This is a genomic window from Streptomyces sp. LS-MS-L19, assembly GCF_058382285.1.
Map to the genome: position 1 here is coordinate 4663019 of NZ_JBYCLL010000001.1, position 55092 is coordinate 4718110.

General features: G+C 69.9%; 55 protein-coding genes, 1 tRNA gene and 2 pseudogenes (2 of these 58 only partly in view). 26 read left to right on the plus strand and 32 right to left on the minus strand.

All coding sequences use genetic code 11. From position 1 onward, the window contains the following. A protein-coding gene (locus tag AC2XR2_RS20760) for an MFS transporter (RefSeq protein WP_449353644.1) crosses the window boundary here: on the plus strand, positions 1-832 show its 3' portion. 602 nt of this gene lie to the left of the window's left edge; the window shows 832 of its 1434 coding nt (coding positions 603-1434); its start codon lies beyond the left edge, outside the window; it ends in the stop codon at positions 830-832. Between the two features lie 114 nt (positions 833-946). On the opposite strand, the gene AC2XR2_RS20765 is transcribed toward AC2XR2_RS20760, so the two are convergent. Next, the gene (locus tag AC2XR2_RS20765; protein WP_449349105.1) at positions 947-2344 is read right to left on the minus strand and encodes an NAD(P)/FAD-dependent oxidoreductase; all 1398 of its coding nucleotides are present in this window, start codon (positions 2342-2344) and stop codon (positions 947-949) included. An 11-nt stretch (positions 2345-2355) separates the two neighbouring features. Then, positions 2356-2997, minus strand: a complete 642-nt coding sequence (locus AC2XR2_RS20770) for a rhomboid-like protein (protein WP_491515960.1) — start codon at positions 2995-2997, stop codon at positions 2356-2358. Here AC2XR2_RS20770 and AC2XR2_RS20775 point away from each other — a divergent pair. From AC2XR2_RS20775 to AC2XR2_RS20785, 3 genes are all read left to right on the plus strand, one after another. After that, a complete protein-coding gene (locus AC2XR2_RS20775) occupies positions 2996-3916 on the plus strand; it encodes an aminoglycoside phosphotransferase family protein (protein WP_381299726.1) in 921 nt (306 codons plus the stop codon). The genes AC2XR2_RS20770 and AC2XR2_RS20775 overlap by 2 nt on opposite strands. A gap of 1 nt (position 3917) precedes the next feature. Then, positions 3918-4400 carry a GNAT family N-acetyltransferase gene (locus AC2XR2_RS20780; RefSeq protein ID WP_491515961.1) on the plus strand — a complete coding sequence of 161 codons (483 nt, stop codon included), beginning with the start codon at positions 3918-3920 and terminating at the stop codon, positions 4398-4400. Between the two features lie 274 nt (positions 4401-4674). Further along, on the plus strand, positions 4675-5718 hold the full coding sequence (locus AC2XR2_RS20785; protein WP_491515962.1) for a DUF4037 domain-containing protein: 1044 nt from the start codon (positions 4675-4677) through the stop codon (positions 5716-5718). 14 nt (positions 5719-5732) lie between these two features. Here the strand turns inward: AC2XR2_RS20785 and AC2XR2_RS20790 are convergent. Further along, positions 5733-5806 (minus strand) — tRNA-Thr (locus tag AC2XR2_RS20790). Between the two features lie 175 nt (positions 5807-5981). Between AC2XR2_RS20790 and AC2XR2_RS20795 the strand changes: the two genes are divergently transcribed. The 4 genes from AC2XR2_RS20795 to AC2XR2_RS20810 all read left to right on the plus strand — a co-directional run bounded on the left by AC2XR2_RS20795 (position 5982) and on the right by AC2XR2_RS20810 (position 10286). Then, on the plus strand, positions 5982-7271 hold the full coding sequence (locus AC2XR2_RS20795) for an RNA-guided endonuclease InsQ/TnpB family protein (protein ID WP_491515963.1): 1290 nt from the start codon (positions 5982-5984) through the stop codon (positions 7269-7271). 319 nt (positions 7272-7590) lie between these two features. Further along, positions 7591-8727 carry an ABC transporter ATP-binding protein gene (locus AC2XR2_RS20800; RefSeq protein ID WP_123761603.1) on the plus strand — a complete coding sequence of 379 codons (1137 nt, stop codon included), beginning with the start codon at positions 7591-7593 and terminating at the stop codon, positions 8725-8727. A gap of 227 nt (positions 8728-8954) precedes the next feature. After that, on the plus strand, positions 8955-9413 hold the full coding sequence (locus AC2XR2_RS20805; RefSeq protein ID WP_330266038.1) for a hypothetical protein: 459 nt from the start codon (positions 8955-8957) through the stop codon (positions 9411-9413). 141 nt (positions 9414-9554) lie between these two features. After that, positions 9555-10286, plus strand: coding sequence for a nucleotidyltransferase family protein (locus tag AC2XR2_RS20810; protein WP_330266037.1), 732 nt, complete (start codon positions 9555-9557; stop codon positions 10284-10286). Positions 10287-10490: 204 nt separating this feature from the next. On the opposite strand, the gene AC2XR2_RS20815 is transcribed toward AC2XR2_RS20810, so the two are convergent. From AC2XR2_RS20815 to AC2XR2_RS20840, 6 genes are all read right to left on the minus strand, one after another. Beyond that, on the minus strand, positions 10491-12089 hold the full coding sequence (locus AC2XR2_RS20815) for a DoxX family protein (RefSeq protein ID WP_381299730.1): 1599 nt from the start codon (positions 12087-12089) through the stop codon (positions 10491-10493). 140 nt (positions 12090-12229) lie between these two features. After that, complete coding sequence (rlmB, locus tag AC2XR2_RS20820) at positions 12230-13171, minus strand: 23S rRNA (guanosine(2251)-2'-O)-methyltransferase RlmB (RefSeq protein WP_356464186.1); 942 nt, start codon at positions 13169-13171, stop codon at positions 12230-12232. Between the two features lie 108 nt (positions 13172-13279). Then, positions 13280-14674, minus strand: coding sequence for a cysteine--tRNA ligase (cysS, locus tag AC2XR2_RS20825; protein ID WP_491515964.1), 1395 nt, complete (start codon positions 14672-14674; stop codon positions 13280-13282). Positions 14675-14727: 53 nt separating this feature from the next. After that, the gene (ispF, locus tag AC2XR2_RS20830) at positions 14728-15222 is read right to left on the minus strand and encodes a 2-C-methyl-D-erythritol 2,4-cyclodiphosphate synthase (RefSeq protein ID WP_491515965.1); all 495 of its coding nucleotides are present in this window, start codon (positions 15220-15222) and stop codon (positions 14728-14730) included. Further along, the gene (gene ispD / locus AC2XR2_RS20835) at positions 15212-15970 is read right to left on the minus strand and encodes a 2-C-methyl-D-erythritol 4-phosphate cytidylyltransferase (protein WP_330266032.1); all 759 of its coding nucleotides are present in this window, start codon (positions 15968-15970) and stop codon (positions 15212-15214) included. The genes ispF and ispD overlap by 11 nt, the downstream gene beginning before the upstream one ends. 356 nt (positions 15971-16326) lie before the next feature. Continuing rightward, positions 16327-16809, minus strand: coding sequence for a CarD family transcriptional regulator (locus AC2XR2_RS20840; protein ID WP_003953493.1), 483 nt, complete (start codon positions 16807-16809; stop codon positions 16327-16329). A gap of 590 nt (positions 16810-17399) precedes the next feature. Between AC2XR2_RS20840 and AC2XR2_RS20845 the strand changes: the two genes are divergently transcribed. Then, positions 17400-18062 (plus strand): copper chaperone PCu(A)C domain-containing protein, encoded by a 663-nt coding sequence (locus AC2XR2_RS20845; protein ID WP_491515966.1) that lies wholly within the window; start codon positions 17400-17402, stop codon positions 18060-18062. A gap of 111 nt (positions 18063-18173) precedes the next feature. Here the strand turns inward: AC2XR2_RS20845 and phoP are convergent, their stop codons facing one another. Together phoP and phoR are read right to left on the minus strand one after the other, a co-directional pair. Continuing rightward, positions 18174-18845, minus strand: a complete 672-nt coding sequence (phoP, locus tag AC2XR2_RS20850) for a two-component system response regulator PhoP (RefSeq protein ID WP_469075782.1) — start codon at positions 18843-18845, stop codon at positions 18174-18176. Positions 18846-18850: 5 nt separating this feature from the next. Then, entirely contained in the window at positions 18851-20107 is a 1257-nt protein-coding gene (phoR, locus tag AC2XR2_RS20855; protein ID WP_381299733.1) for a two-component system sensor histidine kinase PhoR, read from the minus strand. A gap of 224 nt (positions 20108-20331) precedes the next feature. Here phoR and phoU point away from each other — a divergent pair, with 224 nt between their 5' ends. The 4 genes and pseudogenes from phoU to AC2XR2_RS20875 all read left to right on the plus strand — a co-directional run bounded on the left by phoU (position 20332) and on the right by AC2XR2_RS20875 (position 22991). Next, positions 20332-21021 (plus strand): phosphate signaling complex protein PhoU, encoded by a 690-nt coding sequence (gene phoU, locus AC2XR2_RS20860; RefSeq protein ID WP_330266028.1) that lies wholly within the window; start codon positions 20332-20334, stop codon positions 21019-21021. A 380-nt stretch (positions 21022-21401) separates the two neighbouring features. Continuing rightward, positions 21402-21500, plus strand: a pseudogene (locus tag AC2XR2_RS20865) (DUF4242 domain-containing protein); the annotation flags it as partial. 56 nt (positions 21501-21556) lie between these two features. Further along, the gene (locus AC2XR2_RS20870; protein WP_491515967.1) at positions 21557-22204 is read left to right on the plus strand and encodes a class I SAM-dependent methyltransferase; all 648 of its coding nucleotides are present in this window, start codon (positions 21557-21559) and stop codon (positions 22202-22204) included. 448 nt (positions 22205-22652) lie between these two features. Then, positions 22653-22991, plus strand: coding sequence for a hypothetical protein (locus AC2XR2_RS20875; protein ID WP_381299735.1), 339 nt, complete (start codon positions 22653-22655; stop codon positions 22989-22991). Between the two features lie 123 nt (positions 22992-23114). Here the strand turns inward: AC2XR2_RS20875 and AC2XR2_RS20880 are convergent, their stop codons facing one another. After that, positions 23115-23690, minus strand: a complete 576-nt coding sequence (locus tag AC2XR2_RS20880; protein WP_491515968.1) for a GIY-YIG nuclease family protein — start codon at positions 23688-23690, stop codon at positions 23115-23117. A 44-nt stretch (positions 23691-23734) separates the two neighbouring features. Here AC2XR2_RS20880 and AC2XR2_RS20885 point away from each other — a divergent pair. Continuing rightward, positions 23735-23875: pseudogene (locus AC2XR2_RS20885) on the plus strand (site-specific integrase); the annotation flags it as partial. A gap of 36 nt (positions 23876-23911) precedes the next feature. After that, on the plus strand, positions 23912-24187 hold the full coding sequence (locus tag AC2XR2_RS20890) for a ribosomal protein L7/L12 (RefSeq protein WP_491515969.1): 276 nt from the start codon (positions 23912-23914) through the stop codon (positions 24185-24187). A 103-nt stretch (positions 24188-24290) separates the two neighbouring features. On the opposite strand, the gene AC2XR2_RS20895 is transcribed toward AC2XR2_RS20890, so the two are convergent. After that, on the minus strand, positions 24291-25052 hold the full coding sequence (locus AC2XR2_RS20895; RefSeq protein WP_491515970.1) for a phosphoglyceromutase: 762 nt from the start codon (positions 25050-25052) through the stop codon (positions 24291-24293). A 153-nt stretch (positions 25053-25205) separates the two neighbouring features. Between AC2XR2_RS20895 and AC2XR2_RS20900 the strand changes: the two genes are divergently transcribed. Beyond that, on the plus strand, positions 25206-26465 hold the full coding sequence (locus AC2XR2_RS20900; protein ID WP_491515971.1) for an MDR family MFS transporter: 1260 nt from the start codon (positions 25206-25208) through the stop codon (positions 26463-26465). Here the strand turns inward: AC2XR2_RS20900 and AC2XR2_RS20905 are convergent. After that, positions 26440-26865 carry a DUF2000 family protein gene (locus tag AC2XR2_RS20905; RefSeq protein WP_381300190.1) on the minus strand — a complete coding sequence of 142 codons (426 nt, stop codon included), beginning with the start codon at positions 26863-26865 and terminating at the stop codon, positions 26440-26442. The genes AC2XR2_RS20900 and AC2XR2_RS20905 overlap by 26 nt on opposite strands. Before the next feature lie 49 nt (positions 26866-26914). On the opposite strand from AC2XR2_RS20905, the gene AC2XR2_RS20910 reads away from it, so the two are divergent. Together AC2XR2_RS20910 and AC2XR2_RS20915 are read left to right on the plus strand one after the other, a co-directional pair. Continuing rightward, entirely contained in the window at positions 26915-27763 is an 849-nt protein-coding gene (locus AC2XR2_RS20910; RefSeq protein WP_330266020.1) for a helix-turn-helix transcriptional regulator, read from the plus strand. Positions 27764-27772: 9 nt separating this feature from the next. Beyond that, positions 27773-28288: a hypothetical protein gene (locus AC2XR2_RS20915; protein ID WP_449349093.1), complete on the plus strand. Its 516-nt coding sequence runs from the start codon at positions 27773-27775 to the stop codon at positions 28286-28288. Between the two features lie 27 nt (positions 28289-28315). Here AC2XR2_RS20915 and AC2XR2_RS20920 read toward each other — a convergent pair whose 3' ends face one another. Further along, positions 28316-28816 carry a type III secretion system chaperone family protein gene (locus AC2XR2_RS20920; RefSeq protein ID WP_330266018.1) on the minus strand — a complete coding sequence of 167 codons (501 nt, stop codon included), beginning with the start codon at positions 28814-28816 and terminating at the stop codon, positions 28316-28318. Further along, positions 28809-30149, minus strand: coding sequence for a D-inositol-3-phosphate glycosyltransferase (gene mshA, locus AC2XR2_RS20925; RefSeq protein WP_491515972.1), 1341 nt, complete (start codon positions 30147-30149; stop codon positions 28809-28811). Before mshA ends, AC2XR2_RS20920 begins: the two co-directional genes overlap by 8 nt. Before the next feature lie 249 nt (positions 30150-30398). On the opposite strand from mshA, the gene AC2XR2_RS20930 reads away from it, so the two are divergent. From AC2XR2_RS20930 to AC2XR2_RS20940, 3 genes are all read left to right on the plus strand, one after another. Continuing rightward, positions 30399-31211, plus strand: a complete 813-nt coding sequence (locus AC2XR2_RS20930; RefSeq protein ID WP_491515973.1) for a class I SAM-dependent methyltransferase — start codon at positions 30399-30401, stop codon at positions 31209-31211. Positions 31212-32380: 1169 nt separating this feature from the next. Continuing rightward, entirely contained in the window at positions 32381-33460 is a 1080-nt protein-coding gene (locus AC2XR2_RS20935; protein WP_491515974.1) for a C40 family peptidase, read from the plus strand. Positions 33461-33732: 272 nt separating this feature from the next. Next, positions 33733-35034 (plus strand): PP2C family protein-serine/threonine phosphatase, encoded by a 1302-nt coding sequence (locus AC2XR2_RS20940; protein WP_381300195.1) that lies wholly within the window; start codon positions 33733-33735, stop codon positions 35032-35034. Positions 35035-35126: 92 nt separating this feature from the next. On the opposite strand, the gene AC2XR2_RS20945 is transcribed toward AC2XR2_RS20940, so the two are convergent. From AC2XR2_RS20945 to AC2XR2_RS20955, 3 genes are all read right to left on the minus strand, one after another. After that, complete coding sequence (locus tag AC2XR2_RS20945; RefSeq protein ID WP_030318102.1) at positions 35127-35465, minus strand: DUF2516 family protein; 339 nt, start codon at positions 35463-35465, stop codon at positions 35127-35129. Positions 35466-35622: 157 nt separating this feature from the next. After that, positions 35623-36291: a hypothetical protein gene (locus AC2XR2_RS20950; protein ID WP_381300196.1), complete on the minus strand. Its 669-nt coding sequence runs from the start codon at positions 36289-36291 to the stop codon at positions 35623-35625. Positions 36292-36374: 83 nt separating this feature from the next. Next, a complete protein-coding gene (locus tag AC2XR2_RS20955; RefSeq protein WP_381300197.1) occupies positions 36375-36860 on the minus strand; it encodes a helix-turn-helix domain-containing protein in 486 nt (161 codons plus the stop codon). Between the two features lie 173 nt (positions 36861-37033). Here AC2XR2_RS20955 and AC2XR2_RS20960 point away from each other — a divergent pair, with 173 nt between their 5' ends. After that, positions 37034-37558 (plus strand): NUDIX hydrolase, encoded by a 525-nt coding sequence (locus AC2XR2_RS20960; protein WP_381300198.1) that lies wholly within the window; start codon positions 37034-37036, stop codon positions 37556-37558. A gap of 49 nt (positions 37559-37607) precedes the next feature. Here the strand turns inward: AC2XR2_RS20960 and AC2XR2_RS20965 are convergent, their stop codons facing one another. Next, positions 37608-38648, minus strand: a complete 1041-nt coding sequence (locus tag AC2XR2_RS20965) for a hypothetical protein (RefSeq protein WP_491515975.1) — start codon at positions 38646-38648, stop codon at positions 37608-37610. A 259-nt stretch (positions 38649-38907) separates the two neighbouring features. On the opposite strand from AC2XR2_RS20965, the gene AC2XR2_RS20970 reads away from it, so the two are divergent. Next, positions 38908-40662 carry an ankyrin repeat domain-containing protein gene (locus tag AC2XR2_RS20970; RefSeq protein ID WP_491515976.1) on the plus strand — a complete coding sequence of 585 codons (1755 nt, stop codon included), beginning with the start codon at positions 38908-38910 and terminating at the stop codon, positions 40660-40662. Positions 40663-40716: 54 nt separating this feature from the next. Here the strand turns inward: AC2XR2_RS20970 and AC2XR2_RS20975 are convergent, their stop codons facing one another. The 3 genes from AC2XR2_RS20975 to AC2XR2_RS20985 form a co-directional block, all read right to left on the minus strand. Then, the gene (locus AC2XR2_RS20975) at positions 40717-41454 is read right to left on the minus strand and encodes a class I SAM-dependent methyltransferase (protein WP_491515977.1); all 738 of its coding nucleotides are present in this window, start codon (positions 41452-41454) and stop codon (positions 40717-40719) included. Positions 41455-41574: 120 nt separating this feature from the next. Beyond that, the gene (locus AC2XR2_RS20980) at positions 41575-42057 is read right to left on the minus strand and encodes an HAD domain-containing protein (protein ID WP_491515978.1); all 483 of its coding nucleotides are present in this window, start codon (positions 42055-42057) and stop codon (positions 41575-41577) included. A 5-nt stretch (positions 42058-42062) separates the two neighbouring features. Beyond that, on the minus strand, positions 42063-42686 hold the full coding sequence (locus AC2XR2_RS20985; RefSeq protein WP_381300203.1) for an RraA family protein: 624 nt from the start codon (positions 42684-42686) through the stop codon (positions 42063-42065). A gap of 169 nt (positions 42687-42855) precedes the next feature. Here AC2XR2_RS20985 and AC2XR2_RS20990 point away from each other — a divergent pair, with 169 nt between their 5' ends. Then, positions 42856-43698, plus strand: a complete 843-nt coding sequence (locus tag AC2XR2_RS20990; protein WP_491515979.1) for a nitroreductase/quinone reductase family protein — start codon at positions 42856-42858, stop codon at positions 43696-43698. Positions 43699-43725: 27 nt separating this feature from the next. Here the strand turns inward: AC2XR2_RS20990 and AC2XR2_RS20995 are convergent, their stop codons facing one another. From AC2XR2_RS20995 to AC2XR2_RS21025, 7 genes are all read right to left on the minus strand, one after another. Next, complete coding sequence (locus tag AC2XR2_RS20995; protein ID WP_491515980.1) at positions 43726-45813, minus strand: HelD family protein; 2088 nt, start codon at positions 45811-45813, stop codon at positions 43726-43728. A 54-nt stretch (positions 45814-45867) separates the two neighbouring features. Next, positions 45868-46476, minus strand: coding sequence for a TetR family transcriptional regulator (locus tag AC2XR2_RS21000; protein WP_491515981.1), 609 nt, complete (start codon positions 46474-46476; stop codon positions 45868-45870). Positions 46477-46508: 32 nt separating this feature from the next. Beyond that, positions 46509-47399 carry a hypothetical protein gene (locus AC2XR2_RS21005; protein ID WP_491515982.1) on the minus strand — a complete coding sequence of 297 codons (891 nt, stop codon included), beginning with the start codon at positions 47397-47399 and terminating at the stop codon, positions 46509-46511. A 78-nt stretch (positions 47400-47477) separates the two neighbouring features. Further along, positions 47478-49670, minus strand: a complete 2193-nt coding sequence (locus tag AC2XR2_RS21010; RefSeq protein WP_491515983.1) for a phosphotransferase — start codon at positions 49668-49670, stop codon at positions 47478-47480. 177 nt (positions 49671-49847) lie between these two features. Next, complete coding sequence (locus AC2XR2_RS21015; RefSeq protein ID WP_491515984.1) at positions 49848-50735, minus strand: GntR family transcriptional regulator; 888 nt, start codon at positions 50733-50735, stop codon at positions 49848-49850. Positions 50736-50970: 235 nt separating this feature from the next. Continuing rightward, complete coding sequence (locus tag AC2XR2_RS21020; protein ID WP_491515985.1) at positions 50971-51753, minus strand: HAD family hydrolase; 783 nt, start codon at positions 51751-51753, stop codon at positions 50971-50973. Then, positions 51702-52574 (minus strand): GntR family transcriptional regulator, encoded by an 873-nt coding sequence (locus AC2XR2_RS21025; RefSeq protein ID WP_491515986.1) that lies wholly within the window; start codon positions 52572-52574, stop codon positions 51702-51704. The genes AC2XR2_RS21020 and AC2XR2_RS21025 overlap by 52 nt, the downstream gene beginning before the upstream one ends. Before the next feature lie 196 nt (positions 52575-52770). Here AC2XR2_RS21025 and AC2XR2_RS21030 point away from each other — a divergent pair, with 196 nt between their 5' ends. Next, entirely contained in the window at positions 52771-52959 is a 189-nt protein-coding gene (locus AC2XR2_RS21030; protein ID WP_037710989.1) for a hypothetical protein, read from the plus strand. A 35-nt stretch (positions 52960-52994) separates the two neighbouring features. Here AC2XR2_RS21030 and AC2XR2_RS21035 read toward each other — a convergent pair whose 3' ends face one another. Further along, positions 52995-53909 carry a winged helix-turn-helix domain-containing protein gene (locus AC2XR2_RS21035; RefSeq protein WP_330265998.1) on the minus strand — a complete coding sequence of 305 codons (915 nt, stop codon included), beginning with the start codon at positions 53907-53909 and terminating at the stop codon, positions 52995-52997. A 199-nt stretch (positions 53910-54108) separates the two neighbouring features. Between AC2XR2_RS21035 and AC2XR2_RS21040 the strand changes: the two genes are divergently transcribed. After that, entirely contained in the window at positions 54109-54294 is a 186-nt protein-coding gene (locus AC2XR2_RS21040; RefSeq protein WP_123761644.1) for a hypothetical protein, read from the plus strand. A 183-nt stretch (positions 54295-54477) separates the two neighbouring features. Here the strand turns inward: AC2XR2_RS21040 and AC2XR2_RS21045 are convergent, their stop codons facing one another. Next, positions 54478-55092, minus strand: the 3' end of a protein-coding gene (locus AC2XR2_RS21045) for a GNAT family N-acetyltransferase (protein ID WP_491515987.1). Its footprint extends 645 nt past the window's final position; 615 of the gene's 1260 nt are visible here — the last part of the coding sequence; the start codon falls outside the window, past its right edge; it ends in the stop codon at positions 54478-54480.

The window sequence follows — 55092 nt, forward strand, 5'->3', positions numbered from 1 at the left end:
CTACGGCTTCAGCGAGGCCCAGCCGCGGGGCTGGAGCGACCCGCTGGTGGTGGCGCTGATCGCGGGAGGTGTCGTCCTGCTCGCGGCCTTCGTGTGGTGGCAGTCCCGGGCGCCGTACCCCCTGCTCCCGCTGCACATCGTCAAGGACCGCAACCGCGCGGGCTGCTTCCTGACCATGGGGCTCGCCGTCATCGGGATGTTCGGCCTGTTCCTGTTCATGACCTACTACCTGCAGGTCGTGCTGGCCTACTCCCCCGTGCGCACCGGGCTGGCCTTCCTGCCGATGACCGCCGCGATCATCATCGGCTCGACCCAGATCTCGGCCCGGCTGATGAACCATGTCGCCCCGCGCATGCTCATGGTCCCCGGCATGATCCTCGCCGCGAGCGGCATGCTGGTGCTCACGCAGATGACGGTGGACAGTTCCTACACCACCGAGATCCTGCCCGCCCTGCTCCTCATGGGCCTCGGCATGGGCCTCACCTTCATGCCGGTGTTCTCCACCGCCACCGCGGGCGTCGCCCCGCAGGACTCCGGGGTCACCTCGGCGACCGTCAACACCTCGCAGCAGGTGGGCGGTTCCATCGGTACGGCCCTGCTCAACACCATCGCCACCACCAGCAGCACGGCGTACATCACCGCGCACCTCACCAACCCCGCGCAGAAGGCCCTCGTCGTCAAGGAGGGCGTGGTGCACGGCTACACGGTGGCCATCTGGTGGGCCGCGGGCATCATGCTCCTGGCCGGCCTCATCGCAGGCCTGATGGTCACGGCGAAGCCGCCGAAGCAGGGAGCTCCGGCACAGGCGCCGGTACCGGAATCGGTGGCGTGAAAGGGGAGAGGGGCGAACCACGCCGGGTCAGGTCGCGGAGCGGCCGCGGCCCGGCGGGGGCTGGTCGCACCGGCCCGCACACGCACGACGACGAACCGCCCCCCAGCCGTCCACTCAGTGCCGACCGGCAACCCGGTCGGCCCACCGCGCCAGCCTCGACGACTCCGCGCTGTGGCTCATCGTCTCCCGGCGGTCCGCCGCCCGGTACGTCGCGTACATGCCCTGCACACCCAGCCAACGCAGCGGCTCCGGCTCCCACTTGCGCACCTTGTGCCCCACCCACGGCAGCTCCGTCAGCTCGGTCCGCCCGCCCTGCCCCGAGTCCCGCTGCACCAGATCGCGCAGCGTCCGAGCGGCCAGGTTGGCCGTCGCGACACCCGAGCCGACGTAACCCCCCGCCCAGCCGATCCCCGTCGAACGGTCCAGCGTCACCGACGCACACCAGTCCCGCGGCACCCCCAGCACCCCCGACCAGGCGTGCTCGATCCGCGTCCCGGCCAGCATCGGGAAGAAGCTCACCAGGATCTCCCTGAGCGCCTCCACCGTCGCCCCCTGCGTCCGCCCGTCGTTGTCCGTCCGCGACCCGAACCGGTACGGCACCCCCCGCCCGCCCAACGCGATCCGCCCGTCGGCGGTGCGCTGCGCGTACATGTACGCGTGCGCCATGTCCCCCAGCGTCTGCCGCCCCTCCCAGCCGATCGCCGCCCACTGCTCGGGGGTGAGCGGCTCGGTCGCGATCATCGACGAGTTCATCGGCAGCCAGGTCCGCCGCTGCCCCTTCAGCGCGGCCGTGAAGCCCTCCGTGCAGCGCAGCACATACGGCGCGCGAACCGTGCCGTACGGCGTCACCGCGTGCTTGGGCCTGATCTCCGTCACCGGAGTCTGCTCGTGAATCGTCACGCCCAGCCCCTCGACGGCCGCCGCCAGCCCCTTCACCAGCCGCACCGGATGCACCCGCGCCCCGTGCGGAGTCCAGGACGCACCCACCGCGTCCGCGACCCGCACCCGCTCCGCCGTCTCCCGGGCCCCGTACAGCTCACGGTCCTTCTCGCCGTACGACAACTCATGCTCGTGGAAGGCCCTCAGCCGCGCCAACTGCGCGGGCGTACGCGCGACTTCGAGCACGCCCCCCTTGTGCAGCCCGGCGTCGAAGCCCTCCTCACCGACCACCCGGACGACCTCGTCGACGGTGTCGTTCATGGCCCGCTGAAGACGTACGGCGGCCTCGTGCCCGTGCAGCTTCGCGTACCGGTCACGACCCGCGACACCGTTGTACAGCCAGCCGCCGTTGCGCCCCGAGGCGCCGTAGCCGCAGAACTTCTGCTCCAGGACCGTGATCCGCAGAAACGGCACGGCCTTCTTCAGGTAGTACGCCGTCCACAGCCCCGTGTACCCGCCGCCGACGATCACCACGTCCGCCGACGCGTCACCCGCGAGCGGCTCCCGCGCCTCGGGAAAGCCGTCGTCCGCGTACCAGAAGGAGACACCGCCGTTCACGACACTGCTGCTCATGGCCAGGGACGTTAACCCGCGGACACGCCCGCTGTCTCCTTCGGATTCCGCACTCTCACCAGCGGATAACACCCGAATCCGATCAGCACGGAAGTGAAGTGCCCCAGGTCCGTGAAGGTCCGCCCGGTCACCAGCGGCACCGCGTACACGACCAGCACCACGAACCCGTACACGAACCGCCACGGCCGCGGAATCCGGTACACCAGCACCGCCACCACCCCCGCCAGCGCGTAACTCACCCCCACGTCCAGCGTGTTGACCGCCGACTCCGGCGCCATCCCGTGCCGGATCCCCCACAGCAGCGCCCCCTCACTGATCAACGTGGCCAGCACATGCGCCGCCGCACACACCACCAGCCAGCGCAACGTCCCCAGCCACCGCTCCGCCTGCGCGTGAAAGACCGAATAGAGGACGACGTACGGCAACCAGTGCCCGCCGTCGATCCACATCGCACTGGCGACCAGCACCCGCACCGGATTGCTCGACAGCTCATGGATGTTGGTCGAACGCTGCCGCAGGAACTCCTCCTCGAACGCCGGCGACATGTGGTGCAACGCCACCGTCGTCACGAACAGGATCCCCAGCCACACATAGGTGCCGGGAGCCCTGCGGACATAGGACCGCACCCCGTGGACACCCCGATCAATCCGCATGAGCCGATTCACCCACGCCGGTAGGGTCCCGCACGTGATCGACATCCCGGAGGAACTGGCAGCATCACAGGAGCTTTACAACGGCGACCGGGGACGGCAGTTCATCACCGCACTGCCCACGCTGGTGGAGGACTTCCTGGAGCGCTGGGACCTCAGACCGGACGGCCCGCCCATGCACGGCGTCGCCGCACTGGTCCTGCCGGTCCTCAAGGACGACACCCCCGCCGCCCTCAAACTCCAACTCCTCGACGACGAGAGCGCCGGCGAACCCCTCGCCCTGCGCACCTGGGACGGCGACGGCGCGGTCCGCCTCCTCGACCACGACCCCGTCACCCACACCATGCTCCTGGAGCGCCTCGACTCCACCCGCATGCTCTCCACCCTCCCCGGCACCCGGGACGCGGTCCTCGTCATCGCGGAACTGCTCGCCCACCTGACCGCCGGCCCCGCCCCCGCCGGCCTGCGCCACCTCGGCGACATCGCCCAGACCATGCTGGACAGAACCCCGGCGGCACTGCAGCGCATCCCCGACCCCGACACCCGCCGCACCGTCGCCGACTGCGCCGCCGCCCTGCGCGAAGTCGCCGACGAACCCGGCGACCGACTCCTCCACTGGGACCTCCACGACGAGAACGTCCTCGCCTCCGACCGCGCCCCCTGGCTCGCCATCGACCCCAAACCCCTCGCCGGCGACCCCGGCTTCGAACTCTGGCCCGCCCTCGACAACCGCTACGACCCCGACGACACCCTCTGGCGCTTCGACGCCATGACCGACGTCCTCGGCCTGGACCGCGCACGCGCCCGCGCCTGGACCCTGGGACGCCTCCTCCAGAACGCCCTCTGGGACATCGAGGACGGCCGCCCCCTGGAACCCCGCCAACTCGACATCGCCCACCGCCTGCGCACCCCGGGAGCCTGACGTGATCCGCCCCGCCACCCCCGCCGACATCCCGGCCATCCACACCCTGATCCGCGAACTCGCCGACTACGAGAAGTCCTTGACCGAGGTCCGCACGACCGAGGAACAACTCCACACCGCCCTCTTCGGCGACCACCCCGCAGCCCACGCCCACGTCGCGACCGACTCCACCGACACCGTGATCGGCTACGCCGTCTGGTTCCTCAACTTCTCCACCTGGCGCGGCGTCCACGGCATCTACCTGGAAGACCTCTACGTCCGCCCCCAGTCCCGCGGCGCCGGCCACGGCAAGGCCCTCCTCACCGAACTCGCCCGCATCTGCGTCGAACACGGCTACCAACGCCTCGAATGGTCCGTCCTCAACTGGAACACCCCCGCGATCACCTTCTACGAGTCCCTGGGCGCCCGCCCCCAGACCGACTGGACGGTGTACCGCCTGACCGACGAGTCCTTGATGAAGGCAGCAGGCACACCCCGCGACTGACCAGGACATCACCTACAGGCACCGAGACAGCAGGGCAACGCCCCACCTGACCCCGCCGAGACAAGGCAGCGCACCCCGCAGATGCGGCACGAAACCGCCGCGACGTGACTCCGGGGTGGGCGACGAAGCGAACCACGCCGGGCCTGCCGCCCCGCCCCTCCCCGCCCCCGAGGCTGCCCCTCACCGGCCCAGCCCCACCGAAGGAACACCGCACGCACACGCCTGAGCCGCCCGCGCCCTCGCCCTCGCCCGCCCCTCGCCGCAGGAGCGCCTGATGCCCACACCCACCCCCCGCCCTTCGGCCCCCGGCCCCTTCCTCCCCGGACTGGAACTCGCCCGCCGCTTCTACACCGAAGCGGTGAGGCCGCTGCTGGCCGACGCGGCCCCCGGCATCCCGCACTCCGCCGCCCGCATCGGCCCCGGCTCCGAAGTCCTCGGCTACGACACCCCCCGCTCCGCCGACCACGAATGGGGCCCACGCCTCCAGCTCTTCCTCCACCCCGAGGACGCCCCCCAGCACGCCGCCCGCATCAGCGAAGTCCTCGCCGAACGCCTCCCGAAAACCTTCCACGGCTGGCCCACGAACTTCGCCCCGACCGGCGAGCCCCGCGACATCCGCGTCATGCGCGCGACGGACGGCCCCGTCCACCACCGCGTCGAGATCACCGACATCCCCACCTGGTTCCAGGCCACCCTCGGCTTCGACCCCACACCCGGAATCACCCCCACGGACTGGCTCACCACCCCCACCCAGAACCTCGCCGAAGTCACCGCAGGAGCCGTCTTCCACGACGGCCTCAAAACCCTCGTCCCCCTCCGCAAGACCCTCACCTGGTACCCCCACGACACCTGGCTCCGAGTCCTCGCCACCCACTGGCAGGCCATCGCCGACGAGGAGGCCTTCGTCGGCCGCTGCGGCGAGGTCGGCGACGAACTCGGCTCAGCGGTGGTCACGGCAAGCCTCACCCGCACCCTGATGCGCCTCTGCCTCCTGATGAACCGCCGCTACCCGCCGTACGCGAAATGGCTGGGCACGGCCTTCACCCGCACCCCCGAGGGAGCCCACCTGACCCCAGTCCTCGCGGCAGCCCTGACCGCCCCTGACTGGCACACCCGCGAGACCCACCTGACCACGGCCTACGAAACCCTCGCGACCCTCCACAACCGGCTGGCCCTGACGGACCCCCTGGACCCGACCACGAGGCCGTACCACTCCCGCCCGTTCCGAGTACTCCGGGCAGATCGCTTCGCGGAGGCCCTGCTGTCCCGGGCGAACGCCCCGGAAGACACACAAAAGCCCAGGCCAGAAGACTCCTGACCTGGGCTTTCAAGAGCCCCCTGTCGGATTCGAACCGACGACCCTTCCCTTACAAGGGGAATGCTCTGGCCAGCTGAGCTAAGGAGGCACATCGCGCACTACAACGCCGTACGCGAGGCTGCACCACTGTACACAGAGCCGCATTCCCCAAGCCACGAAGTTCCGCACTCACCCGACCTCAAGACCATGCGTAACCAACCGCGCACCCGTTCGTTGATCGAGCTGACGTGCTGTTCCGAAGATCGGATCGTCAGGGAGGGGTCATGGGGGAGACGGAGGCCGAGCGGGTCAAACGCGAGGTTCTCGGCATCGGCGAGCGCCGGAAGCACCACACGCGCAAGGCGACTCCGCTGAAGTCCCACGCCAAGGCGCCCGACACGCATCACCGCCTCTACCGGTTCCGCTTCTATCCGACCGAGGGGCAGGCCGATCAGTTGGAGCGGACGTTCGGGGCGTGTCGGTGGGTCTACAACGAGGGGCTGGCGCTGCGTTCGGGGGCCTGGGAGCGGTATCGGGTGAACGTGGGGTTCGCGGAGACGTGTCGGGCGTTGACCGGTTGGAAGCGGAGGGAGGAGACGGCGTGGTTGCGGGATGTGTCGTCGACGGTCCTCCAGCAGTCGTTGCGCCATCTGGACCAGGCGTATGGCCGCTTCATCAAGGGTGAGGCTCGTTATCCAAAGCGGAAGAAGAAGGGGCGTTCGCGGGATACGGCCACCTATGTGCGTACGGGCTTCAGGTGGGTGGAAGATCCGGAGCGGCCAGGGACTGGGCTGATCACCTTGGCCAAGCAGTCGGTGCCGTTGGCCATCCGGTGGTCTCGGGCGTTGCCTGCCGGCGAGGTTCCGGTGCGGTTGTCGGTGACCCGGGATCGGGCCGGCCGCTATTTCGTCTCGGTGTTGGTGGAGGAGCGCATAGCTCCGCTGCCGTTGGTGTTCCTACCGGGGACGCGGGAGCCCAAGGCGGTCGGGGTGGACGTCGGGCTGGCGTCGCTGGTCATCCTTGATGACGGGACGAAGTTCGATCATCCGCGGTTGCTGAAGCGGTACGCGGAGAAGCTGGCGCGGTTGCAGCGGGAGCTGCACAGGAAGGTGCGGGGGTCGAAGAACCGGGCGAAGGTCCGGGAGAAGATCGCGCGGCTCTACGCCCTGATCAGTGACGTACGCAGGGACATGCTGAACCAGCTCACCACCCGCCTCGTGCGCGAGAACCAAGTGCTCGTGGTGGAGGACCTGTCGGTCGGGACCTTGATGCGTGCGGGGCGCGGCAAGGGGCGCGGGCGGAAGGCGAAGCTGAATCAGGCGATCATCGATGCCTCGTGGGGCGAGTTGGTTCGACAGTTGCGCTACAAGTGCGAGTGGTACGGCCGGACGCTGGTGGTCGTGGATCGCTTCTTTCCCTCGACGCGGCGATGCTCCGCCTGCCATCTCACGGGGCCAAGACTGGATGTCTCGGTTCGCAAGTGGACGTGTGCCGGGTGCGGGGCCCTGCACGATCGTGATGTGAATGCCGCCGTCAACCTTCGGGACGAGGGTTTGCGTTTGCTGGCCGCGTAGCGCGCGGCTGGTGCAGTAAGGACCGACGGGCCGTCGGCCGGAACGCCTGTGGAGTCCGTGTAAGACCGGTCAGGCGCAGCTCACCGTAGTTGTGCGTGGCTGGCAGTGGGTGGTGAAGCAGGAAGCCGTTGGGCAAGGTCAAAAGTAAGTTGCTCTGCCCGCTCGAAAATTTCCGCGAAGTTCACAGTCCTCCAGGTACTGACATACCGGTGAACGCCAGGTACCGTCCTGACCCAGTCCACCTGTGTGGACTACACCACCACCTTCCTACAACGGATCGTCCGGCACGTTCCTGCCGGTAGAAGGGGGCCTCTGAGCCATGGCCACTGTTTCGTTCGACAAGGCGACCCGTATTTACCCGGGTTCCACGAAGCCCGCCGTCGACGGTCTCGACATCCACATCGAGGACGGCGAGTTCCTCGTCCTGGTCGGCCCGTCCGGCTGTGGCAAGTCCACCTCGCTCCGCATGCTGGCGGGGCTCGAGGACGTCAACGGCGGCGCCATCCGCATCGGTGACCGTGACGTCACGCACCTGCCGCCGAAGGACCGGGACATCGCCATGGTGTTCCAGAACTACGCCCTGTACCCCCACATGACGGTCGCCGACAACATGGGCTTCGCGCTCAAGATCGCCGGCATCAACAAGGCGGAGATCCGGCAGAAGGTCGAGGAGGCCGCGAAGATCCTCGACCTCACCGAGTACCTGGACCGCAAGCCGAAGGCCCTCTCCGGTGGTCAGCGCCAGCGTGTCGCCATGGGTCGTGCCATCGTGCGTGAGCCCCAGGTGTTCCTCATGGACGAGCCGCTGTCCAACCTCGACGCCAAGCTGCGTGTGTCGACGCGTACGCAGATCGCCTCGCTCCAGCGCCGTCTCGGCATCACCACCGTCTACGTCACCCACGACCAGGTCGAGGCCATGACGATGGGCGACCGGGTGGCCGTGCTCAAGGACGGTCTGCTCCAGCAGGTCGACTCCCCGCGCAACATGTACGACCGCCCGGCGAACCTCTTCGTCGCCGGCTTCATCGGCTCCCCGGCGATGAACCTCGTCGAGGTCCCGATCACCGACGGCGGTGTGAAGTTCGGCAACAGCGTGGTGCCCGTCAACCGCGAGGCCCTCAAGGCCGCCTCAGACAAGGGTGACACCACCGTCACCGTCGGTGTCCGCCCGGAGCACTTCGACGTCGTCGAGCACAACGGCGCCGCCGCGTCGGCCCTGTCCAAGGACACCGAGGACGCCCCGGCCGGTCTCGCGGTCTCCGTGAACGTCGTCGAGGAGCTCGGTGCCGACGGTTACGTCTACGGCTCCGCCAAGGTCGGCGACGACCTGAAGGACCTGGTCGTCCGTGTCAGCGGCCGCGCGGTCCCGGAGAAGGGCGCCACGCTGCACGTCGTGCCGCGTCCGGGCGAGACCCACGTGTTCTCGACCTCCACGGGCGAGCGCCTCACCGACTGAGGACGAACCGCAGCATTTCACCCAGGTTGACGAAGAGGGCCCCGCGGAGCGCCTGCGGGGCCCTTTTCGTGCCCGGAACGGGCCTGGACGCTGTCGACGAATACCCCGGCAGACCGGTCATTTCGAGCAGTGTGCGTCAACGCCTTACCCAAAAAGCGGCACCATCTCATCCCCCGAACCGGTGACTAAATGTCGCCAAATCATTACCGCACGCTACCCTCACACGCGTGAAGCACTCCACTAACCAACAGACGCGACGCGGCCGGGGCCCCGCCCGCCGTATCGGCCGCTCCCTCGCCCTTGTCCTGCCGGTCGTCCTGGTGCTCTCCGGGACCCTCGCGGTCACCCGAGTCAACTGGTCGGGGGATCCCTCGAGCTCCTCGGTGCTCACCGCGTCGGACGCGACGGTCTCGGACGGCAAGCCGCGCAGCGTCCACCTGGCCCCGCAGGACGTCCTGCGCGAGCAGCTCCTGACCGAGCTCCAGGAGAAGAACCCGGGCACCGCCCTCACGCACCTCCAGGAGGCCGTGAACGACCGTCCGTCGCTCGCGAAGCACTGCGTCTCCATCGCGCGGGCCCTGGGCCGCGCCGCGGTCCGTGTGTACGGCCCCACGCGCGCGCAGTCGTACGCCCGCCCGGTCTGTGACACGTCCTTCGCGACGGGTGTGGCGGCGGCCCACAGCTGACCCCCACCGGCACACAGCTGGCCTCCGCCAGCACGCAGCTGACCCCCGTCGGCCCAGAGCTGACCGCCGGCGCCCGGCCGACCCCTGCGAGGGGGGATACCGCACGAGGTCGGGAATGGGGCACGTCGTACAGTTTCGGTCATGACCGATCCGAACGCCGCGTCCCGCCCGACCCAGGCCGTGATCCTGGCCGGCGGCCAGGGGTCCCGGCTGCGCCCCTATACCGACGACCGGCCCAAGCCGATGGTCGAGATCCCCGGCACGGGGACTCCGATCATCGGCCATCAGCTTGTCTGGCTCGCCGAGGAAGGCGTGACGGACGTGGTGGTCAGTTGTGGGCATCTCGCCGAGGTGCTCCAGGACTGGCTGAAGACGGCCGACCTGCCCCTGCGGGTCACGACCGTCATCGAGACGGAGCCGCTCGGCCGCGGTGGCGGTCTGAAGTACGCGGCCGCGCATCTGCCGCACCCCGACCAGGCGTGGTACGCGACGAACGGTGACATCTGGACCCGGTTCTCGCTGCGGGACATGGCGGACTTCCACACGGAGCGGGACGCGGTGGCGACGCTGGCGCTCGCGCGTCCGCGGATTCCGTGGGGGGCGGTGCAGACGGACGGGTTCGGGCACATCACGGACTTCATAGAGGCACCGCCGTCCACCTTCGAGATCAACGCGGGTGTGTACGTGTTCTCGCCCGCGTTCGCCGAGCTGCTGCCGGAGCGGGGGGATCATGAGCGGAGCACGTTCCCGACGCTCGCCCGTGAGCTGCGGCTTGCCGGGTTCCCGATTCCTCAGGGGGCGTACTGGCGGGCCATCGACACCGCGAAGGATCTGACCGAGGCCGCGAAGGAATTGGCGGCACTGGGACGCTGACGGTCGTCTTCCGCGTGCGGGTCCGTCGTGGCTGGTCGCGCCCGCGCGGCGGAGCCGCACATCGATACAGCCCCGCGCCCCTGAAAGCGCCACAGCTCGCCGACGCCAAGAAGGTCCCGCACATCCTCTGTGCGGGACCTTCTCTCTGCGCGGGCCGTGTCTCTCAGCCGGTGGGGTCGCCCAGTACCTCTCCCACCGGCCCGCCTACCCCAACAGGCCGCCCACCAGGCCCGGTTCGCCGGAGGACGAGCCCCCGCTGCCGGAGCCGCCTGTCGAGCCGCCGGAGGTGCTGGTGCCGCCGGTGGGGCCTGAGGTGGTGCTGGGGGCCTGCTGGACCGGGGAGGACTGCTGGGGGGTGGTCCGGCCCGTGGTGCCCTGGGTCTGGCTGGGTGAGCCGCCGGTGCTGGTGCCGGTGTCGCGGGTGGCGCCGGGGGCGGCCGAGGTGCCGGTGGACGGGTCGCTGGTGGCGCCGTGGCTGGGCCGGGTGGACGCCGACGGGCTCTTCTTGTGGGCCTTGGCGGGGTCCTGCGGCAGCGGGGAGCCGGGCAGTTCGTTGCGGGGGGCCTCGCCGGGGCCGGGGACGATGACGCGGTCGGCGTCGCGGACGGCGCCGCCGAGCACCGAGCCGATGAGCAGGGTCAGGCCGGTGACGATCGCGGTGAGCAGGGCGCCGCGGCGCAGGACGTAGCGGCGCAGCTCCCAGATGTCGGAGCGGGGGCCGAGGCGTCGCCAGGCGCTGCCGGCGAGGCGGCCGTCGATGGAGTAGACGGGGGCGCCGGCGATGATCAGCGGGGACCAGGCGGCGAGGTAGATGATGTCGGGGGTGTCGTAGGCGGGGACGCTCTTCCAGCTGACGGTGACGAGGAGCGCGGCGGAGAGGCCGGCGCCGACGACCGCGGCGACTCGCTGCCAGCAGCCCAGGATCGTGAGGACGCCCACGATGACCTGGAGGAAGGCGATGACGAGGCCGGAGCCGACGGGGTGCTGGAGGGCGAACTGGCGCAGTGGTTCGGCGACTTCCCACGGGTGCAGGGTGTTGAGCCACTTGACCATGGAGCCGCGTTTGCCGCCGTCGAAGTAGACGGGGTCGCAGAGCTTGCCCATGCCGGCGTAGATGGAGATGAAGCCGAGGAAGATCCGGAGCGGGAGGAGGACGACGCCGAGGTTCATGCGGCGGCCCGGGTAGTAGGCGTGCCGCGCGGATTCGTCGCCCTGCCGGCGCAGGGCGCGCCGCTCGCCGGTGTCCTCGAAGTCCTGGTCCGCGTAGGCGGGTTCGTCGTCGGCGCTGCCGACGGTCGGCATGTCCGGCAGGAGTCGGGTGCCGTCGGCGTCGTAGCTGCGCTGGGCGCCGACGACCGGGGTCTCCATGGTCTGGGCCAACTCGTCGTCGTAGTCGGCCCGGTAGCCGTGGTCGACGTCGATGCGGGGGATGACCTGGGTGGCTCCGGCGTCGGCGGCCGGGGGCTCGGCGTGGCCGACGCTGCCGCCCCGCACGGCCTGCAACAGGCGGTGGGCGCCGGTGTCGTCGGGGGCGGACCTGCCGCTCCACACGACGGGTCGGCGGCGCGGCGCGCCGACGGCGGGCATCCGGGCGGTGTCCTCGGCGGCGATCAAGTGCCGTGCGATCCGCGGGGATTGGGCGCGTCTCGTCGAGGCGCCCAACTGCACGCGGAAGCTCGCATGATTGACGATGATCTGCGCCGGATCGCTCGGCACCTTCACCATGCTCAGCGCGGGAGCGTCGTCGAATCCCGACGGGCCGTCCCCCGTGGGTGTGCGGGGTGTTCTGGTGTCCACACTCATCTAACCGAGTGACGTGAGGTTAGGACACTGCTTTGACCGGGCGGATCTGTCCGGACCCCGTCAAGGTTGCCCCGGACGCCAGGAATGCCGCGTGTGGGTGACGGGGCCGAACGCCCGTTCACCCACTTCGGCGTCTGCCGTCAGGCGCGTCGACGAGCCGCCTCGTAGAGCACGATCCCCGCCGCCACACCGGCGTTGAGCGACTCGGCGCCGCCCGGCATCGGGATCCGGACCCGGAAGTCGCAGGTTTCGCCGACCAGTCGGGACAGGCCCTTGCCCTCGCTGCCCACGACGATGACGACGGGGCCGTCCAGGGCGGCCAGTTCGCCGACCTCGTGCTCGCCGTCGGCGGCGAGGCCGACGACCGCGATGCCGGCCTTCTTGTAGGCCTCCAGGGCGCGGGTCAGGTTGGTCGCGCGGGCGACCGGGGTGCGGGCGGCGGTGCCGGCGGACGTCTTCCAGGCACCGGCGGTCATACCGGCCGCGCGCCGCTCCGGTACGACGACGCCGTGGCCGCCGAACGCGGACACCGAGCGGACGACGGCACCGAGGTTGCGCGGGTCGGTCACCCCGTCGAGGGCGACGATCAGCGGGTCCTCGCCGTCGTCGTAGGCGGCCGCGGCGAGGTCCTCGGGGTGGGCGTACTCGTACGGCGGGACCTGGAGGACCAGGCCCTGGTGGTTGAGGCCGTTGGTCATGCGGTCGAGCTCGGGGCGGGGGGCCTCCATGAGGTGGATGCCGCCCCGGTCGGCGACGAGCTGGAGCGCCTCGCGGACCCGCTCGTCGTTGTCGATGAACTGCTGGACGTAGAGCGTCACCGCGGGCACGCCCTCGCGCAGCGCCTCGACGACGGGGTTGCGGCCGACGACCATCTCCGAGGTGCCCTTGCCGCCGCGGCCGCGGGGCGTGGGACGCCGTACGGCCTGCTTGGCCTTGGCGTTGGCGATTCGGTTCTTCTTGTGGCCCTTGCGCATCTCGGCGGGCGGGGTCGGACCCTTGCCCTCCAGGCCCTTGCGCCGCTGGCCGCCACTGCCGACCTGCGCGCCCTTCTTGCCGGACATGCGGCGGTTGTTGGCTGCCATGACCTACCCGTCTGTCGTGAAAAGTCGTACGTACGTCTATGAAGTGTGCCGCCCGGAGGCCCGGACGGCACAATCGATCAAGGAAAACAAGGAAAAGCGGACCGGGGCCTACCGGGGACCGAGCGTCCAGCGCGGCCCCTGCGGGCTGTCCTCGATGGTCAGTCCCGACTGGCCGAGCTGGTCGCGGATGGCGTCCGCGGTGGCCCAGTCCTTACGGGCGCGGGCGGCCTCGCGCTGGTCGAGGACCAGGCGTACGAGGCTGTCGACGACGCCGTGCAGGTCGTCACCGCGGTCGCTCTCGCCGGCCCAGTGCTCGTCGAGCGGGTCGAGGCCGAGGACGCCGAGCATGGCGCGCACCTCGGCGAGGCGGGCCACCGCGGCTTCCTTGTCGTCGGCGGCGAGGGCGCTGTTGCCCTGCCGGACAGTGGTGTGCACGACGGCGAGGGCCTGCGGCACGCTGAAGTCGTCGTCCATGGCCTCGGCGAAGGCGGGCGGCACCTCGGCGGAGGGTTCGACGGCGCCGGCCTTCTCCACGACCCGCTGCACGAACCCCTCGATCCGGGCGAACGCGGACTCGGCCTCGCGCAGGGCTTCCTCGCTGTACTCGATCATCGAGCGGTAGTGCGGGGTGCCGAGGTAGTACCGGAGCACGATGGGCCGCCACTGCTTGACCATCTCGCTCACCAGCACGCTGTTGCCGAGCGACTTGGACATCTTCTCGCCGCTCATGGTGACCCAGGCGTTGTGCACCCAGTACTGCGCGAAGTCGTCGCCGTAGGCCTTGGCCTGGGCGATCTCGTTCTCGTGGTGGGGGAAGATCAGGTCCAGGCCGCCGCCGTGGATGTCGAAGGCGGAGCCGAGGTACTTGTGCGCCATGGCCGAGCACTCCAGGTGCCAGCCGGGACGGCCGCGCCCCCACGGGGTCTCCCAGTCGGGCTCGCCGGGCTTGGTCGCCTTCCACATCGCGAAGTCGCGGGGGTCGCGCTTGCCGGAGACGCCCTCGTCGGGCTGGCGCAGGTCGTCGATGTCCTGGTTGGACAGCGACAGGTAGCCCGGGTAGGAGCGCACGTCGAAGTAGACGCTGCCGTCGGCCTCGTACGCGTGGCCGCGCTCGATGAGGCCGCGCATCATCTCGACCATCTCGGTGACATGGCCGGTGGCCCGCGGTTCGTACGTCGGCGGGAGGCAGCCGAGCGCGGAGTAGCCGTCGTTGAACGCGCGCTCGTTGTCGTAACCGATGGACCACCAGGGGCGGTTCTGGTCGGCCGCCTTGGCGATGATCTTGTCGTCGATGTCCGTGACGTTGCGAATGAAGGTGACGTCGTAGCCGCGGTACTCGAACCAGCGGCGCATGATGTCGAAGTTCAGGCCGGAGCGGATGTGGCCGATGTGCGGGGCGGCCTGCACGGTGGCGCCACAGAGGTAGATCGAGACACAGCCCGGCGTGAGCGGGGCGAAGTCACGGATCTGCCGGGCGCTGGTGTCGTACAGGCGAATGGTCACGGGTCCAGGGTAGTGGGCGTTGTGTGGTGCCTTCGACGGGTTGTGGATAACAGTCAGCTCGCGGTCCTGACCACCAGCGCGGTCGCCACCGCCATCAGGCCCTCGTCCCGGCCGGGAAACCCGAGTCCGTCCGTCGTCGCGCCCGACACCGACACCGGCGCCCCGGCCGCCTCGGACAGGATCTTCTGCGCCTCGTCCCGCCGCTTTCCGATCTTGGGTCGTGGTCCTACGACCTGTACGGCGATGTTGCCGATGCGGAAGCCGGCCTCGCGGACGATCCGGGCCGCCTCCGTCAACAGCGTGACGCCGGAGGCACCCGACCACTCGGGGCGCCCGGTGCCGAAGTGCTGCCCGAGGTCACCAAGACCGGCCGCGGAGAAGAGCGCGTTGCACGCGGCGTGCGCGACGACGTCCGCGTCGGAGTGCCCGGCGAGGCCGGTGCCCTCCCACTTCAGGCCGGCGCACCACAGCTCGCGGCCTTCCTCGAAGGCGTGGATGTCGGTGCCGATGCCCACCTGGGGCAGGGGCGCGTGCTGCTCAGAAGCCATCGTTGAGCCTCCTGCGGGCCAGGACCGCCTCGGCGAGGACCAGGTCCAGTGGGCGGGTCACCTTGAAGGCCTCCTCGTGACCGGGCACGACCACGACCGTGAGGCCCAGCTGCTCGACCATGCTCGCGTCGTCGGTGACGTCCTCGGTGACCGTCTCGTGGGCGCGGATCAGGGTGGCCCGGTCGAAGCCCTGCGGGGTCTGTACGGCACGCAGACGCGCGCGGACCGGGGTCGCCACCACCGGCTCCGGCTCGCCGGGGGCCGGTTCGACCTCCTTGACGGTGTCCGCGAGGGGCAGCGCCGGGACGACGGCGGGCGCGCCGTCGCGTACGGCCTCGATGACCGCGTCGACGGTGTCGACCGGGACGAGGGGGCGGGCCGCGTCGTGGACCAGGACGATGTCGAAGTCGGGGGGCAGGGCGGCCAGGCCGAGCCGCACCGATTCCTGGCGGGATTCTCCGCCCGGGACGACGACGAAGTCGGTGCGCTCGGGCAGCGCGTGGGCGTCGAGGAGCGACTTGACCTCGCCGGCGCCGTCGGGCGGGGCCACGACGACGACCAGGGAGACGGCGCGCGAGGCGGCCATCGCGCGGATCGCGTGGATCAGCATGGGGGTGCCGTTGAGCGCGCGGAGTGCTTTGGGGGCGCCCGGACCAAGGCGTACGCCCCTTCCGGCGGCCGGAATCACCACCGCGGTGCGGGCTTCCGCACGTGCCTGCGCGGGCGAAGGGCGCGAAACGTCAGACATCGGTTCCTGTCAGGTTTGTGTGCTCGGCCAACGTGGGTACGGAGACAGCGTGCCGGGCGCGACGCCTTGACCGGACCCTTCCGTGACACCGGTCGAGCCTGCTGCCCGGGCCCGGCACGCCAAGTATCGGGGGATCTTCACTCCGAGAAGAACACGCGCACGGCGCCCGGAGGCGTCGCCGGAGACACCGTGATCCGGTATCCGGAGACGAACATGCCGCAGCGCCCGGCGACAGCAATTGCGTCATCGGGCACCGCGGCATTTCAGTGCGGTACTTCCTCGAAGTACTGCGGTACTTCTTCGAAGTACTCAGTGGTGTGCTGAGCTGAGCGGGCCAGGGGCCTGCACAGGGACGCTCAGGACGCGAGAACCTCGTCGAGCAGCGCCTCGGCCTTGTCCTCGTTGGTGTTCTCCGCGAGGGCGAGCTCGCTCACCAGGATCTGCCGAGCCTTGGCGAGCATGCGCTTCTCACCTGCGGAGAGTCCACGCTCGCGCTCACGACGCCACAGGTCACGCACGACTTCCGCGACCTTGATGACATCGCCGGAGGCGAGCTTCTCCAGGTTTGCCTTGTAACGACGGGACCAGTTTGTGGGCTCCTCGGCGTACGGCGCGCGCAGCACCTCGAAGACCCGGTCCAGCCCGTCCTGACCGACCACATCACGCACGCCGACGAACTCCGCATTGTCCGCTGGCACACGTACCGTCAGGTCACCCTGGGCGACCTTCAGCACCAAGTAGGTCTTGTCCACGCCTTTGATCTGGCGAGTTTCGATGGCCTCGATCAGCGCGGCCCCGTGATGGGGATAGACCACGGTGTCGCCAACCTTGAACGTCATGTGACAGGTACCCCTTCCGTGGCTATCCAGGGTAACACGGAAACTGCGGGTTCTGAATGGCGTTTTCGCAGGTCAGGGCATATCTCGGGGCTTGACAACAGCAACAGGAACGTGCTGCGGAGGCCGAGCGGAAGAAGGTATTCGCAGGTGGGAGCGGCTCTCCGGGGGAGGTGAAACGCGTACGTTACACGCATCCGGAGCCCCCTCCGAGCGGGCTAACGTCCACAAATGTCCGGTTCCATGTGTGCGACTTCCGCTACTCCGTTCGGTTGCCGGAGTGACTTCCGCGTCGATTCCGGAATTGATCACACGCGGCGAGCGGATCACACGGTGATCAATTCCGGGGGCGGTCGCACTTTCCTTCACGGAAGTTTTGCCACTGGATGCCGAAGGCGCTTATGTGAATGCCGGACGAGCGCCGGAGTGCGGGGTAGAAGTGACTCACGGGTCACTTGTGAACCGAGTGACACGCCTCTTGGGGAGGGTCGGGTGCAGCCCGGCGGGAACGGCTCGGTAACCTAAGGCCGCTGACAGACACTTAGCGCGGCTTTACGGGCCGCCCCCGCTCAAGTCAAGGAGTTGCCGCCGCCGTGAGCAGCAGCCTTCGACGCGGCGCCCTCGCCGCCGCCTCCCTCGCGTTCTCGATCGCCTCGCTCTCCGCGTGCGCGGCCGGCAACAACGCCCAGACGCTGGAGGTCAAGCCGGACAACGCGGAGACCAGCGTCGGCGACATCAAGCTCCAGAACGTCGTGGTCATCACCCAGCCCACCACCGAGGCCTCCGGTGAGACCAAGGGTCCGGCGGTGATCTCCGCCACCGTCTTCAACAGCGGCGACACCGCCCAGACGCTGGACTCCGTGAGCATCGCGGACGGCGGCAGCGCCGAGATCACGGCCGCCAAGGGCAAGGGCAAGGTGACCGTCCCGGCCCACGGCTCGGTCGTCCTCGGCGGCCAGGGCAACGCGTCGGCCGCGGTGAACGACCTCGGTGAGGGCGTCAAGAACGGCAACGCGCAGAAGGTCACCTTCACCTTCAGCACCACCGGCGAGGTCAGCCTGAAGGCCTTCGTGGTCCCGGCCGACAGCTACTTCACCAAGTGGGGCCCGAGCGCGATGCCGTCGGCGCCGGAGGCCTCCCCGAAGCCGACCGGCTCCGCGACCCCGACCGGTTCGGCCACCCCGACCGGCTCCGCCACCCCGACCGACGCGGCCTCCGCGAGCGCCACGGCGAGCGGGGCGGCGACGAGCCACTGAGCAGCCGTACGAGATCGTCGTAGGACAAGGACGTACGAGACCGTCGTACGACAGGAAGGGCGGGGCCTCCGAGGAGGTCCCGCCCTTCCGCGTGCGTGGGGGTTGCCCGGCCTACGGCTCGAACTTGTAGCCGAGGCCGCGGACCGTCACCAGGTAGCGCGGTGCCCCAGGGTCCGGTTCGATCTTGGCGCGGAGGCGCTTGACGTGGACGTCGAGGGTCTTGGTGTCGCCCACGTAGTCGGCGCCCCAGACGCGGTCGATGAGCTGCATGCGGGTCAGGACGCGGCCCGCGTTGCGCAGGAGCATCTCCAGCAGGTCGAACTCCTTGAGGGGCAGGTCGACCTTGGAGCCGGAGACCGTGACCACGTGGCGGTCCACGTCCATGCGGACCGGACCGGCCTCCAGCGCGGCCGGGGTGACCTCCTCGGGCTCGCCGCGGCGGCGCAGGACGGCGCGGATGCGGGCGACCAGCTCGCGCGAGGAGAACGGCTTGGTGACGTAGTCATCGGCTCCTATTTCCAGGCCGACCACCTTGTCGATCTCGCTGTCCTTGGCGGTCACCATGATGACGGGGACGTTGGAGCGGCCGCGCAGCTGGCGGCAGACCTCGGTGCCGGGCAGGCCCGGCAGCATCAGGTCGAGGAGGACGAGATCGGCGCCGTTGCGGTCGAACTCGTCGAGTCCGTCGGGGCCCGTGGTCGCGATGGCGACCTCGAAGCCCTCCTTGCGGAGCATGTACGACAGGGCGTCGGAGAAGGACTCCTCGTCCTCGACGACGAGCACTCGGGTCACGGAAGGACCTCCGGGGCGGGAAGCGGGTCGTAAGAAGTCGACTCGGGGGTGGAAAGCCCGTCCTCGTCGTCGAGGTCGGGGTGCTGGAGCGCGCGGTCGCGGGCCGCGCCCGCCTCCGGCAGCCTGAGGGTGAACGTGGAGCCCTGTCCCTCCGAGCTCCACACCGTGACCTCCCCGCCGTGCGAGGCGGCCACGTGCTTGACGATCGCGAGACCGAGGCCGGTGCCGCCGGTCTGGCGGGAGCGGGCCGGGTCGACGCGGTAGAAGCGCTCGAAGATGCGCTCCTTGTCCTTGTCGGAGATGCCGATGCCCTGGTCGGTGACGGCGACCTCGATCATGTCGCCGCCCGGCACGGACACCCTGCGGGCGGCTATGCCGACGCGGGTGCGGGCGGGTGAGTAGTTGACGGCGTTCTCGACGAGGTTGCCGAGGGCGGCGGCGAGCTGGCCGCGGTTGCCCCAGACCCGCAGTTCGGCCGCGCCGGCCGCGGCCATGGTGATCTGCTTGGTGCCGGCCTGGTGGCGGCAGCGGTCGATGGCCTCGGCGACCAGTTCGTCCACGCGGACCGGCTCGGCGTCCTCCAGCGGGTCGTCGTTCTGCACCCGGGAGAGGTCGATGAGTTCCTGGACGAGGCTGGTCAGGCGGGTGGCCTCGATCTGCATGCGGCCGGCGAAACGTTCCACGGCCTCCGGGTCCTCGGAGGCGTCCATGACGGCCTCGGAGAGGAGGGAGAGCGCGCCGACCGGGGTCTTGAGCTCATGGCTGACGTTCGCGACGAAGTCCCGTCGGACCGCTTCGATCCGCCGGGCCTCGGTGAGGTCCTCCACGAGGAGCAGCACCAGCCGGGACCCGAGGGGCGCGACGCGCGCGGACACGGCGAGTGCCTCACCGCGTCCGGTCCCGCGCCGGGGCAGGTCCAGCTCGACCTGGCGTATCTCGCCGTCCCTGCGGGTGTCGCGGGCCATCTGGAGCATCGGCTCGACCGAGAGCTTGCCGCCGCGGACCAGCCCGAGGGCGTACGCGGCGGAGCTGGCCTTGACGACGGCGTCGGCCTCGTCGAGGACGACGGCCGAGGAGCGGAGCACGGAGAGGACGGTGTCCACGCCCGGCGGAAGCACCGGGTCGGTGTGCAGGGAGGTGCGGGTGGGGCGCTTCTGCTCCCGCTCGCTCCAGCGGAACGCCAGCATGGCGATGACACCGGTGAGCACCCCGGCGATCGCTGCCGCTGCGGCGACCGCCGCGTTCACGTCCATGCCTCCAGGTTAGGCATGGGATCCGTCCTGGCCACAGCCGTCCGAGTGGGAGCTCGAACACTCGTCGCCCAGAGTTCACCTTGGAGCCAGTGTTGGTTCATTTGGGAGGGCGGAAACGGACGCGTACAGGCCCGAACGTGGGAGCGTGGGGTACGCAGCACCGGTTTCGCGGCCGGTTTTGGCCCCTGGCACCCACAGGAACGACGTACGAGAGGGAACCGACAATGCGGGACGCGTACCACGAGGAACTTGATTCGATCGGCGACGGTCTGGTGGAGATGGCCCGCCTGGTCGGCTCGGCGATCGGACGCGCCACGACGGCCATCCTCGACTCCGACCTGAAGCTGGCCGAGAGCGTGATCGAGGCCGACCAGAAGGTGGACGACCTCCAGCACGACCTGGAGGCCCGGGCGATAGCACTGCTCGCCCGCCAGCAGCCGGTGGCGACCGACCTCCGTATCGTCGTCACCTCGCTGCGCATGTCGGCCGACCTGGAGCGCTCCGGCGACCTGGCCCAACACGTGGCGAAGCTGGCCCGGCTGCGCTTCCCCGAGAAGGCGATCCCCCACGACCTGCACGCGACCATCCTGGAGATGGGCCAGCTCGCGCAGCGCCTGATGGCGAAGGCGGCGGAGGTCATCATCACCAAGGACGTCGACCTGGCGCTCCAGCTGGAGCAGGACGACGACGAGATGGACCTCCTGCACCGCACGCTCTTCCAGCACCTGCTGGACGACAAGTGGAAGCACGGCATCGAGACGGCGGTGGACGTCACGCTCCTCGGCCGCTACTACGAGCGCTTCGCCGACCACGCGGTGTCGGTGGCCAAGCGTGTGGTGTACCTGGTGACGGGCGAGCACGCGGACGAGATCCAGCAGGAGATCCAGCCGGTGACGGGCGTGGAAGGAGCCTGAACCGGCGCCTTCGATGCTGTTCGGGGCGGGTACGAGCCTCTGTGCGCCGTTGATGCGCCCAGGGGGGCGGGCATGCAATGAGGACAGGGTCTGGACCGGCGGTGGGTCCGGCGGTCGGAAGGTCAGGCCCGCACCTCCAGGAGGGACCATGGCCGAATCCCCCAGCACCCCCCAGTCCGACCCCACCCAGGAACGCCCGACCGAGCAGCCCGCCCCGCTCAGGACCCTGACGGTCATCGGCGCGTGCGGCTGCGGGTCGGGGTGCGGGTGCGGGTGCCAGTCGGGCACTCCGTGCCAGTGCGGCTGAGCCGTGCAGCGGCGGTTCGTGTACGGCGGTGAGGGGCCCCGGGTGCTGCCGGGGCCCTTCGTCGTGTCCGGGGCGGGCCTGGGCGGACCCCGAGTCCGGTGCCGTGTCCTGCCTGTCGGAGGCACCCTCGCCGCAGGCGGTCCAGCCCCTCCACGAGCGGGTACGACGGTGAGGCCGGTCCGCGTATATCGGTGGAGGAGGCTGCTGGGCCGCTCGTAGGGTCCGCGCATGGACTGGCAGAAGTGGCACGACCGTTACGACGCGCCCGAGTCACCGCTGGCCCGGCGCCTGCGTGCGGTCCAGGACCGTGTCCGCGCGGCCCTGGACGCCGCTCCACCCGGCCCGCTCCGAGTGGTCAGCCTGTGTGCCGGTCAGGGCCGCGACCTGCTGGGCGTCCTGCCCACCCACCCCCGCCGCGAGGACGTCCGCGCCCGGCTGGTGGAACTGGACCCGGCGAACGTGACGGAAGCGAAGGGGACCGCAGCGGCCGTCGGCCTGCCCGGCGTGGAGGTGGTCGCCGGGGACGCCGCGCTGCTCGACCACTACGCCGACCTGGTCCCGGCCGATCTGGTCCTGCTGTGCGGGGTGTTCGGCAACATCACGGACGGGGACATCGAGCGCACGGTCGAGGCGTGCACACAGCTGTGCGCGCCGGGCGCCCGGGTCATCTGGACCCGCCATCGCAAGGCTCCCGACCAAGTCCCGCGGATCTGCGAGTGGTTCGAGACCCGGGGCTTCGTCCGCGAGTGGCTCACACCCCCGGACCACATCCAGTCGGTCACCGTCCACCGCTTCACCGCGACTCCGGCCCCGCTCCAACGGGACACCAGGGTCTTCGACTTCGTGGGCTACGACAGGCTGGGCGGCGCGGGCTGATCAGCACTCCGGGGTCGCCGGGCCCTGGCGGAAGAGGGTGCGGGCCGAGCGGGTCACGTCCCCGTGAGGCGGACGAGCCCGATGCGACCCGGTGAAACCGTGGAGCACGGTGCGACGTCTTGAGGCACAAGACCGGGACAACGTACGTGAGTTACGCCATCTCGGCCCTGTCTGGACGCACCAGACGTACCAGGGAGGATGGTAAGAAATGGCACGCCGAAACCGTTCCCTGTCCCGCGCCGCGGCTCTGAGCATGGCGGCCGCGGCAGTGGCCCTACTGACAAGCTGCACACCGAGCACCGGCACCGGCACCGGCAGCACGGGCAACAGCGCACCGCCCACGGCGCATACGTCAGCCAGTTCAGCGGGATCGAACGGCTCAGCCAGCGCGCCCCGACCGACAACAGCCGGCGCCCCTGCCAGGTCCGAAGCCTGCCGCTCGCTGCCGGTGTCCCCCACCGTGAAGGCGAACGTCACCACGGCCTACGGCAACCAGTCCCAACCACCCCTGAGCCACATCACCCCGGTCAAGGGCACCTTCTACTACGGCAGTTGCGCCGGAACCTTCTACGCCGGCACCCGCTTCCAGCCCACTCCCGGCAGCACGGAGGCCGAGCAGGTGGCCCTGCAGGACGACGGATCAGCGATGAAGTACTTCATCGACCGCCCCGGCACCGGCTGGACCTTCCTGGCCAGCGACACCTTCCCCGCCTCCCCCCAGGGCTGCGCAGCCATCCCCCAGATCCCGTCCCACCTCGCCACCTTGTGGAACAACTGCCGCCCCTGACCGACCCCGAAATGCTCGAGTAACCTTGTGCGTCTGGTGGTGGCAGTGGTCGTCATTGACGACAACTGCCGAGCGGCCTCGGACGGCCCAGGGACGGCCCGCGGCAACGGCCCGTTCGGCGGCTTACGAGCTGATGGGCAACTCTCGTGCTCGTTGGCGTGCTTGGGCTCGTATCTCCTTCAGGCGACTGTGGAACGGGTTGTGGCTGTTCTGGTCGAGGTTCAGCGGGAGGTCGAGCTGGGAGATGAGCTGTGACTCCATGGCCCATGGTTCGCTCTGCTCGATCCAGCACACCCGAGCGTTGTCCGCCATCCACTGACTCAGACTTGCTTCGCCGACCTTGCCGAAGGTCATTCGCTTGCCGCTGCCCACGCGGCGCAGCTCAAGTCCGAGCAGGCATCCGAGGGTGAGCCGCAGCGTCGAGCCGGCCGCGTTGCCCCGGTAGTGGTAGCGCACCCGCTTGCGAAGGTTCTGCGTGCTGGTCCGGTTCGCCATGAACCGCGGGGCTATACCAACGTACAGCAGGCGCCCGGCATCCAGGTCTGGGTGCGGCGACTGTTCGAAGTGCCACCCGTAGACCCCTGCCGCCGCCGGTATGGGACTCGGACGCGCCAAGACTTCCTGCGCCGACCACACCTGATCCGGACTGACAAGAGCGGAAGCTTCCACGGCACCTCCAGGCGCGCGACGGCTGATCATCGTCGCAGGCTACTGGTCGCCGCTGACAACGTGCCTCGCCTACCCTCGCCGAGTACCTCGGCCACTCGGACCCGGGCCTGACGCTCCGCGTCTACGCGCATCTCATGCCTTCTAGTCAGGAGCGGACCCGCAAAGTCGTGGCCGCTGTCTTCGACGCCACCGAAACGACGCGACGTGACGGCTGAGGGCTCGTACTCTCCGAACCGGAAAGGGGGAGAACCATGGCGGACGAGTACTTCTTGCTGGTGTGCGACGACGTGCCCCATGACGTGGTGCTCACCGACCCCGGCGTCCGCGTGATGGACGTCGTTCAGGTCGTGCGCCGGCTGACGGGACTGAGTCTCTGGCGCAGCAAGGTCCTGGCGACGCAGGTTCCCGCCGTCCTTCTGGCCGGCGTGCCCGAGGGAGACGCGGCCGCCGCCGTCTCGGCCCTCCGCGACGCGGGAGCCCGGGCGGAGACGAGAGAACAGCCGGGGCCGGACCTCCCGAAGCACTGATCGCGGCCCGGTCGACGGGCCGGCAGCCCAGGGACGGCCCAGCCCCGCCAAAAAGCCCCCGCCCCGCGAAGAACTCGCGGGGCGGGGGCTTACCGGTGTCGCGTTACTTCTTCTTCCCCTGGTTCTTGACCGCCTCGATCGCCGCCGCGGCCGCCTCCGGGTCCAGGTACTTGCCGCCCGGGGTGACCGGCTTGAAGGACGCGTCGAGCTCGTAGTAGAGGGGGATGCCCGTCGGGATGTTGAGGCCCGCGATGTCGGTGTCCGAGATGCCGTCGAGGTGCTTGACGAGGGCTCGGAGGGAGTTGCCGTGGGCCGCGACCAGGACCGTGCGGCCGGCCAGCAGGTCCGGGACGATGCCGTCGTACCAGTAGGGGAGCATGCGGACGACGACGTCCTTCAGGCACTCCGTGCGGGGGCGCAGCTCCGGGGGGATCGTGGCGTAGCGCGGGTCCGACGCCTGGGAGAACTCGGAGTCGTCCGACAGCGGCGGCGGCGGGGTGTCGTAGGAGCGGCGCCACAGCATGAACTGCTCCTCGCCGAACTCCGCGAGGGTCTGTGCCTTGTCCTTGCCCTGGAGGGCGCCGTAGTGGCGTTCGTTCAGGCGCCACGAGCGATGGACCGGGATCCAGTGGCGGTCCGCGGACTCCAGCGCCAGCTGGGCCGTGCGGATCGCGCGCTTCTGGAGGGACGTGTGGACCACGTCGGGCAGGAGGTCGGCGTCCTTCAGGAGCTCGCCGCCGCGGACTGCCTCCTTCTCGCCCTTCTCGTTGAGGTTGACGTCCACCCAGCCGGTGAACAGATTCTTCGCGTTCCATTCGCTCTCGCCGTGGCGGAGGAGGATCAGCTTGTACGGTGCGTCGGCCATGCGTATGAGCGTAATCCACGCCCCCGCTCCCCCGGAGGGCCCGCTCGACAGGCGGACGGTCGACGGGATCCGTTAATTGAGTGGCCCGCGGCCGCCCCGCCTTCGTAAGGTGTGCCTGCCATGCGGGGCACTTACACACGTGGGGGAACGTCCATGCCACTCGCCACCCTGAGACGCGCCACCCACGAGACCGTCTCCGGGCTCCCGCGCGCGTTCTGGTGGCTGTGGACCAGCACCCTCGTCAACCGGCTCGGCGCCTTCGTCGCCACCTTCATGGCGCTCTATCTCACCCTCGACCGCGGCTACTCCGCCTCCTACGCCGGTCTCGTCGCCTCCCTGCACGGGCTCGGCGGAGTCGTCTCCTCCATAGCCGCCGGCGTCATGACCGACCGGCTCGGGCGGCGGCCCACCCTGCTGGTGGCCCAGGCGTCGACCGCCGCCTCCGTCGCGCTGCTCGGCTTCATGCACCACCCCGTCGCCATCGCCGCCGTCGCCTTCCTGGTCGGCATGGCCTCCAACGCCTCCCGGCCGGCCGTGCAGGCGATGATGGCCGACATCGTGCGGCCCGAGGACCGGGTGCGGGCCTTCTCGCTCAACTACTGGGCCATCAACCTCGGCTTCGCCGTCTCCTCCATGGCCGCCGGGTTCATCGCCGAGTTCAGCTACCTCACCGGCTTCCTCATCGAGGCCGCGATGACCGCCGTCTGCGCCGTCGTCGTCTTCCTCAAGCTGCCCGAGTCACGGCCGGTCGCCCCGTTCGCCGAGAAGGTGCCCGACGACGTCCGGCTCGGTACCGTCCTGCGCGACGGGCGGTTCATGAGTGTCGTCGGGCTGTCCTTCCTGGTCGCCGTGATCTTCCAGCAGGGTTCCATCGGACTGCCCGTCGCGATGGGCGAGGCCGGGTTCACACCCGCGGACTACGGCCTGGCCATCGCCCTCAACGGCGTGCTGATCGTCGCGCTCCAGATCCCGGTGACCCGGTTCATCCAGGACCGGGATCCCAAGCGGCTCCTCGTCGTCTCGTCGCTGCTCGCGGGGTACGGCTTCGGGCTCACCGCCTTCGCCGGGTCCGTCGGCCTGTTCGCCCTCACCGTGTGCGTGTGGACGCTCGGCGAGATGATCAACGCGCCCACCCAGACCGGGCTCGTCGTCCGCCTCTCCCCCGCCCACGGCCGCGGCCGCTACCAGGGCATGTACACCCTGTCCTGGTCCGTCGCGGCCCTCGTCGCGCCCCTGATGTCCGGTTTCGTCATCGACCACTACGGCGCCGCCTGGCTGTGGGGACTGTGCGCGGTCGTCGGCACGGTCGCCGCGGTGGGGTACGCCGCCCTCATGCGCCGGCTGCCCGACGAGGAGCCCGTGTCCGCCGTACTGGAGAAGGCCGCCGTCAGGGGTGCATCCGCGCACCCTTGAGCACCTTGTCCACCGCGTTGCGCGGCCCGTACACGGAGAGCCCCACCAGATCCAGGTCCGCCGTCGCGACCGCCCTCACCGCCGCCCGGTTGTCCCGGTCGTTGCCCGTCGCGAACAGGTCGCTCGTGAAGAGCGCGCGCGGCAGCGAACGGGACAGCACACGCGTGTGGGCCGCGGTCAGCGTCTCCTTGGTGCCCTCGAAGACCAGGACCGGCTGCCGGAACATCGGCAGATAGGGCACCCCGTCGGCGTCCTCGTACGGTTCGCCGAGCACCTCGGGTGCCTGCGCGGCCAGGCCGCTGACCAGGAACGCGGTGACGTTCAGGCGCTGCCAGGTCTCCAGGTCCTCGCGCAGCAGGACGGCGATCTTGGTGTCGAAGCGGATGGGTTCAGTACTCATACGACGAGACTCGCGGCCGTCGTACGACCCCGTCTTGTACGTTCTTTGCATGGCGCCCAGAACGACGACCCCGCAGGAGGTCACCGCGTGGCGCCCGACGATCCCGGGCGTCACGGAGGTCTTCCACGCCCGCTTCACCGAGTACGCCTACCCGATGCACGTGCACGAGGCGTGGACGCTGCTCATCGTGGACGACGGCGCCGTACGGTACGACCTCGACCGGCATGAACACGGCACGCCCGACGACACGGTCTCGCTGCTGCCGCCGCACGTCCCGCACAACGGCTCGCCCGCCACTCCCGGCGGCTTCCGCAAGCGGGTCCTCTACCTGGACCGCACCCACCTCGGCGACGAGCTCATCGGGCCCGCCGTCGACGGCCCCGATCTGCGGGACCCCGTACTGCGGCAGCGGGTCGGGCAGTTGCACACGGCGCTGACCAGGCCCGGTGAGGAGTTCGAGGCGGAGAGCCGGCTGACGCTCATCGGCGACCGGCTCCGGACCGTCCTCCGGCCGCAGGTGTACGGCGAGCCCGCGCGCCGCGACCCCGCCCTGGCCCGCCGGCTGCGCGAACTCCTCGACGAGCGGGTCGTGGAGGGGCTGTCCCTGGAGGCGGCCGCGGAGGCCGTCCAGGCCCATCCGGCGCATCTGGTACGGGCGTTCAGCAGCGCCTACGGCATCGCGCCGCACCAGTACCTGACCTCGCGCCGCGTCGACCGGGCCCGGGGGCTGCTGCTCTCGGGGAGCGGGCCCGCGGAGGTCGCCGCGCTCACCGGGTTCCACGACCAGGCCCATCTCACCCGGCACTTCAAGCGGCTGGTGGGGGTGACGCCGGGGCGGTACCGGGTGAGCGCGAGGAGATCGACGGAAGACGTCCGTCCGGTGATCGTCGGCGGTTAGCGTCGCGGCATGGATGACAGACAGAACATGGATGACCGGCCGAAGTCCTTACCGTTCAGACGTCTCTCCGTCGCCGTCGCGGGGGCGGCGGTGCTGGTCGCCGTGAGCGTGGGCGGTGCCATCGCCGCGAGCTCGGACGACGGGCCCGGCGCCGAGCCGAGCGTCTCGGCCCACCCGGGGGACGAGAGCGGGACCGTCGGCGGCAGCGGAGGGGGCGAAGGCGGCAGCGTCGGCGGGGTGGACCCGGGCCCGAGCCCCACCTTCACGTCCCCTGACGACCCCACGGAGGAACCCACCGAGGAACCTTCCGGGCAGCCCTCCACCCCGAGCGAGCTGGAAGAGCTCAACCGCCGGATCGCCGAGCTCGACCGGAAGGTCGACGAGCTGCCCACCAAGAAGGAACTCGCCGACGCGCTGCGGGCCTTCGCGGACCAGCTGGACCAGCCGGACACGCCTACGGATCCCGGCCCGAGCCACGAGCCGACCAGCGAGCCCCGGCCGACCGACTCGATGCCGCCCCACTAGGCGCGGAGCAACCGCGACACTCCGGGGTCAGTCCTCCGCGCGCCGCGTCAGGTGCGTGAACGCGTCCAGGTTGCGCGTCGACTCGCCCCGGGCCACCCGCCACTCGTACTCCCTGCGGATCGCGGTGGCGAACCCCAGCTCCAGCAGCGTGTTGAAGCTCCCGTCGGCCGCCTCCAGGACCTGGCCCAGGAGGCGGTCGACCTCGTCGGCGGTGACCGCGGCGAGCGGGAGCTTGCCGGCGACGTAGACGTCACCGAGCCGGTCGACGGCGTAACTCACGCCGTACAGCTTGAGGTTGCGCTCCAGGAGCCAGCGGTGGACGCCCGCTTCGTTCTCGTCGGGGTGGCGGATGACGAAGGCGTTCACGGACAGGGAGTGGCGGCCGACCAGCAGCGAGACGGTCGTCTTCAGTTTGCGGGTGCCGGGGAGCTGCACGACGTAGTTGCCGGGCTCCGGACTCTCCCACTCGACCTCGGCGTCCTTGAGAACGCCCTCGATGACCTGCGCCGCCTTCTCTGCCTCAGCCATGGAGCGAGCGTACGTGACGCCGGTACGACTGCGCGGCGGCCACGTACACGTCCGCCGTCGCCGCGGCAGCGGTGTCCCAGCCGAAGGACTGGGCGTGCCGGGCCGCCGCCTCCCCCATGCGGGGCGAGAGCGCCGGGTCGTCGGCGAAATCACGCAGCACGCGCGCGTAGGCGGCCGGATCGTGTCCTCGTACGAGGAAGCCGGTCCGTCCGTCGGCCACGGCCACCGGCAGCCCGCCGACCGCCGCCGCGAGCACCGGGGTGCCGGCCGCCTGCGCCTCTATGGCGACCAGCCCGAAGGACTCGCTGTAGGACGGCATGACCAGCACGGACGCGGCCCGGAACCAGTCGGCGAGCTGCTCCTGGCCGACGGGCGGGTGGAACCGTACGACGTCCGCGATGCCGAGCCGGGAGGCCAGCTTCTGGAGGCCCTCCGGCTTGGCGAGGCCGCTGCCGCTCAGGCCGCCGACGACCGGGACGAGGATGCGGGAGCGCAGGTCGGGGCGCTGGTCGAGGAGGACCGCCACCGCGCGCAGCAGGACGTCCGGGGCCTTGAGGGGCTGGATGCGGCCCGCGAAGAGGGGGATCAGGGCGTCCTGGGGCAGGCCGAGGCGGGCGCGGGCCGCGGCGCGGCCGTCCGCCGGGCGGAAACGGTCGAGGTTCACGCCAGGGTGCACGACGGCGACCTTGGCGGGGTCGGCCGCGTAGTGGTGGACGAGTTCCTCGCGCTCCTCGGCGGTGTTCGCGATGAGGCGGTCGGCGGCGGAGACGATCTGGGTCTCGCCGATGACGCGGGCGGCGGGCTCGGGGGTGTCGCCGTCGGCGAGGTTGGCGTTCTTGACCTTGGCCATGGTGTGCATGGCGTGCACGAGCGGGGTGCCCCAGCGCTGGGCGGCGAGCCAGCCGACGTGGCCGGAGAGCCAGTAGTGCGAGTGGACCAGGTCGTAGTGGCCGGGCCGGTGGCCGGCCCAGGCCTGCATCACGCCGTGCGTGAAGGCGCACAGCTGGGCGGGGAGGTCCTCCTTGTTGAGGCCCTCGTAGGGGCCCGCGTCGATGTGGCGGACCAGGACGCCGGGGGCCATCTCGACGGTCGGGGACAGACCGCCCGTGGTGGCGCGCGTGAAGATCTCGACCTCGATGTTGATCGCGGCGAGGCGCTGGGCGAGCTCCACGATGTAGACGTTCATGCCGCCCGCGTCGCCGGTGCCGGGCTGGTGGAGCGGGGAGGTGTGCACGGAGAGCATCGCGACGCGGCGGGGGCGGCGGTGCGGGTGCCACAGCCGCGAGGGCGTGGCCGGAGAGCGACGCTGGAGCCTGCTGATGTACTGGCTCACGTGGCGTTCCTCCTCGCTGCGGGCATGCCGGTCGGAGGGTGCGGGGCGCCCTCCAAGGTGGGGAACACCGGAGGGAGGCATTCCCATTCCGGGCGGGACGGTTTTTGCCGAGGTATTACCGGGGGTCGCTCAACCGTTCGAGAGGGGGGTGCGTTGGGGGGTGGTGGCTTATCTGGTGGGGGCGGTGCCAGTGGTTACTGGCACCGGCGCCGGCATCTGACCGCGTACCCGCCGCATACCCTCGTAGGCATGACGTCGCGTGCCGCCTCCCGCCCTGTGGGCACGGTCACGCGCGGGACGACCAACCCCAACCGGCTGCGCCGCATGGACCGCTGGATCGCGGCGACCCACGGCGCCGAGCTGCGCCGCGCCGCCGAACCGGTCGCGGTCGACCTCGGGTACGGGGCCGCGCCCTGGACGGCCGTCGAACTGCTCGCGCGGCTCCGTGCGGCGGCTCCACGCACGCGTGTGGTCGGCGTCGAGATCGAACCGGCACGGGTGGCGGCGGCACGGCCCTACGAGCGGGACGGACTTGTCTTCCGGCACGGTGGGTTCGAGATCCCGGTGCGCGAACGGCCCCTGCTGATCCGGGCGGCGAACGTGCTGCGCCAGTACGACGAGGCCGAGGTGGCCGCCGTGTGGGAGCGGCTGTGCGCGCGGCTCGCGCCGGCCTCGGACCGCTCCCGTGGCGGACTGCTCGTCGAGGGGACCTGCGACGAGATCGGGCGCCGGCACGTGTGGGTCGCGCTCGGCCCCGAGGGCCCGCGGACGGTCACCTTCGCGACCCGACTGGGGTCGCTGGAGCGGCCTTCCGACCTCGCCGAGCGGTTGCCGAAGGCGCTGATCCACCGCAACGTCCCGGGCGAGCCGGTGCACGCCTTCCTCCACGACTTCGACCGCGCGTGGGCAGCGGCGGCGCCCTACGCGTCGTACGGCGCCCGCCAACGATGGATCCGAACAGCCCACCACCTGACCACGGACTGGCCACTCACGGACGGCCCTTCACGCTGGAGGCAGGGAGAACTGACGGTGGCTTGGGGGGCGTTGGCGCCACGGGGGTGAGTGGGGGGGGGGCGGGGTGAGTGGCAGGGGGGACGGGGTGAGTCGCGGGGTCGGGGTGAGTCGCGGGGTCGGGGGTAAGTCGCGGGGGGGCGGGGTGAGTCGCGGGGCATCGGGAGGGCGTCGTGCGGAGGGCCGGGGTGGTGGAACGGCCCGCCGGGGCCCGCGTTCGCCGAGGCCGTCGGCCGCTGGGCCGGGGGCCTGAGGCGGACGCCGGGCGGAACAGATCCGGGAGCGCGGCGTGGGTGAACCCCTGGGCACGGGGCGGAAGATGCCGGGGCTGCGGAGCCGCCCGCCGGGCCCCGCTGTCAGCCGCTGGACCGGGGGGCCTGAGGCGGACGCCGGGCGGAACAGATCCGGGAGCGCGATGTGGGTGAACCCCTGGGCACGGGGCGGAAGATGCCGGGGCTGCGGAGCCGCCCGCCGGGGCCCGCGTTTCGCGGATGCCGGCGGCGGGAGGGCCGAGGCTGCGGAGCCGCCCCCGGGCCCGCGTTCGCCGATGCCGTCGACCACAGGGTTGTGTGGGCGTGAGACAGACGTCGGGCGAAAGAGATTCGGGAAGCGGCGTGGGTGAATCGAATCCCTGGACACCAGGCGGCGGATGGCGGGTGCCACGTGCACGGACTCGCCCGGCGGATGAGGTGCGGACCACCGCGTGGACGGGCAGCGGCGTTGCCACGCGGGGTGTGTCAGGCGACGCAGCGCGAAGGAGCGCCGGCGCCGGATATCCCGCCCGGGGGCTGCGGATCCGCACGAGCCCCGGCGCCCCGCCTGGACGCGCCCCGCGGAACCCCAGCTCCCCAGCCCTACGCGCGCCCTGCGAAATCCCAAAGCCCCAGCCCCAGCCCCAGCCCCGCCCGCGCCGCCCCGACCCGCCCCCACCCCCAAACACCCACCGAACCCCGCGCCTCCCCCGAACTCCCGTCCACCCCACAGACGAACCCGCCCCCCCGGGAACGATCTGTGTGAGTCGTTCGTCACAAAGTCGGGGAGATCGTCTTCGCGGGGTGGGGAGTGGGGGAGACACCGACGGGCGCAGGACTCGACGGCGTTCACAGGGGCGCGAAGGGGTACGCCCGGAAGCCCTGCCTCTGTCGCTTTCGGCCATGACGTGGCACGATCCCCCGAGCACCGTAAGTTACTGACGGTAAATCAGCTTTGGGGGCACACGTATGGGGACGGGCAAGCGCGGTCTGATCGCTACGGCCGTGACCGTGATCGGCGCGGTCGCCGTACTCGCGGCACCCGGCACCGCCTTCGCCGCCCCGAGTCCGACCCCCACCCCCTCCCCCACGTCCTCCCAGACCACCGTCACCAACAAGGACATCGAGGCCGTACGCAAACGCCTCGACGCGCTCTACCACGACGCCGCCGTCGCCACCGACGCCTACAACGCCGCCGAGGAGAAGGCCGAACAGCAGTCGGCCCAGATCGTCGCGCTGGCCAAGAAGATCGTGAAGGGCCAGGAGAGGCTCAAGCAGCTCAAGGCCCGCGCGGGCGCCGCGGCCGCCGCCCAGTACCGCAGCAACGGCCTGCCCGACGAGGCCCAGCTGATGCTGAGCGACAACCCGCAGGAGTTCCTGGACGCGACCGGCCGGGTCCTCCAGGGCCAGCGCGCCACCAAGGCCCTCATCGCCGAACTGACCCAGACGCAGCAGGACTTGAAGCAGTACGCCGAGGACGCCTCCGCCCAGTGGACCAAGCTGGAGGCGGGCCGCAAGGCGAAGGCGGCGGCCAAGAAGAAGGTTCAGCAGCAGATCGCGGCGGCCGAACAGCTCGAGTCCCAGCTGGAGGAGAGGGAGAAGGCACGCCTCGCCGAACTGGAGGAGGAGGCAGCCCACAAGGCCCAGAGCGCCTGGCTGGACTCCGGCATCCTCGACGAGATCGACGGCAAGGCGAGCGACGCGGGCAAGATCGCCGTCCAGTTCGCGACGACCCAGATCGGCAAACCGTACGAATGGGGCGCCGAGGGCCCGGACTCTTACGACTGCTCGGGCCTGACCTCACAGGCATGGGCGAGCGCCGGCAAGCCCATCCCGCGCACCTCGCAGGAGCAGTGGAAGCAGCTCAAGCACGTCGACATCAAGGACATGCGGCCCGGCGACCTGATCATCTACTTCGACGACGCCAGCCATGTGGCCATGTACCTCGGCGAGGGCGCGATCGTGCACGCCCCGCGCCCGGGACGGACGGTGACCCTCGCGGGCGCGGGCTCGATGCCGATCCTCGGAGTGGTGCGCCCGGACGCGTGAGCGTCACCCACAACAGCGTGAGACCCGGGTCATGTGACCCGGCACACCCCTGACGCCCCCGCAAACCTGCCGCAGACGTGACGTTCGTCATCCCCACGACACCTGTCACCTGTCCAACTGCGGTACGGAACGCGGCATATGACAGTGGCCACCGGCCAAGCCACGTGTCGCACACCATTCCTTTCCCGGCCCGGCACCCGCTATGGTCCCCGTCGGTGGATCGAGACCCCTCGCCCCACCGTGCCCTCGGGGGGAGGGAAGGAACCGAGACCATGCCCGTACCCATACCGCGGCAGCGAGCGATCCCGGCCGTGGAGAGTGGTCAGGCGCAGGCCGCACCCCAGGACGGCCCCTCCAGGAACGACGCCCCGCGCAAGGAAGCCACGGTCGACAACAACGCCGCCACCCAACTGACCCTGCTGGTGATCGAGGACGATCCCGGCGGCTCCACGGTCGTCCCCGAACTCCTGGACCCGGCCGGCAAGCCGATCCGCGTCCGCACCGCCCGCAACCTCACCGAGGCCGAGCGGCTGCTCACGGACGACGTGCACTGCATCCTGCTCGACCTCGCGCTGCCCGGGTCGGGCCGCACCGCCGACGACGACGAGCTCGCCGTACTCCGTCATGTCCTGGAGCTCGCGCCCCGGCACGCCGTCCTCGCGCTGACCGCGTCCGGAGACGCGGAGCGCGGCGCGGAGGCGGTCCGGGTGGGGGCCCAGGACTACCTGTTCCGGGACGAGTTGGACGGCCGACTGCTGAGCCGGGCGATCCGTTACGCGGTGGAGCGGAAACGTTCCGACACGGCGGAGCGTCGGCTCGCCGAGGGACGGGTGCGGGCGCAGGAGAACCGGCGTCTGGAGCGCGGACTGCTGCCCACACCGCTGCTGGAGGGCTCCTCGCTGCGCTTCGCCGCGCGCTACCGCCCGGGGCGCTCGCGGGCCCTGCTCGGCGGGGACTTCTACGACGTCGTACGGACTCCCGACGGGACCGTGCACGCGATGATCGGTGACGTCTGCGGGCACGGCCCCGACGAGGCGGCGCTCGGCGTGGAGCTGCGCATCGCGTGGCGGGCGCTGACACTGGCGGGCCTGTGCGGGGACGAGCTGCTCGGCACGCTCCAGGAGGTGCTGGAGCACGAGCGCTCCGACGACGAGATCTTCGCGACCCTGTGCACGGTCGACATCGCGCCGGACGGACGCCGGGCGGGGCTGTGTCTCGCCGGTCACCCCGCACCGCTGGTGGCCCGCCCGGGACGACCCGCGCGGCTGCTGCCGTACGACAACAACGGGCCCGCGCTGGGGCTGCTGCCCGGCGCCCGGTGGCCCCGGATGCAGGTCGAGCTGGGCGCGGAGTGGAGCCTGATGCTCTACACCGACGGGCTGATCGAGGGGCATGTCGGTCAGGGGCGGGAGCGGCTCGGGCAGGACGGGATGGTGTCGATGATCCGCCGCCAGCTGTCCGAGGGGCTGCGGGGCGAGGAACTGCTGCGGGCCGCGGTGAACGAGGTGCGGTCGCTCAACGGGGGCGAGCTGGCGGACGACGTGGCGGTACTGCTGCTCGACCGGGAGGGTTAGCGGTTCGGCGTGCCCTCGGGGGTGGGTCTCCGGCCCCGGCTCCCGTCAGCGCCCGCCGTTATGCCCCCGCCAGCGCCCGCCGTATGGTCCCGTCAGCGCCCGCCGTTGTACGGACCGTAGGGGCCGTCGCTGCTCGAACCCCTGCCCCGGCCGCTGCGGCCGCCGCCCGGCAGGGCACGGATCGCCGGGCGTACGTCGACCATGTACACGATCGTCGCGATGAGGCCGATGATCGGCAGGAACGACAGGATGTTGAAGATCAGGTTCACCACGAAGGCGAGCCCGAGGATGATCAGCCAGAAGGGCTTGGTCTTCTTGTCGGCCGCGCGGTAGGCGTCCTCACGGCGGATGGCGGCGTCGAACAGCGCGAAACCGCTGAAAACGATCAGGGCCATGCTCAGCAGCCACATGAAGCCTGCGAACCCCTGCATCAGCACAACGTCCACCACCCGACTCGGCTCGTGATTACGCGGTCACCGTACCCGCTCCCGCGAGTCAGCTACCCGAAGAACGGGCCGGGCACTCGGTAAGTGCCCGGCCCGTGACCCTGAATAGTCCCGCGGTGCCCTGCTCGGCAGGCGAGATGCCTTACTTGGCGGGCGGGGTCTTCTTCGCCGTGGTCTTGCGCGGGGTGGTCTTCTTGGCGGCGGGGGCCGTCTTCTTGGCGGGGGCCGGCGCGGGGGCGGCGGCCGCGGGCTTCGCGGCGGGGGCCGGGGCCGGCGTCGCGACCTTGATGTCGCCCGGCTCGGCGTTGGGCTCGACCGCGATCGCCAGTTCCTCGATCTCCTCGGCGGCCTCGCCGCGCCAGGTCTTCACGGCCTGCTCGCCGTGCTCGGCGACCTTCTCGTAGGTCTCCCGGGCCTTGACGGCGTACTCGGCGGCCACGCCCACGCTGCGCAGGGCGAGGTCCTGGGCGGACTCACCGAGCTTCTTCAGGTCGGCGTCGAGGGTGGAGCCGAGCTTCTTGATGTCGCCGTCCAGGCTGGTGAAGAACTCACCGACCTTGGCCTGGAGGGTCTCCTGCGTCTCCTTGACCTTGGCGCCGGCCTCCTTGGCACGGGCCTGGGCCTTCTCCTGGACCGCCTTCGGGTCGGTGCCGCGCACGGCCTCGATCCGGGCCGGCGCCTCGGCGCGGAGCTGCTCCACCAGGCCGGGCACCTTCTTGGCCTCCTGGAGGGCCAGGTCACCGGCGCCGGCGAGGAAGTAGAGCGGGGTCGGGTCCTTTACGGCCTTGCGGATGTCGTCGGTGATGGCCATGGCGATGGTCCTCCCGGGTCGCTTTCTGCTGAGGGTTTTGGGTCCCGCGTGCCTGTCGGCGTGCAGTCGGGTCGTGTGCTGACTCAACTGGCCGTCTGGTGCGGGTCGGCGTCGCTGCCGTCGGTCGTTCGGTCGTGTTCCTGGGCACCGGCCGCACTGTCGCCGTGCTCGTCGCCGTGCCCGTCGCTCTGTGCGGGGGCGGCGTCCGCCGGGGCGATCTCGAAGCCGTTCTCCTTGCGGAAGGACTCGTAGATCTGGAGCAGCACCTGCTTCTGCCGCTCGTTGAGCGTGGGATCGGCGAGGATGACCGCACGTGTCTCCACGTCGTCCCGGTCCCGCTCGGCGTCGAGGATGCCGGCTCGCACGTACAGCGTCTCGGCGGAGATCCGCAGGGCCTTGGCGACCTGCTGCAACACCTCCGCGCTCGGCTTGCGCAGCCCGCGCTCGATCTGGCTCAGATACGGATTCGACACACCGGCGGCGTCGGCGAGCTGCCTGAGCGACAGCTGCGCGGTGCGCCGCTGTTCACGCAGATACTCACCGAGATTGCCGACGTTGAGCGATGCCATGCCTCCACCTTGCCCCACCCCCGCTAACTATTGCAAGCACCCGCTTGCAAAAGTGCGCCACGCCACGTCGACTGCCATCATCCGGGGCGGCCTCCTGACGCGGGTGCTTTGGGCCGGCCTCCGCGAGTCGTCGAGGAACGGTGGTGTCGGTGGGCTCTGCCAGGCTGCACGTTGTGGATGCAGTGGATGAATGGGTGGAGCGTGTCGACGGTCAAGATCGCGTGCTGGGGGTGGTCAGCCGTCGGGAGGCCATCCGCGAGGGTTGGCTGCATCGGGTCGCCGTGACGGTGTGTCGTGATGACCGTGGCCGGATCCTCGTCCATCGGCGGTCGGAGCAGGTGTCTCGCTTCCCCGGGCTGTATGAGGTCGAGGTCGGTGGCGCCGCACATGTCGGCGAGTCCTATGAACAGGCCGCCGCGCGGGAGCTGATCGAGGAGCTGGGCATTCGTGCGCTGCCGCGCCTGCTGTTCACGTTCATCAACCGCAGCGGATTGAGCCCTCACTGGCTGGGCGTGCACGAAACCGTGGTGCCGGACGCCGTGGGGCCGGACGCCGTGGTCCCCGATCCCGACGAGGTCGCCTGGCACGGCTGGCTGACCGGGCCGGAGCTCGACTCGGCTCTGCTGGAGTGGCGCTTCACACCCGACAGCCACGAAGTCTTCCGCCGGTATCTCGCGTTCCGGACCGCCCAGCCCTGATCTCCGGTCACCGGTTGAACATTGACAGGTCCCAACGGCGATCAAAGCGCTACTTGGGGCTGTCGGAGAAACTCACACGGATCGCGACCACGACACCTGATGCATCCAGATCGGCCGACACAGGGAAAACGCCGTCGCCCCAGGTCGTCATCGCACAGAGCAGTCGTGCGTCACCGATATCCACGGTCCCGGCCTCGACTTCAGAGGCACGAACCTGCCGCATGACCTGCCAGTGATGGGAATGCGGCCGGAAGTCCACCATCATGCGGCGTCCTGTCTCCGCCTTCCAACTCATCAGTGCGCGGGTCCTTTCCATGGCATCCGCCACGGCCAGCCCTGTCCACCCGCGGACACCCTCCTCGCCGGGCTCGCCCAGCTCCGCAGTCGCGAACGTCGCGGCGGCTTCGTCCGCAGCAGCACCCCAGAACGCGACGTCGGCCAAGCCGTCCACAGGATCGTTGTGCTGCCATGTGTTCAGGGCATCGGCATCACCGAAGAGCACCCGGGCCCAGTCCACACCGATGTCACCCAACGGCACGGACGACTCCGTCTGACCATCACTCAACCGCACCGCCATTTCGGACCAGCGCGTACCGATTCCGTCGCCGAAATCGACCCGCGTGGCCAGAACCGGCAGATGCCGGTCGCGGGGCACCCCGCCCACCGCGACCACGGGCACCCCGAACATCAGAAAACTGCCGCCACCGTCAGCGGCAGTCCGGCGCACGCGTTGAGCATGAGGTTCGCGGCTCGGCAATGCCTCCAAGCGGGCATCCAGACCTGAGGCCCGGCAATGCTCTTCGAACAGTGACCCCATCTCCACCGCCCGGGAGGCAGGGATGTCATGGAGCATCGCACCCGGCTGCCGGCCGAAGCTGCGGGCTGCTGCCGAGGCGTCCGGGCCGACCACGGCGAAGTCGACCGAGTCGAGGACATCGGCAGCCATCGCCGCATCGTCAATGCCGAGCAGAGCGGGATCGATCTCCGCCGGCGACCGCTCTCCGCTCCACAACCCCAGATGACCGCCGTCCACTACCACCAGGGTCCCCGACGGACAGCTGATCTCACCGAGTCTGACGATCTCTTCCATAGCGCGGGAGTTTATGGCCGCCTCTCGAGCACTGAGAGCGGGTGAGCCGGTCCCGCGAAGCGGCTGTCCGGGCCCGTGAGAGACGCTTCAACTCCGGCCCCGCTCGCAGCTGTCCCGATCCCTCTCCCCCGCAACCCCCACCCCCAACTCCCCCGCCACCCAGGCCCCATGGCGGCGAACTCCCCGCGCGCCCGCCTCCGCACCGCCCCGCCCAACCCGCTCCCCCGCCACTGTCAGTGCCCTATGCGACGCTCTGCGTATGGGTTTCTTCGATGATCTCGTGCTTGCTGAGGGGCCGGTCGGGGAGCGGGTCGTGACGGCCTGGTTACGGCCGGCCGGGGAGGACGACGGGCTGTACGCGCCGCCCGTCGACCGGTTCGCGCCCGCGCTGTCGCCGCAGCTCGACGTGGTCGGGGTGGGGGCGGAGACGCGGGTCGTGGTGACGGGGTGGTCCGTGTGGCCCCGGTCGGTCACCCTGCATCTGTCGGTGTTCCGCAGGACCCGCAGACAGAGCGGGGATCCACGACGGCAGTCAGGACTCCGCGTGGGGCTGCTGTTCTCCGACGGGCGCCGGGTGACCTCGCTGGACGGCACCGTGATGCGCGGGGTCCGGTTCACGGGCGCCGACGGTCTGCCCCGGGAAGCGGCGACCGAGCAGGCCGTCGGGCTGATCCCGTTGGATCCGGGCCTGCATCACTCCCGCAGGTCGCTCTTCAAGACCGACGTGGACCTGTATCTGCCGGAGCTCCCGCCCCCGGGCGACACGCAGTTGGTGATCGAGTGGCCGGACGAGGGCGTACCCGAGACCCGCACCCCCGTCGACACCGTCGCGCTCCTCGCCGCGTCCCGCAGGGCCCGCGAGGTGTGGCCCGACCTCGAACCGCCCGATCCGGAGGAACCACCGACCAGGTTCATGACCGTGGAGGTGAGCGGCCCCCCGGCGCTCCTGGCACCACCGCTCACCAGGCGCCAGCGCGAGGAGCGGCAGCGAGAGGAGGAGGCTCGTCGGCGCTATGTGCCCCAGGCCGACTGGAAGCGGATGGGCTACCACGACTGGGGTGACGCGGCCCTGATCCGGGCCCGGCTGGAGGGCGGTGCCCCACCCGAGGCCGCCGTCGGATGGCATGGCACCACCCCGCTGCACCTCACGGCGGAACAGGGCTCGGCGGAAGCGGTGAGCGCGCTCCTCCCCCACATCACGGACGTCGACGTACGCGACCACGACGACCGCACCCCCCTCTGGTACGCCGTCGCCAGCATGGACGAGGCCACCGTGCGCGCGCTGGTCGACGCCGGGGCGGACGTCTGGACACCGCAGGCACCACCCTGGTCACCGGGCCGGCTCCTGCTGACCACTCCGCTCGCGCCGCTCGTCCGGGACCTGCCCGGAGCGGTGGAACTGCCCCCGCGGGAGGTCGCCGCCCAGGAGGCCGCCGACGCGCTCATCGCCGCGTTCGGCACCGAACCGCTGTGGACCGAAGGGCTCGGCGTCTGCTTCGTACAGGGCCTGGACGAGGACGAGTTGATACGACGGCTCGGCGCCGACCCCGCCCAGTGCCCGCGTACCGACCTCGACGACGCCCCCTTCGAGCCGCTGGACTACGACGAGTCCCTGCGCTACGTCGGCGTCAGCGGCGTGGCCGGCGCCCCCGGTGGCTGCGTCATCGCCCAGGACGGCTACATGCCCAGCGACGACGCCGTGCTCCGGGCGATATCGGCGGGCACCACGGCCTACGGGGTGTACTTCAACCCGAAGGGCGGGACCTTCGGCGCCCTGGCGCGTGACGGCGAGGTTGTCGCCGGCGACGAGATCCACATCGGGCCGCACGACTCGGACCCGGAGGCGTACTGGACGTTCCGTTTCTGGCAGCGCAAGCACGCCTTCCCCTACGGCGCCGACACCCTGGCCTACTGCTGCGCCGCCGCGGGCCTGACCATCACCGCCGGACGGGACGCGGTCGACCTCCGCACCCCGCACCGCTGGGTCCCCCTCCCGCCGAGCCTCCAACGCTGAGCACGACCCGGGCACCCAGCAGACCCGAGACCCACCTGGGCCTGCGGCCCCTGGCTACCCGCCGCCAGGCCCCCGCCCCGCCACGAACACGAACTCCTTCCCCGGCCGGTCCGGCGCGTCCCGCACGTCCTCCACCACGAACCCCTGCGCGACCAGGTCCGCCTCGATCTCCGCCCGCTCCCGGAAGCGGAGGGTCGAATCCGAGAGCAGCGTCCGTCCCTCCGCGGCGAACACATAGGTCCACCGGAACGACACCAACTGCCCCTCCACGCCCGTGACATCGACCCAGCTCTCCACCGCCCCGACACCGGCCACGTCCGTCACGGCGTACGACGCCTCCCGGTTCCACTCCTCCCAGGCCCGCCGTGCCGGGTCCCGCGTCTCGAACACCAGCCGTCCACCGGGCCGTAGCGCCGCGTACGCGCCCCGCAGGGTCCCCCGCCAGGCATCCTCTTCTACGATCTGCTGCGCCACGTTGGCCGTCATGGTCACCAGGTCGACGCGCAGCGGGGGCAGTCCGGTCGCGTCCCCGTGGATCCAGCGCACCCGCTCCGCACCGGGCTTTCCCCGGGCCACGTCGAGCGAGGCCGAGGCCGGATCGACCCCGACGACCTCGATCCCCCGCTCGGCCAGGAGCAGCGCGAACACCCCCGTCCCACAGCCGACGTCCAGCACCCGCCGAGCCCCGAACTCCTCCACCATCCCGACATACGCGTCGAGATCACCGCGATCGGGGTCGAGCGGATCGTAGACAGCGGCCAGCCGCGGATCGGTGAAACCTTCGTCAGCCATGGGCCGACGGTAGGCCGCGAGCACCCCGCGGACCACCGGATATCCCCGGCCCTCACCCCGCCCCGGCCCCCGGCCCCTGGTCCTCGCCCCGCGCCGGGCCGTCCCAGGGCGCCCCCGGCATCACCCCCTGACCCACTCCTCCATGACCGCGAAGTCCCCCTCGCCCAGCCCCCGTTGTGCGTCCACCCGGCACAGGAGAGCCCGCCCGGGATGATGCCCCGCCACCCACGCCCGATCGGCCTCGGTGATCTCGTCGTCGACCCAGATGAAGGACCGGCCCGCCGCCCAGGAGACAAGGGTCCGGGTCTTCCAGTGCAGCCCGCCCTGGGCTTCGTCGTCCGGGTCCGGCCAGTCCACGACCGGCAGTCGCGGCAGTCCGAGCCACGGCCCCAGGCAGCTGTTCGCGTCGTCCATCCAGGTCGTCGCCCACACCAACTCGCACCCCAGCGACGCGAGCCGCGCGCCGAGCGCCGGATCGACGCGGGACAGCAAGGGGTGTTCGGCGGCCGCCGCGGGGAGCGGAAAGGCGGGGTCGTAGACCGGATAGGGTCCCGCTGCCCCGAACGGCAGCAGCGTCCCGTCCACGTCGAGGAACAGCAGCACCGGGCTCAGCCCTCGAACCCGCCCGCCGCGAGGATCTCGTCGACGCGGGCGCGATGTGCCGTCTCCCACTGCTCCAGGGTCTCGGCCGCCTCCTTGGCCAGCTTGGCGCGGGCAGCCGTCAGGGTCTCGGCCAGGCGCGCGGCGGGCACGGCCACGACGCCCTCCTCGTCGGCGACCACCATGTCCCCCGCCTCGACCCGCACCCCGCCGCACCGCACCGGTTCGCCCAGCGGCACCACGGCCTTCTTGGCGCCGGGGATCGGGATGACCCCCCGTGCGAACACCGGGAAGCCGGCCTCCCGCACCTCGGCCAGGTCGCGGATCAGCCCGTCGGCCACGAACCCGGCGATCCCCCGGCGCTGGGCCACCGCGCAGACGTTCCCGCCGGCCAGCGCGTAGTCGAGGTCGCCGGACTCCACCACGATCACCGAGCCGGCCGGTGCCCGGTGGATCGCCGCGTGCAGCATGAGGTTGTCGCCGGGAGGGCACCGTACGGTGAAGGCCGGCCCGGCGACCCTCGGCACCGGCCCCCACAACGGCCTGATCCCGATGTCCATGACCTGGTCACGACCGAGCAGATCGGCCAGTGTGGTCGTGGGGATGTCCGCAAACTCGGTGGTCTCGATCATGTGCCGGACGCTACCGTGCGGGCATGACTGCCGGGTCGGCCATGTGCCGTGAGCGAATTGGGTGCCCGGCCTCTGAGTGAGGCCGGGGAGGGCCAGGGGCCCGCCGCTTTCTCTGAGTCGTCCAGGAAATGACCAGGAACTGACCGGAGCACCAGAGAAAGCAGACCGAGTGACACACCCCGTCCACGACTTCAACCGGCGCATCATCGAAGAGTTCCGCGCGAACCACGGCCAGGTCGGCGGCCCCTTCGAGGGCGGCCGCCTGATCCTGCTCACCACCACCGGCGCCCGCACCGGCACCCCGCACACCACCCCCGTCGGCTACCTCCCCGACGGCGGCGACCGCATCCTCGTGATCGCCTCGGCGGGCGGCTCACCCCGCCACCCCGACTGGTACCGCAACCTCCGCGCTCACCCTCAAGTCACCGTGGAGAGCGGGGTGTTCACCTACGAGGCACGGGCCGTCGTCCTGACCGGCGAGGAGCGGGAGCGGGCCTTCGCACGGGCCGTGGAGGCGGACCGCGGCTGGGTGGCCTACCAGGAGAAGACGGACCGGCTCCTCCCCGTGGTCGCCCTGCACGAGATCGCCCACCCGGGCCCGCCGAACATCAACGCCGAGTCCCCGGGTGAGGCCATCAGGCTCGTCCACGACACCTTCCGCCGCGAACTCGCCCTGATCCGCAGGGAGATGGCCAGCGGTGGATCGACGCTGGGTGCCCAACTCCGCGTGAACTGCCTGACGTTCTGCCAGGGCCTGCACAACCACCACACCGGCGAGGACCTGGGCATGTTCCCGTTCCTGGCGGACCGCCATCCGCAAGCGGCGCCCGCCCTCGACCGGTTGCGCAAGGAGCACGAGCACATCGCGGCCCTGGTGGCGGAGTTGCGTGAGGCGCTCGCAGGCCCGGACCCGGCCGCCGTACGCACGGAGGTCGACCGCCTGACGGCCGACCTGGAAGCCCATCTGAGGTACGAGGAGGAGCAGTTGATCCCGCTCCTCGACGGCAGCTGACACCCGCGCACGGGCGGCCGCCGCGCGCTAGAACGGCAGCGGCCGCCCGTGCACCACCTCCAGCCGCGACACCGCCCGGGTCAGCACGACATACAGCCGGTGCAACCCGCGTTCCTCCGCCTCCGCGATCGCCGCGGGCTCGACGGCCACGACATGGTCGTACTCAAGTCCCTTGACCACAGCGGCCGGTACGACGCTCACCCGCGCCCCGAGCTCGTCCGGCCCGGCGGCGGGGATCCCGGCGGCACGGAGGGCCAGCCGTACGCCCTCCACGTGCTCGTCGGCCGCGACGACCCCCACGGACCCCTCGTGCGCGAGCGCCTCCCGTACGGCCGCCACGACCGCCGTCGGCAGCGCCTCCGCGCCCGCCACCCGCCTTGTCCTCAACTCCCCGTCCCTCCGCAGTGATCGCCCCGCGGGCGCGTCCACGTCCAGCCGCTCCAGGAGCCGGTTGGCGAGCCCTACGACGGCCTGCGGCACCCGGAACCCGAGGGTCAGCGGGACGACGGCCGCGTCCGGCTTGCCGAGGTGGGCGAGAACGGTGTGCCAGGAGCGGGCCGCCCACGGTGTGGTCCCCTGCGCCAGATCACCGAGGACGGTCAACGACCCGAACCTGGCCCGGCGCGCGATGGCCCGGCACTCCATCGGAGACAGGTCCTGGGCCTCGTCGACGACGAGATGGCCGTACCCCTCGGGATGCTCGATGAGCCCGGCGACCTCGTCGAGCAGCACCAGATCGGCGGCCGACCAGCGGGCCGACTTCCACGACCGCGGCGACTTGTCCCACAGCAGGGCCCGTTGCTCGCCGGCGTCGAGGAGCCCGACGGCTGCGGACGCCAACGCCACCGGATCGCCGAGGAGTTCGGCCAGCAGCTCCTCGGGCCGCACCTTCGGCCATACGACGTCCAGGAACGCCCCGACCGCCCGGGACCGCGAGATCCGCTGCACCCAGGCCCCGTTCTGCGGCCCGGCCCGCCGCTCGGCCTGCAACTGCACACCGCGCACCACCCGACCGCGCACCCGCTCCCGCCCGATGCCGTACGGCGGTGCCTCCTCCCGTACGTCCGCCACGATCCGGGCGAGTTCCCCGGCGGGGATGCGCCACTGATACGAACCGTCCTTGATCGCAAGGGAGTTGATCGACCCGGTCGACACGCGCGCGTACAGCGCCCGGCGCAGCACCTCCGCCATGCGGGCGTCGTGCTTGAGGACGGCGGTCGGACCGGGGTCGGTGGCGGTGACCGGATGGCGGGCGATCTCGTCCTGGAGCGTGGACTGGCGTACGCCGGTCTCTCCGAGCGCGGGCAGGACCTGGGAGATGTAGGAGAGGAAGGTCCGGTTGGGCCCGAGGACGAGGAGTCCGCCGCGGCGCATCCGCTGCGGATGGGTGTACAGCAGATAGGCGGCCCGGTGCAGCCCGACGGCGGTCTTGCCGGTCCCGGGAGCGCCCTGGACGCACACGGAGACGGCGAGGTCGCCCCGTACGAGATCGTCCTGCTCGGGCTGGATGGTCGCGGCGATGTCCCGCATGGGCCCGACACGGGGCCGCTCGATCTCGCGGGTGACGATGGGGCTGGGCCTTGGCGTGTCCTTGCGCGGGTGCCCGCCCTCGGTGTGTTGCTCACCCTCACCCAGGTGCTCACGCTCGCCCAGGTGCTCGTCCTCGAGTCCGGTGAGGTCGGAGGAGTCCCCCACGCTCCCCGGCGCCCACCCGAACCGCCGCCGCACGGCGACGCCCTGCGGGTCCTGGGCGCTCGCCTGGTAGAAGGCGCGGGAGACGGGCGCGCGCCAGTCGACGACGAGCGGTGGGGCGGCAGGGTGCTCGGTGATCCGCAGTCGCCCGAGGTGGTAGCTCTGCCCGCGGTGGTCGCCGCGGTCGAAGTCCAACTTGCCGAAGAACAGCGGCCCTTCGGGCAGCTCCCGCATCTCCTTGGCCTGACTGCGCAGCCGGTACCCGAGGACCTCGGCATCGGCCCCGGAGGCGGAGACGTCCTCGCCGACGACGACCTGCTCCTGGGCGCCGTCGACCATGGCGGCGAGGGCGGCACGGCAGCGGTCGTGGTGGGCGCGCTCGCGATGCAGGGACTCTTTCAGGGCGGGGTCGGCAGAGGTCATGGGACCAAGGGTAAGGGAAAATGCAACCGAGTCACATTTTTTACTCGGTTGCACTCAGCTGAGCCAGGTCAGCCCGCCCGCCAGCACCCCGAAGGCCCGCTCGGCAGCGGCCACGGCGTCCCCGCGCACGTCCTCGACCGGCTCCCCTCCCTCGATCCGCCGCCAGTTCTCCAGCGCGAGCACCCGCCGCACGGCGACGATCTGCCCGGCGGCGAGCCGAGCGTCCAGATCCCCACCGAGCGCGTCGGCGAGCGCGGCCTCCTGCCGCTCCAGGTGCCCGTGCGCCCGGGCGACGAGGGAGGGGGCGCCGTAGAGAAGCCGATGGAAGGCGAGAACCTGCGGATGATCATTGAGCCCGGTGACGGGATCCTCCCGCTCCAGCCCTTCGAGGAAGTGCCGCCGCAACGCGACTAGGGGCGGCTCCCCGGACCCGACGACCACCCGCGCGGCCTCGTCCTCATGATCGGCGATCCGATGCAGGACGAGATCCTCCTTGACCGGGAAGTACCGGAAGAGGGTGGGCTTGGAGATCCCGGCGGCGGCGGCGATCTCCGCCACGGACACGGCGTCGAACCCCTTCTCCAGGAACAGCCGGATGGCGATTTCGGAGACGGTCTCGTATGTCTGCCGTTTCTTGCGTTCGCGGAGGCCGGGGTTGGTCATGGGGGGAGCCTACGCAGGACACCAGGGAAGGATCACGACACCACCCCTTGGTGCCAGTGGGATCTCTCAGCCAGGTCCCAGAGATCATCGAAGTGCTTGTTCCAGGTAGCCAAGGCGGTCTTGGCCTCGTTGGTGCCGTCCGAGGCCCAGAAGGTCAGATCGGTCTGATAGCCCTTGGGGTCGTAGTACTCGGGTCCCGAGCTGGACTCTATGGTCCGGGCCGCTAGGTCGTAGAGTCCGTGCAGGACTAGCTCACGGTTGAAGATGCAAATCTTGTCCCGCGGTATACCAGGGTAGAAGCGGTATTCGCACTCGGCCGTCATTCGGCCCGCGTTGGTCAACCTGTGAGCCAGGGCGGATAACCTCCGGGCGTATCCCATGCATTGCGTCTCCAGCCCTCTGCGGAATTCCTCGTCGTCTACGGGATCCCCTTGGGGACCCACTCGGGACGGAACCGTCATGGGGAGGCGGAAGTCCGGCACCAGGAACCTGATTCGGACGTGCCTGATGGGTCCGGGACTTCCAAGGATGGCTTCCAAGCGGTGGTAAAGCTCGTTGTACAACGTCTCGCCGGTATAGCCGAGAAAGCTGATCTCCACTACCTGGGCTTCGAACGCCTGCGTCACAAATCTACCCAGCTCCTGTGACTTGACCTGCGCTCGTGGGGCCAGCCGAAGGGAGGCCGACAGATCCATCAGGGTGTCATACAGGACGTAACCGACCAGGCTGAGTAGGGCGCCGCCCAGAAAGGTCTTGCCCGCGATGGCGTCTCCGATGGGCTGCACGAACTGGGCTAGGAGTCCTGTGCCGAAGATGCCGAGTAGCACAGCACGCGTGATCATCGGTTCGTAGCGGGCCTGGAATCTCTTCAGCCGTTCGCCCATGGTGGCGCCTGGCACGCTCCTGCCACTGCTGCCGGACATCCGGAGCCCCTCCCCCGTAACGAAGCGGCCGCCGCGCCTTGTGACGCACGAGTCGGACCGTCTGCGCGGCGACGATTCTCAATGGTCTCCGTGCGGCAGTGCGAGGACAAGATAGGGATTGACCGTCGACTTGGCCCTGAGTCCCAGAGTCGCGGTGGCCGCGGTCAGGGTCATGGCGTAAGTGTCCACCGCGCGGCTGACGTTGGGAGCTTCGAGGCTGTCTCGAGTCACCAGTCGGTCCAGGTCCACGTAGGCCGAGCGAACGGTTTCGATCCAGCGGTATACCCGCCAGTCGCGCCGCCAGCCCTTCGTGCAGTCCTCCGGAAGCAGTAGCGACCACCGCTCGAAAAGGCGCGTCCTGATCTCAGGGAGCGTGGGCGTCAGGTGCATGTGGCGGACGAGGTCGTAGAGCGGGTCACCCACCATCGCCATTTCCCAGTCGATCAGGGTCAGGCCTGTGCCGTCCTCACGACGGATCATGTTCCACGGATTGAGGTCTCCATGGAGGAGTACCGCACGTCGGGGAGTCACTATGTGACGTCGGAGAATCTCTGCGAGGCGAAAGCTGCTGGTGGGGAGCCCCAGTTGGCCTGCCAGCTGAAGGGTCTCCTTCGGCAGGTCCGACACCATCCGGATCAGTTCGTCGCACAATTGCTCGTGAAAGCCCCCGGCCGGTGTGTACGAGTCGCCCGTCAGCTTCGCGCAGTCGACGTGTGTCAGGGCGTGGAGCTGGTTCACGAGATCGTCTGCCTCGTGCGGCAGAAGGCCACCCACGGGATGGTCCGGAGGCTGGATCTCCCCTTCCGGACCTTCGAAGGAATGGATGGTGAACTGGTCCCCGAGTTCACTGGTCCCCAACGCCAGCACGCGCGGCGCACGTACGGGCACACCGGAGTCCTCGATTGCCCGCAGCACGACGTGCTCGTTCAGAAACCGGCGCTCCCGGGGGCTGCCTGCTCCCACCTTGCGCCGCACCATCACCGGATACGACACGCCCGCGACCCGCACGGCCGTGCTGAGGTGTGCCGTCCCCTTGAAAACCCGGTCGGCCGAGGCGGCCCCCTCCTCGAAAAGGGCCTCCTGTACTGCCGGAGCAGGGAAGCTCGGATGCGGTGGGACCCGAGAGTCACGCACCCATGAAATGGACGAGACCGCACGGTCGCGGCTGTGGCGTTTGCCATGGGAGACGTTCCAGCGGAAGAGAATGCGCTCGATGGCCTTCTCGTCCGGAACGTTCTTCAGCCGGAGAGGCTCCTCGGCCTGCTGCAGCGCCCAGTACACCGCTTCGGTCGCAGCGTCCAAATCCTTCTGATCGAACGATTCGCCCAGAGACGTCGCGGCGCGCATCACGTCGGGGTAGACCGACTGCGCCCGCTCGAAGGCGACGTAGTGCCGTAGGTCGCGCTCCAGACCGTTGACCGCCTTTGGTCGCCGCAGCATCATCGCCGAACGCCACGCGTCGACCGCTTCATCCCACTGCACGTCGGAATAGCCCATGCGCACCAGGTGGGTGGCGAGGTCGTGCAATGGATCGCCGTAGGTGGCCAATTCCCAGTCCACACAGATCAGCGGTGGGCCGGCTTCGTACGACACGATGACGTTGTCACGGTGCAGGTCCGTGTGGAGGAGGCTGAAAGGTCGGCTGATCATCGCGGGCACTCGCTCCGCGAACCGGACCATGGCGTCCTCGGGGATGCCCAGCATGGCGAACAGGCCCCCGAACCTCTGCCAGTTGCGCTGCCTCACCTGGGCTTCCGTGGCCAGGGCCAATGTCCGCAAGAAGGCTCGGCTGTCTCGGCTGGATCTTGGCCAGGAAGGCGGCAGGGGAGGCAGTTCCTTCCGACCGACTTGTGTCATGTCCGCCAGCAGTTCGGCCAGGGCGCGGACCAGATGCTGGTCCACCGGTTTGCCGCTGGGGCAGACGCTGGAGACGGGCACGCCGTCCACGTAACTCATGACTGCGATGTCGCCGTACTTCAACAGGCACCGTGGTACGTGGGGTAGGGCTCCGGAGATCGCTCTGAGGAGTTCAGCCTCGTCCTGCCACGTGCGAATCACCACAGGCAGGGCAGAACGCTGGCGCTCACGCACTATCACAAAAGGGTGGTCCGCCAGCGGATCAAGCCAGGGTGGCGGCGGAACGATGTAGTTCAGGTTGTGGTGCCCACGGGTCACCCTCCCGCCGCTCCGGGCGTGTGAGACCAGCTCACCAAGCGCCTCGCGGGCCGCCCGCCCCGCAAACGCGGCAGCGGGCCCAGACGGACCACCCACGGGCACTCCTGAGCAACTATGCAACGCGTCTGATGTTCATGCGCTGCAAGAGAGGACCACACTGTAATGCCCGAGTGCCTGCGACACGAGAGTTATTCAGGATTGGCTACCCAGTCGAGACTGTCTTCACTCCTTGGCTTCACATCGTTCGAAGATTCTGGACGAATGACAACCTACTCAAGACGGGTCATAGCGGTGCCAACAGGAGTCGAACCACTCCTGCCAGCTCTGCATGAACACGGAGCCGACGGCGTGAGGATCGCCCTCGTCATTGACGAGTCGGATCAGGGTCGAGCCAAGGCCCAGGACGTCCCAGGCGTCTATCTCGGTGTCGTCGTCCATAAGGATCGTGCGCTCCACGATCTTGTACGGGCCGAGCAATCCTTCGACGCCACGCCTCAGATAGAGCTTGTGGGTGGGGACAAGCGGCACTTCACGGACCGCCACATCCACTTCTGGGACCAGCAGGTCGGTCCTCAGGTTACGCAGGGCATTACGCAAGGAGGAGGTGTGCCGTCTGATGATCTCCCGAGTCCGGATCTGAAGGATCCGGTCCAATTCCTGCGTATCGACAGTGGATCCGCCCTTCGGCACCCTGACCCGTGGATAGGGCAACTCGATCACGTCGGACGGCAGCAGGATACGCAGAGCGATGCGCTCAGGAGCCGGAATCTGCCCGTTGCGGATCGCCTCCGCCTGTACCCGCATGTGAGTGTCGAGACTTTCCGATGTGAAAGTGAAGACGTCCAACTCCACGACCGGCTGGGCAAAGGCGCGGGCGACGAAAGGGCCCAGGGCTATTCGCCCTGGGGGGATCTTGGACGGCGTCGCCACGTGGATCGGGGGTGTCGCTCGGACCTTCGAGCCGCTGCCCTGACGGGATTCGATCCAGCCTTCGGTCTTCAGCTGTTCCAGGACGCGCTGGATCGTGTCCCGCGAGACATCGAACTCCTTGGCGAGCAGACGCTGCGGGGGCAGGTTCTGCCCCGGCCTGTACTCACCGTCGGCGATACGGGACCGCAGCGCCGCCACGATGGCGGCTCCCTTGCCGCGTTCTTCGCTCACACCGCGACCGTACCTCCCTCACCGGCCGCCCAAACCGCCTTCAGTCCACAAGCAGACCATTCCTCGTCATCAACAGCCCAATATTGGTCCGCCAGTTAGTCGATCACCCAGGCAGGGCACAACCAGATTCAAGGCAACCAGTCCAATTGGACCGCTAATTGATCAGCCTCACCAAAGTGGACGGCAGGAGGACGAGATAGTGGACCGGTTACGTGCGCCCAGTTCGGCCGACAGCTCAGCGAGTGCGCAAGGTGTCGAGCACCTGGTCCAGCGAGCGCACCACCACCTCCGCGCCCGCCTCCCTCAGGATCTGCTCCTTGACCTCATTACGCGCGTAGCCCAGGAACTCGACTCCGGCCTGGCGCGCGGCGTCGAGGTCCGTCGCGGCATCGCCGATCATCAACGTGGCCGCCGGAACCGCTCCCATGGCCTTGATCGCCTCTTCCAGGCAGTACGGGTTCGGCTTCATCAGGTCGAGGTTCGGTGTGCGGCCGTAGACGTACGGGAAGCAGTCCGTCAGTCGGCGGCTCTCGACGTACGCCGCTGCCGCGACGGCGGCGTTGTTGGTGGTGATCGCGAACTTGACGCCGAGCGACCACCAGGTCCTGATCAGCGGATCGGCGTATGGGGTGGGCCGCGCCTTGGACACCGCTTCCAACTCGCGCCGGGTCAGCCACTCTTCCAGCGCGAGGACCAGGTCACTCCCCCGATGCCGGTCATGGACACCGCGCAGGGCTTCATGCGGGTCATTGCTGGATCGTTCCTGCTCGGTCAGCAAGGCGCCCATGCCCAACTGGTCGATCATCGCGACCAGTTGCTCGGCGATGTCGTGCGCCGGATATCCCGCGAACAACTGGCACATCGGCCCGTCCATGTCCCACAGGACGTACCGAGCGGAGGCGACCAGTGATGCGAGTCGTGCTGTCTCTGCTGTCACTGGTTCAGTGTGCGTCGTCTCAGGAGTCACTAGGAGAGTGTCAGGTCCGTCGTGATGGTTTCCCAGAGGGCGTTGAACCACTTCTGGGATTGCTCGACGAACGCGGCGTCACGTTGCGTGGCCTGCTTCAGGAACGAGAAGAGGAGGGAAGCGGAGCCGAGCGCGTCGTACATGTCAAGGGTCTGGCTCTCGTACGGCTCTTCCCGGCGGGTGAGGACGTAGTAGCCCATCAGCGCCTCTTCCCCGTTGAGGAGGTAAAGCTTGACGGGCGGGGTGAACGGCAACGCCCGGTACGTGACCTTCGCGGCTATGCCGTGCGTGGACTGCAGCGACTGGAGGTTGTGCCTCAGGACGTGCCCCTGGGCGTTGCGCATGTCGAGCCAGCGCTGGTGGACCGGATCGTCGTCACCGTCGACGGAGACCGGGAAGGCGAGGTTGATGTCCCTGGAGGGCATGAGGATGCGCACGTCGATCGACTCCGGGTGGAGAGTGCCCTCGTGAATCATGCGGAGGGGCTCACCGATGGCCACCATCAGCGTCTCCGCCGTATGGCACACGACGTCTATGTGCACGTGCGGCACCGAGAATGCCTCCACCAGGCGTGGTGCCAGACCGACCATGGTGGGCTGGGGCTTGTCGATCACAGGTGCCCGCTCCGCGATCCGCGGCGGACTCCCCTTGCTCACATTGCTGAGCAACCCGTCCTCCTGCAGCGCGCGCAGGGCCTGGCGGACCGTTCCTCGTTCCACGCCGAACTCCTCCGCGAGTTCGGCCTGGGTGGGGAGGCGGTCGCCGGCCTTGAGGTCGCCGGTGCGGATGCGTTCCCGCAGGGTGTCGGCGATCTCCTGGGGCGAGAGCCTTCTGCTGCCGTTCACTGCCACGTTCTCCTGGGTCACGACCAAACGTTACAACTCCAATCCATCTATGGGGAGTTGTTGCGGAGTTGTTTAGCAACCTTAGCCAAGTGGGGACAACATAGTCAGAGTTGGTTGCCAACTTGGTTGAGTTGGCGGAGGGTTTGCCTCCGCACCGCCAGCAGAACCACCGCCCGCTTCACCACCCGCCTCGCCCGCCCCGAAGCTCGAAGGGGGAACCACCATGCCGGCCCTTGCCCTCCTCTCCGCCGTCTTCGTCGTCGGCGTCGAGCAGACCCTCCAGTGGAAGTACGGCGCCAGCGGCATCATCGGGATGCTGCTGCTCACCATCGGCCTCAAGGCCAAGAACCCCGCGATCAGCTCGACCGGGGCGGTCGTGCTCGCCCTGCTCGTCGCGGGTCCGGCCCTGTGAGGGAACAGCGCGTCCGTCAGCCACTGTGGGAGACGTCAGCTCGTGAGCGCCAGCTCCGAACTGATCGTCTCCCACAGTGCGTTGAACCACAGGTGGGACTGCTCCACGAAGGTCGTGTCCCGCAGCCCGACGCCCTGCTCGAAAGGGAACAGCATCGACTGCGTGCCCTCGGAGTCGTACAGCTCCAGGTGCTCGTGGTCGATCTGCTGCTTGCGGCGGGTCAGCGTGTAGTACGCGAAGAGCGCCTCCGTGCCGTTCAGCAGGTACAGCTTGACCGGCGGGGTGAAGGGCAGGGCCCGGAAGGAGACGTGCACGTCGATGCCGTGCGTGGCGCGCAGGGCCAGCAGGTTGTGCTTGAGGACCTGCCCCTGTGCGTTGCGCTGGGCCAGCCAGCGCTCGTGCACCGCGTCGTCGTCGCGGCCCTCCACCGGCACCGGGAAGGCGAGGTCGATGTCCCGGCCCGGCAGCAGGACCCGGACGTCGACCTTGGCCGGATTCAGTCGTCCGGCGTGGATCTGGCGCAGCCCCTCCCCGATGGCGAGGTTGAGGGAGACCGAGGTCAGGCACAAGGCGTCTATTTCGACGTGCGGGGCCGCGAAAGCGGCGGCGATACGGGGGCCGAGGGCGACCGTGGTGGGCTGCGGGGCCGCTCCGGTGCCGTTGAGCGCCCGGCCGGCGCCCAGGTCGGGGGCGACGGTCGCCGGGCTTCCCTTGGACACGTTGGTGAGCAGGTGTTCCGCCTGCAGGACGTACAGCGCCTGGCGTACGACCCCGCGCTCCACCCCGAACTCGTCGGCCAGCCGCGCCTGCGTGGGCATGCGCTGACCTGCCCGCAGCGTGCCGGACCGGATCCGGGCGCGAAGCTCGTCGGCCACCTCGTGATGGGACTTCTGTGGCCGCTGTGACCTCTTCCGTCCATTGACGGAGGCGTGTTTCGGGTCCACGGCCAAACCCTACAACTTCCCGCCATCTTTCGGCAGTTCAGTGGAAGGTGGTTATGAGCCGCTTCCAAGCGGAGATAAGTACAGTGAAGTTGGTCGCCAACTTGAGCAACCTTGAGAAACATGGTCAAAACTTCACAAGGTTGGCCAAGTCGGGATCGACAGGGGCCACCGTCCCGCGAAGGGACCGTCCCGAAGGGGGACCGTCATGCCGTTCATCGCCGTCGCCATCGCCGCCCTCGCCGTCGGCTTCGAGGCGCTCGTTCAGTGGAAGTGGGGCGCGATGGGCATCGTGGCGTTCGTCGCGCTGACCGTCGGCGTCAAGGCCAAGAACGTCGCGATCGGCGGCATCGGAGCGGTCATCCTCGTGATGCTGCTCGCCCAGTCCGGATGACGCCCCGGCCCCACGGGCCCAGGATCCGGCTGATCGGGCTCCCTTCCGGAGGGGAGCCGGGAGCCCGGTCGGTCTGCACAGCCACAACTGAACACCGACAACCGAACAGCTTCACCAGTACAGCCACAACTGAAGAGCACAGCTACGGATGAACAGTCAGCGGTCGTCGACGGACAGGAGGCCTCAGAACATGTCCAGGCACCAAGGACGCCTGGGCGTACGCAGCAGGGCGTCGGCCCCCCGGCCGGCGCCCGCTCGTTCTTCCCGCACCCGCCCCAGCGCCACCAGCCGCGCCACCGACTCGTCCCCGAGCCACAGCGTCGCCAACTCCCGTACGTCCAGCGTGAGATCGGCGCTGCGCGTCGTCGCCGTACAGGAAGCCCCGGCCGGCGAGGCCTCCAGCAGGTAGCGGCCGCCGGCCGTTCCGGAGGCGTCCACGACCTCCAGCACCAGCGCGCCCTCGCCCTCGTACGTCCGCGCCTCCAGGGCCCGTACGACATCCAGGATCCGCACCCACAGCCAGTCCGCGTGCATGGTGATCCTGGCCGCGGGCGGGTTCGGCAGCAGGTGCGGGAGCAGGTCGTCGGGGGCCCGCCAGTCGCTCTTGACCTGCATGACCCAGTCGATCGAGCACAGGTGGTGCCACAGGGCGCGCTCGGCCGTCGGGGTCGACGCGATCATGTTCCGCACGCTCGCCGTGTTCGACGGCTGCATGGTGTCGGCCCACTTGTCCTCGACCTCGTACGCCATCAGCCCCTCGACCGTGCCGTCCGCCGCCCGGTACACGGCGTAGAACGG

Coding starts and splice junctions, on each gene's coding strand:
- AC2XR2_RS20810 (WP_330266037.1), top strand. CDS start 9,555: ATGACCGATCCGAACGCCGCGTCCCGCCCGACCCAGGCCGTGATCCTG.
- AC2XR2_RS20975 (WP_491515977.1), bottom strand. CDS start 41,454: ATGGCTGACGAAGGTTTCACCGATCCGCGGCTGGCCGCTGTCTACGAT.
- AC2XR2_RS20890 (WP_491515969.1), top strand. CDS start 23,912: ATGGCGGACGAGTACTTCTTGCTGGTGTGCGACGACGTGCCCCATGAC.
- AC2XR2_RS20785 (WP_491515962.1), top strand. CDS start 4,675: ATGCCCACACCCACCCCCCGCCCTTCGGCCCCCGGCCCCTTCCTCCCC.
- AC2XR2_RS20765 (WP_449349105.1), bottom strand. CDS start 2,344: ATGAGCAGCAGTGTCGTGAACGGCGGTGTCTCCTTCTGGTACGCGGAC.
- AC2XR2_RS20905 (WP_381300190.1), bottom strand. CDS start 26,865: ATGAGTACTGAACCCATCCGCTTCGACACCAAGATCGCCGTCCTGCTG.
- ispF (WP_491515965.1), bottom strand. CDS start 15,222: ATGGCTTCTGAGCAGCACGCGCCCCTGCCCCAGGTGGGCATCGGCACC.
- AC2XR2_RS20995 (WP_491515980.1), bottom strand. CDS start 45,813: ATGACCTCTGCCGACCCCGCCCTGAAAGAGTCCCTGCATCGCGAGCGC.
- AC2XR2_RS21000 (WP_491515981.1), bottom strand. CDS start 46,476: ATGACCAACCCCGGCCTCCGCGAACGCAAGAAACGGCAGACATACGAG.
- AC2XR2_RS20945 (WP_030318102.1), bottom strand. CDS start 35,465: ATGCAGGGGTTCGCAGGCTTCATGTGGCTGCTGAGCATGGCCCTGATC.
- AC2XR2_RS20770 (WP_491515960.1), bottom strand. CDS start 2,997: ATGCGGATTGATCGGGGTGTCCACGGGGTGCGGTCCTATGTCCGCAGG.
- AC2XR2_RS20935 (WP_491515974.1), top strand. CDS start 32,381: ATGGGGACGGGCAAGCGCGGTCTGATCGCTACGGCCGTGACCGTGATC.
- ispD (WP_330266032.1), bottom strand. CDS start 15,970: ATGTCTGACGTTTCGCGCCCTTCGCCCGCGCAGGCACGTGCGGAAGCC.
- AC2XR2_RS20815 (WP_381299730.1), bottom strand. CDS start 12,089: ATGAGTGTGGACACCAGAACACCCCGCACACCCACGGGGGACGGCCCG.
- AC2XR2_RS20895 (WP_491515970.1), bottom strand. CDS start 25,052: ATGGCCGACGCACCGTACAAGCTGATCCTCCTCCGCCACGGCGAGAGC.
- AC2XR2_RS20920 (WP_330266018.1), bottom strand. CDS start 28,816: ATGGCTGAGGCAGAGAAGGCGGCGCAGGTCATCGAGGGCGTTCTCAAG.
- AC2XR2_RS20985 (WP_381300203.1), bottom strand. CDS start 42,686: ATGATCGAGACCACCGAGTTTGCGGACATCCCCACGACCACACTGGCC.
- AC2XR2_RS20970 (WP_491515976.1), top strand. CDS start 38,908: ATGGGTTTCTTCGATGATCTCGTGCTTGCTGAGGGGCCGGTCGGGGAG.
- AC2XR2_RS21040 (WP_123761644.1), top strand. CDS start 54,109: ATGCCGTTCATCGCCGTCGCCATCGCCGCCCTCGCCGTCGGCTTCGAG.
- AC2XR2_RS20840 (WP_003953493.1), bottom strand. CDS start 16,809: ATGACGTTCAAGGTTGGCGACACCGTGGTCTATCCCCATCACGGGGCC.
- phoU (WP_330266028.1), top strand. CDS start 20,332: ATGCGGGACGCGTACCACGAGGAACTTGATTCGATCGGCGACGGTCTG.
- AC2XR2_RS20880 (WP_491515968.1), bottom strand. CDS start 23,690: ATGATCAGCCGTCGCGCGCCTGGAGGTGCCGTGGAAGCTTCCGCTCTT.
- AC2XR2_RS20965 (WP_491515975.1), bottom strand. CDS start 38,648: ATGGAAGAGATCGTCAGACTCGGTGAGATCAGCTGTCCGTCGGGGACC.
- rlmB (WP_356464186.1), bottom strand. CDS start 13,171: ATGGCAGCCAACAACCGCCGCATGTCCGGCAAGAAGGGCGCGCAGGTC.
- AC2XR2_RS20870 (WP_491515967.1), top strand. CDS start 21,557: ATGGACTGGCAGAAGTGGCACGACCGTTACGACGCGCCCGAGTCACCG.
- AC2XR2_RS20955 (WP_381300197.1), bottom strand. CDS start 36,860: ATGGCATCGCTCAACGTCGGCAATCTCGGTGAGTATCTGCGTGAACAG.
- phoR (WP_381299733.1), bottom strand. CDS start 20,107: ATGGACGTGAACGCGGCGGTCGCCGCAGCGGCAGCGATCGCCGGGGTG.
- AC2XR2_RS20800 (WP_123761603.1), top strand. CDS start 7,591: ATGGCCACTGTTTCGTTCGACAAGGCGACCCGTATTTACCCGGGTTCC.
- AC2XR2_RS20910 (WP_330266020.1), top strand. CDS start 26,915: ATGGCGCCCAGAACGACGACCCCGCAGGAGGTCACCGCGTGGCGCCCG.
- AC2XR2_RS20795 (WP_491515963.1), top strand. CDS start 5,982: ATGGGGGAGACGGAGGCCGAGCGGGTCAAACGCGAGGTTCTCGGCATC.
- AC2XR2_RS20940 (WP_381300195.1), top strand. CDS start 33,733: ATGCCCGTACCCATACCGCGGCAGCGAGCGATCCCGGCCGTGGAGAGT.
- AC2XR2_RS20900 (WP_491515971.1), top strand. CDS start 25,206: ATGCCACTCGCCACCCTGAGACGCGCCACCCACGAGACCGTCTCCGGG.
- AC2XR2_RS21005 (WP_491515982.1), bottom strand. CDS start 47,399: ATGTCCGGCAGCAGTGGCAGGAGCGTGCCAGGCGCCACCATGGGCGAA.
- AC2XR2_RS20930 (WP_491515973.1), top strand. CDS start 30,399: ATGACGTCGCGTGCCGCCTCCCGCCCTGTGGGCACGGTCACGCGCGGG.
- AC2XR2_RS20950 (WP_381300196.1), bottom strand. CDS start 36,291: ATGGCCATCACCGACGACATCCGCAAGGCCGTAAAGGACCCGACCCCG.
- AC2XR2_RS21030 (WP_037710989.1), top strand. CDS start 52,771: ATGCCGGCCCTTGCCCTCCTCTCCGCCGTCTTCGTCGTCGGCGTCGAG.
- AC2XR2_RS20775 (WP_381299726.1), top strand. CDS start 2,996: ATGAGCCGATTCACCCACGCCGGTAGGGTCCCGCACGTGATCGACATC.
- AC2XR2_RS20915 (WP_449349093.1), top strand. CDS start 27,773: ATGGATGACAGACAGAACATGGATGACCGGCCGAAGTCCTTACCGTTC.